Below are 57,671 nucleotides of genomic sequence, written 5' to 3'. Positions count from 1 at the left end.
ATTAGCCGGTGGACATATTGCCGATCTTAATGTAACTGCGGCGCTATTTGCGTGTGTATTTATGTATGGACTTGCTGTTATTGCTAACATTTTTATTCCTAAATTACCTGCTGCAAGACAAAATATTCAATGGCAATTTTTAAGTATGGTCAAAGATTTTGCTAATACGGTTAAAATAATATTTACTAACAAGCAAGTACTGTTTACATTATTAGGCACAAGTTTATTTTGGGGCGCAGGTATCACTTTACGTTTTCTGTTGATTAGTTGGGTTCCTGTCGTTTTAGATATTCACGATAATGCCACACCAACCAACCTTAATGCTATTGTTGCTATTGGTATTGTGATTGGTGCTGGACTCGCTAGTACATTTGTCTCAATAAATAACACATTACGTTGTATTCCTGCAGGAATTATGATGGGAATTATGGTAATTGCTTTTACATTACAAGGTAATATTATTTCATCTTATATTTTGTTAGTTGTCATTGGAGCTTTAGGTGGCTTCTTTTTAGTACCTTTAAATGCTTTTATTCAAAAAATAGGTAAAGAGTTAGTTGGCGCGGGCAGTGTGATTTCGGTACAAAACTTAAGTGAATACACTGCTATGATGGTCATGTTAGGGCTTTACACTTTAGCTGTTGCTATGGATTTACCTGTTATAGCAATCGGTGTTGGTTTTGGCGGTTTATTTGCTGTTGTAATTTTATTGTTATGGTTAGGATTAAAAAAACATGCAAAAAATTAATCTTTCAGAGATGATAACCGAAAGTCGCAATCCTAATAGCGAACATATTGATAACTGTTCAACATTAGAGATACTTAAAATTATCAATAATGAAGATAAACAAGTGGCGTTAGCTGTTGAAAAAGAACTTTATAATATAGCTCAAGCTGTTGATGCTATCAGCCAAGCTTTTTTAAAACAAGGTCGATTAATTTATCTTGGTGCCGGTACCTCTGGTCGATTGGGTATTTTAGATGCCAGTGAGTGCCCACCTACTTATGGCTCGCCACCGCAGCAGGTCATAGGCTTAATAGCTGGCGGAACACCAGCTATTTTTAAAGCCGTTGAAAAAGCTGAAGATAATCCTAATCAAGCTATCAATGATTTAGCCAATATTGATTTTGGCACTAGCGATATTTTAGTCGGTATTGCAGCTAGTGGACGCACTCCTTATGTAGTAGGTGGTATGCAATATGCTAAATCACTGGGAGCAACAGTTATTAGTTTATGTTGTAATCCTAAGGCACCAATGATTAAATTAGCAGACATCGCTATTACCCCAATTGTTGGAGCTGAAGTGATCACGGGTTCATCAAGAATGAAAGCTGGTACTGCACAAAAGTTAGTACTCAATATGCTAACTACCGCAAGCATGATCAAAATTGGCAAAGTTTACGGCAATTTAATGGTTGATGTTGAAGCAACTAATGCCAAGCTCATTGAACGACAAATATCAATCGTTATGCAAGCTACCGATTGCAGTCGTGAAACAGCAATAGCTGCATTGAATAAATGCAATAAACATTGTAAAACAGCAATATTAATGATTCTTGCGGATATTGATGAGTTACAAGCAAAAAAAATATTGTTACAAAATAATGATTCTATTCGCAAAGCAATAAATAACCACCCTGCATAAATTGCTAAATAACACAAATTGGTATACCCAATTTGTGACTCAAGTCTAATTTTTCATTCACAGCATTTGAAATAACCATTTATAAAAACAATAATTTTACTCTAATTTCAAATGTAACTATGTTCATTAATTGATGGATTTTTTGAAAAACTAGTTCAAATTTTATTTAAGTTTTATTTTATAAAAGGAAAATCTATGAAAAAATCATTACTAAAACTTAATATTGCCACGGTCTTAATTAGTCTATTAGCTCTATCCCTCCCAACATTTGCAAGTAATCAAAATAATTCACATAACATTGATAATCATCAAGCCAATATCAACCAAACAGCTGATGTCGCTTTGGTTCAAACCCAATATGGTATGGTAAAAGGTCAATTCGATAAAATAAATAACGTTATTGTTTGGACGGGCATACCTTATGCCAAATCACCAACTGGTCAACTCAGGTGGAAAAAACCCGTTGATCCTGATCCATGGGAAGGCGTATTAGATGCAACCCAAGCAAGTAAAGTCGCATTTCAAATTAAAGAAAATAAAGTTATTGGGTCAGATGACAGTCTAAATCTCAATATATATCGACCTAATAATAAATCGAATAATTTACCAGTACTGGTTTATATTCACGGCGGAAATAATCAAAATGGTAAAGCGGAGGAAATGACAGGAAATACCATGGTAAATGACATTGACGGTATTTTTGTCTCAATTAATTATCGTTTAGGACCATTGGGATTCAATCCACTTCCCGCTTTACAAACTGGTGATAAACTCGAAGATTCTGGAAATTATGCTCTACTTGATATTGCAAAATCCTTAGATTGGATAAAAGATAATATAACTAATTTTGGTGGAGACGCTAATAATATAACCGTATCTGGTTTTTCTGCTGGTGGGCGAGATGTAATGACAATGTTAATCTCACCTATTTTCAAAGACAAATTCCAAAAGGCAATATCTTTTAGTGGTGGCATGACTATTGCGGATAAACAAGATAGCGTAAAAGTATTTGCTAAGGCTATCGCTCCTCTTGTTGTTGAAGATAAAATAAAACCAACCCAAGAAGAAGCTTATAATTGGCTATTAACTAATCACTCTGATGTAAGAAATTATCTTTATAGTTTATCTTCACAACGACTAGTATCACTTATGGGAAATGCTGGAATAAGAATGAGCGTATTTCCACATTTATACAACGATGGATATGTCATTCCTAAAGACGGTTTTAATACGCATGAATATAATTCTGTGCCATTGATTATGTTAACTGGCACCGGCGAATTTTCATTATTCGCTCAAACATCACCTTATTTTAGTGATGCTTTCAATAATGGTTTACCAACAGGAAAAAAACTTAAAGAATTTAATTTTACCAATAAATATGGGGGACGTTTATATGACCTATTTAATGTAGCAGATTCTGCGCAGAAAATGGCTCCCTTTTATAAAGCCAAAATTTATGGGGTAGAAATAGAATTTGGTCAAGACACCAATAGTGTTGGTTCCCAAATGGCATTATTTGGTGCTTTTCATGGAGTTTTCTTACCATTATTGGATGCTAATTCACAAAATTATGATGGTTTCATTGGTAATGCGTACAAAACTCAAGGCGCCAAACAATTAAGTATGACATTTAAAAAATACCTTAATAATTTTATTCATTCAGGTGATCCTAATGGAACTAATTTAGTTTATTGGAATAATTGGACCGATGACCATAGTAAGGCAAATAATGCCTATTTATACATGAACGCAGATAAAGTAAAAGCTATTGCGTATATGGGAGGCAAAAAATTTACTTACAGTGATGTACTTAATGAAATGGATGTTGATCAATCAATTAATCAAGAAACGAAAAATATCATCATTTCTGAAGTTTTAAACGGTCGCTGGTTTAGTGCTGAACTTGATCAACGGTATAAAAATAAATCATTATGGATTAAATAAGTTAAGTAATATTATGCACAATATATTCCGTATTATCATTTGATAACCATATATTGTGCCTAATAAAGATCATAAGAAAAGTTTACAAATCGATAAAATAAAATTCAGTAACCAATAGTCTAAATATTTTTTCAAAAAAATTATAGCAATTATCCTAACATCAAGAAATTCGTAATTTTAGGGAAAATAATAAATTATTTATTTTTGACTATTGTGATTTTTTTTGATTATAACGAGATGTTTTTTAATAACATAATCTATTATCTGTTTCACAACTTTTAACAAATGCAATGATTTAATAATAAAATTTATAATATAATAAATATATTCTTTGATGGAATAAATATATTCTTTAATGGAATAAATATGCAGTCAGATTTACACTAAAAAACCTTTGCTTTTTTGCATAGTAAAAGAGTGACATTTTTTATTGTAGCAAATAACTGAATTAGTAATAATTTTTTAGAGTAATTTTACAACACATTTATATTATTCAATAATATAAAAATCCGGAGGAAATCATATGGTAGGAATTATCCTAGCTACTCATGGGGAGTTTGCTGAAGGTATTCTACAATCAGGATCGATGATCTTTGGAGAGCAAGAAAATGTTAAAGCCATTACCTTGCATCCTAGTGATAGTCCAGAAAGTTTAAAAGAACGAATGCAGGAAGCAATCGCAACATTTGACAATCAAGATGAAGTATTATTTTTAGTAGATCTATGGGGTGGCACACCTTTTAATCAGGCTAATAATTTGTGTGGTGAACACAGTAATTGGGCGATCGTTGCAGGTTTAAATCTTCCAATGCTTATCGAAGCTTACTCTTCACGTTTTTCAATGGAGACCGCTAAAGAAATTGCTGCCGCAATTATTGAGCCAGCAAGAGAAGGCGTCAAAGCAACTGTTGATGCACCAAATCAAAATGCACCAGCAACCCAAGTATCTAACACAATACCTGAAGGAACAATACTTGGTGATGGTAAAATGAAAATTGTCTTAGCGCGAGTTGATTCACGATTATTACATGGGCAAGTTGCAACTGCTTGGACTAAATCAACCAATCCTAATCGTATAATTGTGGTTTCTGATTCCGTCGCTAAAGATGAATTAAGAAAAAAACTTATTCAAGAAGCAGCACCTCCTGGAGTTAAAGCAAACGTTGTACCAATTAAAAAAATTATTGAAGTATCGCATGACCCTCGATTTGGCAATACTAAGGCCTTACTCTTATTTGAAAACCCTCAAGATGTTTTACGTGCGATAGAAGGTGGCGTCGATATTGATGTTCTTAATATTGGCTCTATGGCACATTCTGTTGGTAAAGTCATGGTTAATAAAGTGCTTTCAATGAATGCTGATGATGTTGATGCATTTGAAAAATTGAAAGCCAAAAACGTTAAATTTGATGTTCGCAAAGTACCAAATGATTCCAATAGTAATATGGATGATTTATTGAAAAAAGCGAAAGAAGAATTAGCTGAACAAAAAAATTAGTTTTATTTAAGAGGTTATATATTATGACATTATCAATCGTTGCTATCATATTAGTGATAGCTATTGCCTTTCTAGCCGGTATGGAAGGTATTTTAGATCAATTTCAATTTCACCAGCCACTTGTTGCATGTTCATTAATTGGACTTGTGACTGGCAATTTAGAAGCGGGTGTTGTATTAGGTGGATCATTACAAATGATTGCTTTAGGTTGGGCAAATATTGGGGCAGCCGTAGCACCTGATGCCGCACTAGCCGCTGTCGCATCATCGATTATTTTAGTTTTAGGTGGTCAAGGCATTGCTGGCGTATCAACAGCTATTGCAGTAGCTATTCCACTCGCGGTTGCTGGATTATTTTTAACTATGATTGTAAGAACTATCGCTGTTCCATTAGTTCATATGATGGATGCCGCAGCAGAAGAAGGTAATATTCGTAAAATCGAATGGTTGCAAATTTTAGGTATCTGCTTGCAAGGTCTACGTATTGCCATTCCAGCAGCAGCGTTACTTTTCATTCCTGCAGAAACAGTAAAAGAAGCTTTAAATGCAATGCCTGAATGGTTAACAACCGGTATGGCTATTGGTGGTGGTATGGTTGTTGCAGTTGGTTATGCAATGGTAATAAACATGATGGCAAACCGTGAAGTATGGCCATTTTTCATTATTGGCTTTGTGGTTGCCGCTTTATCACAATTAACATTAATTGCCCTTGGTGCGTTAGGAATTGCATTAGCACTGATATATCTCAGTCTTTCAGAACGCGGCAATTCATCAAATGGCGGTAGTAAAGGTGATCCGCTTGATGATATTTTGAATGATTACTAAGAACTTGGAGAAGAAAATGACAGATAGAATTCAATTAAGCAAAAAAGATCGTTTAGCTGTTGCTTGGCGTTCAACTTTCCTTCAAGGTTCTTGGAACTATGAACGTATGCAAAATGGTGGTTGGGTTTATTCTATGATTCCTGCTATCAAAAAATTATATACCACAAAAGAAGACCGCTCAGCAGCGCTAAAACGTCATTTAGAGTTTTTTAATACGCATCCATATTTAGCATCACCTGTTTTAGGTGTAACGCTTGCTTTAGAAGAAGAGCGTGCCAACGGTGCTGCTGTTGATGATGTTGCCATTCAAGGGGTAAAAGTTGGGATGATGGGGCCTTTAGCTGGGGTTGGTGATCCAGTGTTTTGGTTTACGGTACGACCAATGCTTGGTGCTCTTGGTGCTTCATTAGCGCTTAGTGGTAATATTATGGGTCCTATTTTATTCTTTATATTATGGAATATTATTCGTTGGAGCTTTATGTGGTATACCCAAGAATTTGGTTATCGTACTGGTTCGAAAATTACAGATAACCTATCAGGCGGTTTACTACAAAAAATTACTAAAGGCGCATCTATATTAGGGATGTTTGTACTTGCTGCTTTGGTACAAAGGTGGGTATCAATAAAATTCCAGCCCATTGTATCAACAGTCAAACTAGACAATGGTGCATTTATTGACTGGAATTCACTACCTGCGGGGGCTCAAGGTATCCAACAAGCATTACAACAAATGCAAAGTGGATTATCTCTTACTCAAGAAAAAGTCACCACATTACAAAATAACTTAGATCAATTGATACCAGGACTTGTTCCGTTACTCTTAACATTCTTCTGTATGTGGTTATTACGTAAAAAAGTATCACCAATTATTATCATTGTTGGATTATTTTTAGTAGGTATCGCTGGTCATTTGATTGGTCTTTTATAAACTACTATTTTTGTAAAAATGTTTCAGGAAAGCATAACGTTTCAGTATAAAATTATGCTTTCTGTTAAACAGTTATTATCCTTTTCATCACACAATGTGACGAAAACACGGTGTGCATGAAAGGGATAGTGTTATCAATTCAACCTTAGTTATGAATAGGTAATAGATGGTTCAATCATTGAACACAAAAATTGATTTGACCGTGAAAGCAACTGCTTTTACTGGTTTATCTGAATATGGCAATATAATGATTGGTGATAAAGCATTTGAATTTTATCATCGGCGTGACCCTCGTAAATATATCCAAATTCCTTGGGATGAAGTAGATTATGTTATTGCATCCGTATTATTTGGTGGCAGATGGATTCCTCGTTATTCAATCCAAACAAAAAAAGACGGTACTTTCACCTTTGCCTCTGAAGATCCCAAAAAAACATTAAAAGCAATTCGTGTTTATATTGAGGGACAAAAAATGGTAAGGTCATTAGGTTTTTTTGATGTTTTAAAACGGGCTTTTATTCGTAAAAAAAAGAAAACACAGTAGTTATATCCAGAGGTATAAAAACACAATAGACCAGAAAGTAAAACATCGTCAGTATTATTTTTATCCATTTATGACTAAATAAATTCAAAGCAAGCAATATCACGCCTAGCTTCAACAAACAGCCATTGCACTTTTTTCTAGAAAGAGTATAATTTCGGGGCTTTGATTTTGTCCATGTTGGGCAAAAGAAAGATTATTTTTTAATTTAAGAGGATGTTATGGTAACTATTCGTTTAGCTCGTGGTGGCTCTAAAAAGCGCCCTTTTTATCAAGTAGTTGTCACTGATAGCCGTAACCCACGTGATGGTCGTTTTATTGAGCGCGTTGGCTTTTTTAATCCAATTGCACAAGGTAAAGCAGAAGAATTACGTTTAGATCTTGATCGCGTAAATCATTGGGTAGGTTTAGGTGCAACAGTTTCTGATCGTGTGAATGCATTGATCAAACAAGCACAAAAAGCTGCTTAATTGAGTAATAAATAGTAACTGTAATGATGAATACTGAGAATCTAATCGTTGTAGGTAAACTTGGTTCTAGCTATGGCATTCGTGGTTGGCTCAGAATTTTTTCGTTTACAGAATTTTCAGATAGCATTTTCGATTACACACCTTGGTATATCCAGCGTGCTGGGAAATGGCAAGAGGTAATCGTAGAAAGCTTCAGGCCCCATAATCAAGATATGATTGTAAAACTCAAAGGCGTTGACGATCGTGATCAGGCCAATGCATTAACTAATTTTGAAGTGTATGTTGATGCTGAAAAATTTCCAGAACTTAACAATGGAGATTTTTATTGGAAAGATTTGATTGGCTGTCGAGTAAAAACAGTTAACGGTTATGATTTGGGTCAGGTTACTGACTTAATGGAAACTGGCTCGAATGATGTATTGGTGGTAAAAGCAAATCTAAAAGATGCATTTGGAGCAACAGAACGTTTAATTCCGTTTGTTGATGATCAATTTATAAAACAAGTTGATTTAACAGCAAAAACAATTGTGGTCGATTGGGATCCCGCTTTTTAATTGGTAAGGTAAGAATATGTGGATTGGCGTTATTAGCCTTTTTCCCGAAATGTTCCAAGCAATTACCTGTTATGGTGTGACTGGTCGAGCCGTAAAAAACGGACTGTTAACAGTAGAATATTGGAACCCGCGCGATTTTGCGCATGATAAGCATAAGACTGTCGATGATAGGCCTTATGGCGGTGGTCCCGGCATGTTAATGATGGTACAACCACTTCGCGATGCAATTCATGCAGCAAAAACAGTAGCAGGTAACGATACAAAAGTAATCTATCTTTCCCCACAAGGGCGCAAATTAAACCAACAAGGTGTTTGCGAGTTATCACAATATCAAAAATTGATTTTGATTTGTGGTCGATACGAAGGTATAGATGAGCGCGTTATCCAAACCGAAATTGATGAAGAATGGTCAATTGGGGATTACGTGTTGAGTGGCGGTGAATTACCGGCGATGACGATGATTGATGCATTAGCAAGGTTTATTCCTGGCGTATTAAATCATGAATCATCAGCAGAAGAAGACTCTTTTGCTAACGGGTTACTTGATTGTCCACACTATACTCGACCTGAGGTGTTAGATGGAATGGCGGTGCCTGACGTATTAATGTCTGGTCACCATGAAGCGATTCGTCGCTGGCGATTAAAACAATCCCTAGGACGAACTTGGTTGAGAAGAGAAGATCTTCTTGAAAATCTAGCTCTGACTGATGAAGAGCAATGTTTACTCACTGAATTCCAACGTGAATATCGTGATGAACAGAGCCATTAATATTTCAGTATAACTAGTAAGAGACAAAATTATGAAAAATGCAATTATTCAGCAATTAGAACAAGAACAAATGAAAAAAGACATCCCGTCTTTTCGTCCGGGTGATACGGTTGAAGTAAAAGTATGGGTTGTTGAAGGTAACAAAAAACGTCTTCAAGCTTATGAAGGTGTAGTTGTAGCAATTCGTAATCGTGGTTTACATTCTGCATTTACAGTACGTAAAATTTCGAATGGCGAAGGTGTTGAACGAGTATTCCAAACTCACTCACCAATTGTTGATTCAATTACTGTGAAACGTCGTGGTCAAGTACGTCAAGCTAAACTTTACTACTTACGCGAACTTCGTGGTAAAGCGGCGCGTATCAAAGAACGCCTTAACTAATTCAAATTGGTTAATATTTAATAAACTGATTAAATATATCCAATTAAATATGGTCACCTTTATGGTGACCGTTTTTATGTATATAGTAAAAGTTCATTCCCGCCAACAATCGTTGACAAAATTCAAGAAATATCTAGATCAAATAAAGGTAACATTATGGATAACTATCTTGTTGCGATTCTTGCCACTACAACCAAGTTATTCGCATTAATGACTCCACCAGCAGTGCTAAGTGCATTCTTAAGTGGTACTAAACAAAATGATGAACCACAACGCCGAAAAATTGCGCTTAAAACATCGTGTGCGGTGTTCATTATTGGCATTGTGTTGTTCTTTTTTGGTAATACTATGTTTAGTGTTTTCGGTTTTACCCTAGATGCATTCCGTATCGGTTCTGGCGCGTTACTGTTTATCACTGCAGTAGCACTGATGAATGACTCTCCAGATAAAAATAAAATTAGTAGTGATGAGGATATTAGTGTTGTACCGCTTGCAATTCCTCTTTGCATGGGTCCTGCTTCTATCGGTACAATTATTGTTATGGGAACAAGTTCAGTGGGTTTTGCTGCCAATATGGTTGGTGCAGTTTCATTGTTTATTGCTTCTTCGGGCATTTATGCCATGCTTTTATGTGCAAAAAGTATTGCAAAAGTATTAAAAAATACCGGTATTGCTATTTTATCAAAACTAACTGGACTATTAATATCGGCAATTGCTGCACAAGTAGTTTTCACTGGCATATCGGCTTTTCTAAAATAGCCAACCGCTATTGACAAATTTTTGTTACGTTATTATGTAAAATAGCGTAACAATTGAATTTGATACCTTATTTAAGATTAATTTATGAGTATTTATCTATTAATTGAATATAATTAATCTTAGTTATTAATGATTAAATTGCGTTTTTTATTGTAGTAATAAGAAGCTAGAATAATGATAATTAAGACAACTTCTGACAATAAAATAAAATGACCCGACTCACCAAACCATACACCAACAATAATCACAATATTAACAATAATTGAAATCGCTGCTAACCATGGAAATAATGGTGATTTAAATTTAATCATCTCTTTAGGATACTTACCATTATTAACGCCTTTACGAAATTGATACTGACACCAAGCGATAATAATCCACGCAAAACAACCTACTTGTCCTGTACCTGCAACTAAATAGAGATAAAGCTTTTCAGCAGCAATATATTTAGAAAATAATGAAACTAAAGCAATAATGGCAATAAATAAGATACCTTTAGTTGGGACTCCTCGTTTATTGACATCTGAAAAATATTTAGGTGCTAAATTATCCTGTGCCATTGACCATAACATACGTGAACTGGCATAAATAGCTGAGTTGGCCGCCGATATCGCAGCACAAAAAATAACAAACAACATCATGTAAGAAGCAAAAGTAATACCCGCTTTATTAAATACCCAAACAAAAGGACTAATTTCATCATGTACGGTTCCATATGGGTAAACTAATGCTAAAACGGCAATGGCTAATACATAAAACAGAATAATTCTAAATGCGACACCTGTAATAATTTTAGGTAATACTGTTTGAGGTGACTCAGCTTCACCAGCTGCACTACCAATTAATTCAACACCTTGAAACGAATACGTCACAATGGTCATACATACAAAAATCGATAAAAAACCGTTAGGAAACCAGCCATGTTCTGTTTTAAAAGTAGGTAATATATGGGTTTGAGTATATTGTTGGTATAGAAGATAAATACCAATACCAATAAAGGCAATAATTGCCAGCACTTTAATGGTTGAAAACCAATACTCACTTTCACCAAAAGCACGCACAGAAGTTAGATGAACTGAGGTTATAACAACTAAAATCAATAAACTAAAAAGATAAATAGGAATAGCAGGAAAAAATTGGTGGGCAATCATAGAAGCGGCTGTTAAATCTGCTGCCATAGACAGAACCCAACTAAGCCAATATAACCAACCAATGGTATAACTCCAAATCGGATTTGGAATAAACATTAATGCATAATGTTGAAAAGAGCCAGCATGGGGAAATGCACAAGAAAGCTCACCTAAACATAACATTGTTGCCAACATTATGCTACCAGCCATTAAATAAGCGATGATAGTCCCTAATGGCCCTACCGTTGTTAATGGTGCAGCGATACCAATAAATAAACCAGTACCAATCGATCCCCCTAACGAAATCATTAGCAGATGACGATTTTTAAGTTTCTTTTTTAAATTACTAGGATTTTGGCTTTGTTGTGATGCTGATGTTGCCATGTATAAACCGCCTAATCATTGATAAAAACTGCTGGTTACCCAGCAGTTAACACAAATTAATAGATAAACCGTTTTTCTACACCACTAGTTTGACAAGCCATTAGCAAGGCAGTGTAATCAAGCTCAAATCCAATTATATCACCGACTTTGAGAGTTTGCGTCACATCTTCAATATCGACTAATGTATGATCACTGGTTTGACCAAGTACAGTAATGTTATCATCGATCGGCACACAGCTTTCAGCCGGTACATCTTGACGTCCAAAAGCAAGCAGCGCTCGTTTACGTACGCCATGATCGACAAACGTTTTACTATTTAGAAAAGCATCTACCCCTAACTCACCAACTGGAACGGTTGGTTTACTATTAAGCTCAATAATTTGTGCATATAATTTATACATATCACTACAAGCTTTTTCTACAGGTTTATTTGAGTGATGAAATTCATCAAGATATTTCATATCTACATACTCAATACCAAATTCATGTAAACCACCAATCCGGATGTGATTTAGTCCTTCAGGCCAGATACCCTTGTCTAATAAATGATAACTAGTACAATTACCGGCTGATAAATATTGTATTTTAATATTGCAAGTTTTTTCTACTTTACGCGCAATTTCTAAAAAGTCTACTCCATTTTTAACTGTTGGTAGCACAGTACCGTAACAGTTAAAATTAGTGCCAAGCCCATAAAGCTCTACACCCGGTAAAGATAAAATGAGTTTGACCGTATCAATAATTTCATCAATATGTTCAAACCAAATACCTTCGCGCAAATCACCCATATCAACCATTAGTAAAACTTGGTGAACCTTTTGTTGCTTGACGGCTTCGTCTGAAAGTGCTTGAATCACCGTTTTTTCACTGTTTAAGCTAATATCTGCATATTTAACTACTTCACTAATTTCGCTTAAACAAGGACTACGTAGCAGGCAGGTTTTACACCCTAAAGCATCTTTTAATTTTTTCAAATTATATGTTCTTGATTCAGCAATAACATCAATACCGCCATCTAGAACTGCTTTTGCAGTTTCAACACAACCATCAAACACTTTATTAACTGCCATTACTTCAATGCCGTGTTTAGCAAGTAGGTCTTTCTCAACACGTGCATTGTCCTTTAATTTTCCTAAGTCAATTTCCAATACAGGTTTGTACATAAATTTACTCCTCTATATCTTATTGCTGTTGCAAGCGATTACGTTTTTGTGCGCGATGATATATCCATTCAGCTAACACAATTGCAAGCACTGCACCACCAACAATTTTCGCGATATACTCAACATAACCACCCATATCGATTTGTGCTGGTGGAATAAACACTAAGATCACCGCAAATAGCGTAGATAAGAAGCCTAAACCAGGTAAAACAATTGGTAATACTTTACCAGGGATCTTAAAGCTACGTGGTACATCCGGTTGAGTAATACGTAAGCGATAGTACGCAATAAACATCACTAAATAAGGAATAAAGTAACAAATGGTTGTTAATGCGGTTAACATCCAATAGGCCGCAGCAATACTTGGTGATACGAACGTTGAGAAACAAAGTACGGTCACAATGATTGCTTGAATAACTAAAGCAAATGCTGGTGTTTGATACACAGGATGTAAACGACCAATGCGTTCACCAAGCAAATTATCTTCTTTAGATGCTTCTTGTAACATATAGATAGGACCAACTAACCATGAGTTAATTTGACCTAATGCACCAAAGAATAAACAAATTGCCATTACTGGTAATAACCAAGGCATATGTAGCTCTTTAGCAGCAGCCTCCATTGCTTGCATTACACCGGCAACAATATCAGTATCGGCAGCAGGTAATAAGGTATTAATTGCCCAAGTACCAATCATATAGATACCAACGATAACTATTGCAGATACAGCCATCGCTTTAGGGAAGTCACGTTGTGGATCACGAGTACGACCAGCAATCATTGGTGCAACTTCAAGTCCAGCAAAAGCAAACATCATGCTTGATAAAAAGACAATTGTATCCCAGCTACTTAAATCTGGAATCCAATCACTAACATGACTATAATCAGTTGCCATTGGGTGGCCTGTCATCAACCAGACAATTGCCAATAACACAATGATAGCAGCAGGAATAAACACCCCTAACCATGCACTAACACTGTTTATAATTTTAGTCCATTTCATACCTTTGATATTCATTAATGTTAAAATCCAAAATACCACCATGGAACCAACACCAATAAACACCTGATTTTGGGCTAACTCGGCACTAAACATGTAACCAATTGCAGTAAAACCAAATTGTAACATTAATGGGAAGAATAGAACGCATGAGAATAAGAAACAAACGACCACTATCCAGCCAACTCGTTTACCAAACGCTTCTTTTACCCAAACAAAAATCCCACCATCTTTTGGCCAACCAGTAGAAAGTTCACCACAAACCATCGCTAAAGGGAAAAATAAACAAAATGCAGCAAGAAGCCAAAGCACCATTGCTGACGCTCCGTAAGGAGCAACATTAGGAATTTGACGTAAACTTAGTATGGCAATGACATTCATAAATACAATGTCTTTAATACCAAGTAAACTTGAATCTTTAGAATCACTCATAATAGCCTCACATTATAATATCTGGGGCAAGAAGTGCCCCAGATAACTCATGATTAATACACGTCGTATCCAACCATATCCTCGTAAGTGTCCTCACGGCGAATCAATCGATCTTTACCTTTTTTATCAATCATAACAACGGCAGTACGCGGTCGGTTGTTATAAACTGTTTGACTTTCGATGGTATAAGCTCCAGCATCAAGGAATGCAATGATATCCCCAACTTGAGTGTCTTTTGGTAATAAGAACTCTTCACCTTTTACACCAACATGGAAATAGTCACCACCATCACATAAAGGTCCAGCAAGTTTGATGTATTGATCGTGATCTTCAGTAATTCTTGATGCATCATACACATAGAAGAACCAATCAAAATGCTGACTATCAGATAACACGCTATAACCTGCGTCAACAAATTTCCACTCAACATGTTCTTCAATGTTACCGTCTAAATCGTAATTTGTTTTACGTTTCTCACAAGCAACTTCAGTTAATAATACAGCAGCTGACCCTGTTACTTTACGACCTGGTTCAATACAGATTTCAACATCAGTACGCCATTTATGTACTTCTCTAATCACTGCATCAGCAAAATCTTGTGCAGTAATACCGGCATACATATTATCCTGTAATGGATTACCATTTTCTTCGTCATATTTATATGGAACTGGAATACCGCCACCAACGTTAATTAAATCCAATTTAATACCAAGGACTTCTTCTAAACGGCGTGACTCATCAACTAACACTTTTGTTGCTTTAGCAAATGGTTCTGACTCTGGTACTTGATCCCCTACGTGCATATGTAAACCACGTAAATGTACATAAGGCATTTCAAGAATACGACGACAGGTTTCTTCCGCTTGTTCTAAGTCAATACCTGATTTAGCATGATATGCCGTAACAAGTTCCGCATGAGTCGCTGATGGTACATTTGGTTCAACTCGCACACAAACATTCGCTACTTTCTTCAATCGACGTGAAATTTCATCAATGATATCGAGTTCATATAAGCTATCAACATTGATAATATAAAGATCATTTTGAATAGCAAATTCTAAATCAACCGGTTTTTTAACCACGCCATTGAAAACGATTTGACTACCTGGAAAACCAATCTCTAGACATTTACGTACTTCAAACATTGAATTTGCTTCAGCATAAATACCTGCATCTTTAATTGCTTTTAGCACCCCCATTACAGAACACGTTTTTGACGCATAGAAAATCTTAGTATTTGGATGAGCTTTAAACGAATCTTTGATTTCTTGAATATTACGGTCAATTTCTTTTTCAGAAAATACGTAAAAAGGTGTTGGATATTTCTTTGCTAATTCTTCTAAATTTACGCCATCAAAACATAATTTACCGTTTTGAGCACTGAAACGACGATCTTTGGTTATAAGATCTGAGCGTAATTTGTTATAATTTGACATAATTTTGTCGGACATAAGACCTCCAGTTAATTAGTACATAAAAAGTACACAAGAAAACAAGCAAAATGGCTTTTCACTTGCAATGCAATCAGCATGCCAACTTATAAATTATTAAAAATCAATTTATTATAAAAATCATTACAAAAACAATATTGGTCATATTGTTTAAAATCTGTTTTTATGACAAAAATTTGTCATAAATTTATTAATGGTTGAAAGGTATTTAAATTAACGTAAGCTAAACTTAGCTAATAAGCTAAATTAAAAAGGTACTAATATCATGACAATCGATCCTGAATTATTACAATCATTAGAAATATTCAAACATTTTTTTGATTTAATCCATCAGCCAATGGCTATTATCGATAAAGAAGGTAAATACATTTATTATAATCGGGAAAGTGCAGAACTTGATGGTTACCCTATGGAACAAGCCATTGGTAAACCAATGCTTAAAGTTTATCCTAATTTAAGGAAAGAAGATAGTACCATGTTACAAGCTTTACAACAAGGTAAGGAATATCAGGATAATTATCAAAGCTACTATAATCATGTAGGTAAACTTGTTGATTATATGCATACCACCGTACCGCTTTATAACAAGCATAAAGAGATTATTGGTGCGATCGAAATAGGACGAAATTTATCAACTGTTAGACAATTACAAGATCAAGTATTCAAACTTAATAGTAAGTTATACCAAAATAAAGACCAACCATTACCTGAAATTGTTTTTGTATCACAGAAAATGCAAAAAGTTATTGATCAAACAAATATTTTAGGGGCGAATGATGTGCCAGTTTTAATTGTTGGTGAAACGGGAACAGGTAAAGAGCTTTTTGCACATTTAATACATCAAACAAGCCATCGCCGTAATAGTGCGTTTATTTCGTTAAATTGTAGTGCTTTACCAACCACATTGATTGAAAGTACCTTATTTGGGACAGTCAAAGGTGCATTTACTGGTGCTGAAAATCATCCTGGCTATTTAGAACTGGCTAATGGGGGCACACTATTTCTTGACGAACTTAATGCTATGCCACTTGATATGCAAAGCAAATTACTTAGATTTTTACAAGAAAAGACTTACTGGCCATTAGGTGGCAATAAAGAGCAACATGCCGATGTAAGAATTGTTGCCGCCATGAATGAATCGCCAGCAGAGTTATTAAAAACGGGGAAAATGCGAAGTGACCTGTTTTATCGATTAAATGTGGGATTAATTAAACTACCAGCACTTCGGGAAAGGAAAGAAGATATTCCTGTATTAGCTCGATACTTTATTGATAAACATAAAACAGATGTAAATGTTGTGATAACAGGTATTAGCGAACACGCATTACAACAACTTATGTCTGCTCCTTGGCCGGGAAATGTAAGAATGCTTGAAAATGCAATCGTACGTAGTATAGTCTTACAAAATGAACCAGGAGAATTGCAACAAATTATCCTTGACGACGAACTATTTGACATTCACAGCCCTTACCCAGAAAATCAATCTGAAACTAAATTTGAAAAACCAAGTACAAGCATAGTTGCAAGCAATAACAATTTAACCGAACAAGTTGAAAATTATGAAAAACAACTTATTATTGATGCATTAAATCAAGCAAACGGTAAAATTATTGCTGCTGCAAAACTATTAAATATTTCACGGACTACATTACAATATAAGGTAAAAAAATACCATATTCAAATGGGAGTAATAGATAACTAGTCTATCTTAATCAAAGGCTTGTGCGCAGGCAAATGCACTGCTCCAGGCCCATTGAAAATTATAACCGCCTAACCAACCAGCCACATCAACAACTTCACCAATAAAATAGAGATTCGGTTGTGATTTAACCGCCATCGTTTTTGAAGATAACGCATCAGTACTGACTCCCCCTAATGTCACTTCAGCCGTTCGATATCCTTCCGTACCATTTGGCGTTATACACCATTGAGTCAATGTATTATAAAGGTCTTGTTGCTGCTTAGGGTTAAGTTGCCTAACCGTTATGTCAGTTATCAAATTCAATTGTATTAATGTCTCAATCAACCTTTTCGGTAAAATCTGTGATAAACAATTTTTTAGGGTTTGATTACGATTTTGTTCAAGTAATGGTTTAAATGTTGATTCAAATGACCTATCTGGTAGTAAGTTAATAATGATTGGCTCCCCTGCTTGCCAATAACTAGAAATTTGTAAAATTGCTGGTCCTGATAATCCACGATGGGTGAATAATAAGTTTTCTTTAAAACGGATTCGTTTATTAGATACTTCAACCGGTACAGCAATTCCTGATAAAGTGGATAATACTTCTAACAACGGTTTATGTAACGTAAATGGTACCAGTCCCGCTTTTACTGGTACAACAGGAATAGCTAATTTTTCAGCTATTTTGTATCCGATAGAGGTCATGCCAAGAGCTGGCATCGACTGTCCGCCCGTTGCCACAATTAACTGTTCGGTTTCAATACAACCTTGTGAAGTATATAACTTAAATCCTTTATCTACAGACTCAACTTCTTCTAATTGTGTTTTTAGCATAAACTTAACTTGTCCTTTTTGACACTCTTGTGCAAGCATATCGACAATATCTTGAGCTGAATTATCACAAAATAACTGACCATGATCTTTTTCATGATAAGCAATCTTATATTCATTAACTAATTGAATAAAATCCCATTGGGAGAATCGTTTTAAAGCAGATTTACAAAAATGTGGATTTTGAGAAATATAATTACTTGCTTCAACAGCGAGATTAGTAAAATTACATTTACCACCACCAGACATTAATATTTTACGGCCAATTTTTTTACCATTATCAATTATAGTGACATCATAGCCTCTTTGTCCTAATAATCCCGCACAAAACAGCCCTGCTGCTCCAGCACCTACAATTGTAATTTTCGTTTGCATAATACTAATATCAATAATTAAAAACAAATTATAACATTATGGTTTCTAGTTGATAAATTTATACTGAAACTTATATATAACTTGAATTATTTTACACAATTAAATTGTATTATTAAATTTTTCTTAATAGATTACTTTATTTTTATTATCATAAAATACAAATCAAAAATTGTATTTCTTTTCTGACGTAAAGTATTATTAATTTCTCTAAGATGAAACTCGTAATATGATTTGTTAGTATAAAAATTATTATCTAGACAAACTTGATATTAAAAGTACTTGGATTAAGGAATATTGTATCTCACTAAATTTGTAAAAATATTTTAATATGTTAATAAATCAGCGACAATTATCACTGATTTATTATGCAAATATATTTATAAAATGTAATTTTCTATCAACTAATTTTTTATTTGTGATTTATTAAAAAATAGATAAGCAAGTGTAGCAACAATAAAATTACCTAAAGCTGCAAATATCGTTACCATATGAAGATTAAAATAGTTAAATAAAATGAATCCTGTTAAAGCTGCTCCAATTGCAGCACCAAAGGTATTGATAGCATAAAGGTGTCCAGTTGTTTGACCAATATTTTTCCAGAATTGTGCAATATAAGTAATTAAAATTGGAAGTGTAGCTCCCATCAAAAGTGCAGGAATGAGCACCAATAAGAAATTAACAATTGCAATAATAATTATATTGTAAACAACAAAAATATCACCGGTAAATAAAATAAGTTGGTAACTAATTACCCCAAATAAACCAATTCCCAATTCACTAAAACAAAAAAACTGTAGTGATTTATTTGGATATTTATCAACAATTTTACCCCCTCCAAGGGCTCCAAAACCTAATCCCAACATAAATGCTGATACAATAATTGCTACAGATTCTACATCAGAACCAAAAGCTGAATAAAGAGCTCGTTGCCAAGCAACTTGATAAGTTAAACCACTCATTCCAGAAATAAAAAATAAAGTACTTAATAGAAATAATTGTTTTTTGCTTAACATAAAGTTTTCCTTATTTTTTTCCCAAAAGTCCATATTTATATTCTGTTATCATATTGCTATCAGTAATGATTTCCAGATCTCGTCCCAAATTTTGAAGCTTTTCAAACTCATCTAACGTTAATAGTTGTGTCGATAAAGTTTTTTTGTATGCTCCGTTCTCACGCTGTTTGGATTCTTCATTAAACAAAGGTTTACCGTCTAAAATTAACTTATCAAGACGATCCTTTGCTACCACTTCATCGATTTTAATCATCGAATCAGAAGCATAAATAAAGCCAAGTTTACCCCAATAAGCATATTTAAAGACAGATTGTGCTGTTTTCAATGTATCAGGTGAACGGGTACTATTAAATGCCAGAATACCATCAGGATTTAATGAATTTTCCGCGATTTTCATCATCTCTTGGGATAATAAATTTGTTGTTCCTGAACGCCAATGATAAGTAGTATTCATAATGATCAAATCATACTTTTTACTACTATTTCGTTTTAACCAGCGTCGACCATCATCAATATGGATATTAATTTTAGGATCATTCAATATTGGTGAAACAACAGGATATTGTTTAATTATATCTATATAGCCTTTATTGATTTCAATAGCATCTATCGTTTCTAAAGTTGGAAAACTTGATAAAGCACGAGTCCAAGCACCCGCGCTAACACCTATAACGAGTACTTTTTTAGGATTTGGGTGAACTGCAGCTAATAAATAAAGTCGGTTTAGGTCATTTATATCATTATCTGGATCTATATTTATCATGCCATCATACATATTATTACCTAATACAATATTTTTTATACCTTCTTTATCATTGTTGACAATATGAATTATACCGTAGCGATTTTCAACATAAGTATTCACAGATATTTCTTCTTTTCCAAATACATTTTTGAAAATATAATCAGTGTGTTTATCTACTAAATAAAAGCAACCGCAACCAAGCATAACAACAGTAATCATAGAACTTACTGATTTTTTTATTATCATCAAACTACCTATTAAAATACAGACGATACCTATTAAAATAAACATTGATGAAATAGAGACATAATCAAGAAGAATACCACCAATTAATAAACTACCAAGCGTCGAACCAATAATATTAAAGAAATAGACTTTCGAAACAGATGCTCCTACTTTACCATTTGCAATATTCGTACCTAAATGGTGTACAATTGGGAATAATATTGCCTTTAAAGCTGCCACAAAAAATATCAATATAATACAGACACATAAAGGCAACACCATAACGTGATCTTGAGATATTTGTAAAATAATAAATGGAATAGCTATATCAATAAAACCTGCACAAATTAAAACCATTCCACCAGCAAAAAATAGATTAGAATAACGGGTGCAAATTGTCTTACCTTTACTCGCTCCAAAAGCAATACCTAGTAGAAAGAAAAACAATACAAGTGCAAAAGCAAAAGGAGCGCCTCCTAACATAAAACTAATTATTCTAAACCATAACATTTCTTGCCCTAAACTCATAAGGCCGACTAAAAGCGAAATAGACCAAGCAAAGTATTTCATCATTTTTTCTTAACATTCCTTTAGTATTAAAGATATTATTTATTAAATTGACTTACTAACTACTGCTATTCTTAAAATTTAAATTGCTAACTGTAAAGATTGAGTAAACAATTAAACAATTAATTGATAATTATTGCAAGCTTATTTTTTAAACATTAAAGATATTTCATAACTCGTTACTCTACTAAAAGCAAATAATAGCTCACTAATATCAAGTATATCTAAGTCTATATTTGATCAATTTATACATTTATTTGCTAATTTTTTCGTGAATTTAGTGATTTGTTACATACAACAAATCATAAAGATAAATAATAATTATCTATATAGATTTAAGAATGATTTTCTAATTATGATTTTTTAAAAAATATTCATATTAATGATTCTAAGAAAAGTAACTAATATTTAAATTAATAAAAAAGTAACTTTAACCTGACACTTTTCTACAAGAAAGAAGAAGAATTTATACTTAATAAATTGAATATAGCTATAAAAAAAATTAATTTATTTATAAATGATTAAAAATCATAATAATAAATACAATTATTAGCTTCATTAATAACTTTGATATAAGTTATTAGAAGATTGACTTATAAGTAATATTTATTTGACCAAAATACTATTTTTCTTTAATTTCTTAGTCATTATGGGATTAAAGCCTATTTTTTCTTAAATTATAAAAGCGATGAATTAGAGGCAATGATATGTTATATAACCAGCATCATGAAAAAGATAACTGCGGATTTGGTTTAATAGCTCATATTGAAGGGCAACCAAGTCATAAAGTGGTGCGTACTGCAATACACGGGCTTGCCAGAATGCAACACCGAGGAGCCATACTATCAGACGGTAAAACTGGTGATGGCTGTGGTCTTTTATTACAAAAACCTGATCGTTTTTTTAGACTAGTTGCACAAGAAGCTGGCTGGCGTTTAGCTACCAATTATGCTGTTGGTATGCTATTTTTAAGTCAAGACGAAAAAGAAGCTCAAGCTAGCCGTGATATTGTCGAAGAAGAACTTGCTAATGAAACTTTATCTATTTTAGGTTGGCGTGAAGTACCTATTGATAAAAGTGTTTTAGGCGAAATCGCCTTATCATCACTACCACAAATTGAACAAGTTTTTGTCAATGCCCCTGCTGGATGGACTAAAATTGATTTAGAGCGTCGTTTATATATGGTGCGTCGCCGTATTGAAAAACGAGTACAAGATGATACTTTTTATGTATGCAGTTTTTCAAATCAGGTAAATATCTATAAAGGCCTTTGCATGCCTAAAGATTTACCGCGATTTTATTTAGATTTAGCGGATCTGCGTATGGAAACAGCAATCTGTTTATTCCATCAACGATTTTCAACCAATACGGTTCCTCGTTGGCCGCTTGCCCAACCTTTTAGACATCTAGCCCATAATGGTGAAATTAATACCATTGAAGGTAATAGACAATGGGCAAAAGCACGTTCTTATAAATTTAAAACACCATTGATACCCGATCTACAAGATGCCGCACCTTTCGTAAATGTTACGGGTTCGGATTCAAGTTCATTAGATAATATGCTTGAACTATTTTTAGTGGGCGGTATGGATATAGTGCGTGCTATGCGCCTACTTGTGCCACCTGCATGGCAAAATAATCCTGACATGAACGAAGACCTACGTGCCTTTTTTGATTTTAATTCAATGCATATGGAACCATGGGATGGCCCAGCAGGTATTGTTATGTCTGACGGACGTTACGCAGCCTGTAATTTAGACCGTAATGGTTTGCGCCCTGCTCGTTATGTCATTACCACAGATAAGCTCATCACCTGCGCATCAGAAATTGGTATTTGGGATTATCAACCTGACGAAGTTGTCGCTAAAGGACGCGTTGGCCCAGGCGAACTGATGGTAATTGATACTGAAGAAGGCCGTATTTTACAATCATCAGAAACTGATAACGATCTACAAAAACGTCATCCTTATAAAGAATGGATGGCTAAAAACGTGAAACGACTTATTCCTCTTGAAGATTTACCCGATGAAAATATTGGTTCACGCACCTATGATGATGTATTACTTGCTACCTATCAAAAGCAATTTGGTTATAGTAGTGAAGAGCTCGAACAATGTATTCGAGTTTTAGGTGAAAACGGTCAAGAAGCCACAGGCTCGATGGGAGATGATACGCCATTTGCGGTACTATCAAGCAGACCACGCCTTATTTATGATTACTTCAGACAAAAATTTGCCCAAGTCACCAATCCTCCAATCGATCCATTGCGTGAAGCGCACGTAATGTCACTTTCTACCAGCATTGGACGTGAAATGAATGTTTTTGCTGAAGCAGAAGGACAAGCACATCGTGTGGCATTTAAATATCCGGTTTTAGTTCATTCAGATCTTGAGCAGTTAATCGCCTTAGAGTCTCGCTACTATAAATCTGAAAAACTTGATATGACTTATGATATTGACGGCAGTTTGCGCGATGCAATTGAACAGTTATGTGGTGATGCTGAAGCAAAAGTACGTAATGGTACAGTATTACTAATTCTATCAGATAAAAATATCGCAGCTGATCGCTTACCTATTCCTGCACCTATGGCGTTAGGTGCAGTACAGCAACGCTTAGTTGAAAAGAATTTACGTTGTGATGCAAATATTATTGTAGAAACAGGTAGTTGTCGTGACCCGCATCAATTTGCTGTACTCATCGGTTTTGGTGCTACAGCCATTTATCCTTATTTAGCGTACGAAACTTTAGCAAAAATGGTTGATAATGGCACTATTAATAAATCCTACCGCGAAGCTATTTTGAATTATCGTAATGGGATTAATAAAGGTTTATATAAGATCATGTCTAAAATGGGCATCTCAACCGTTGCCTCTTATCGATGTTCAAAACTATTTGAAGCAGTCGGATTACATAAAGATGTGGTTGATCTCTGCTTCCAAGGAGTCACTAGTCGTATCAGTGGCGCTAATTTTGATGATTTTGCTCAAGACCAATTTAACTTATCCAAAAGTGCTTGGTTACGTCGTAAACCATTAGATCAAGGTGGATTACTTAAATTTGTTTATGGTGGCGAATATCATGCTTATAATCCCGATGTTGTACAATCATTACAACTGGCTGTCAATAATGGCAACTATGAAGATTATAAACGTTATGCTGATATCGTTAATAATCGACCTGTTTCTACATTGCGTGATTTATTAAAACTTAATCCACCTGAAAATGGGGCTATTGCACTTGATGAAGTTGAACCTGAAGAATCATTGTTTAAACGTTTCGACTCAGCAGCAATGTCAATTGGCGCACTTAGCCCAGAAGCGCATGAATCACTTGCAACAGCAATGAATACTTTAGGGGGTTATTCAAATTCTGGTGAGGGAGGTGAAGATCCTGCGCGCTATAACACCATTAAAGTTTCTCGTATTAAACAAGTGGCATCAGGTCGTTTTGGGGTAACACCGGGTTATTTAATGAGTGCAGATGTCATTCAAATTAAAGTGGCACAAGGCGCTAAACCAGGTGAAGGAGGCCAACTACCGGGCGATAAAGTCACACCTTATATTGCTAAATTACGTTTTTCAGTCCCTGGCGTAACCCTAATTTCGCCACCGCCTCATCACGATATTTACTCTATTGAGGATTTAGCTCAGCTAATTTTCGATTTAAAACAGATTAACCCAAATGCAATGATTTCAGTTAAATTGGTTTCAGAGCCAGGCGTAGGAACCATTGCGACTGGTGTGGCTAAAGCTTATGCCGATTTAATCACTATTTCAGGTTATGACGGCGGAACAGGAGCGAGTCCATTAACATCAGTTAAATATGCGGGTTCACCATGGGAGCTGGGACTTGTTGAAACCCAACAATCTTTAGTTGCAAACGGATTACGTCACAAAATACGTTTACAAGTTGATGGTGGATTAAAAACTGGTACAGATATAGTAAAAGCCGCTATTTTAGGTGCAGAAAGCTTTGGTTTTGGTACAGGACCAATGGTTGCCTTAGGTTGTAAATACTTGCGTATTTGTCATCTTAATAATTGTGCAACAGGTGTTGCTACCCAAGATGAAAAATTACGGAGTGAGCATTATCATGGTTTACCGGAAAAAGCCATGAATTATTTCCGCTTTATTGCACGTAATACCCGAGAAGTTATGGCTGAGCTCGGTGTAAGTCGTATTGTTGATTTAATCGGACGGACGGATCTTCTTTTAGAACTGGACGGTATTACCGCTAAACAACAAAAACTGGATTTATCAAGTCTGCTCGAAACAGCTACACCACATGAAGGTAAACCGGTTTACTGCATTGAAGATAATAAACCATTTGATAAAGGTGTGCTTAATAAAGAGATCATCACACAAACCCAACAGTTTGTTGATGCGCGCCAAAGTAAAAGTTTCTACTTTGATATTCAAAACACAGACCGTTCTGTGGGCACTAGTCTATCGGGCTATATTGCCAAAAAATATGGTGATCAAGGTTTAGTATCAGAACCAATCTCATTAAACTTCAATGGCACAGCCGGTCAAAGTTTTGGTGTATGGAATGCTGGTGGCGTAGATTTAACCCTAACAGGTGATGCCAACGACTATGTTGGGAAAGGCATGGCAGGCGGTCGCATTGTGATTCGTCCACCTCAAGGCTCTGCATTTTTAAGCCATGAAGCAACTATCGCTGGAAATACCTGTCTCTATGGTGCAACTGGAGGTAAATTATACGCAGCAGGTCGTGCTGGCGAACGTTTTGCTGTACGTAATTCTGGTGCCATTAGTGTGGTTGAGGGCATTGGTGATAACGGTTGTGAATATATGACTGGCGGTATTGTTTGTGTTTTAGGTAAAACCGGTGTTAACTTTGGTGCGGGAATGACGGGTGGCTTTGCTTATATCTTAGATATTGATGGTGATTTTGATAAACGCATAAATAAAGAATTAGTTGAAATGTTAAATGTTGCTGATTACCCAATTCATGAAGAACATCTTCGTGGCTTAATCATGGAACATGCTCAACTGACCAACTCATCTCGTGCGGAAGAAATCTTAGCTAATTGGCAAGAATTTGCTAAACAATTTGTATTAGTTAAACCAAAATCCAGCGATGTAAAAGCACTACTTGGTCATCGTAGTCGTTCATCAGCAGAACTACGCGTTCAGGCACAGTAAGGAGAACACGAAATGAGTCAAAATGTCTATCAGTTTATCGATTTACAACGTGTTGATCCGCCTAAAAAATCGCTAAACATCCGTAAAATAGAATTTGTTGAAATTTATGAAGGCTTTTCAGCTTCGCAGTCTCAAGCGCAAGCAGATCGTTGCTTAGCATGTGGTAATCCATATTGTGAGTGGCGATGTCCTGTGCATAACTATATTCCTAATTGGCTAAAACTAGTTAACGAAGGCAAAATTTTAGAAGCGGTTGAACTATCTCATCAAACGAATAGTTTACCTGAAGTTTGTGGACGCGTTTGCCCGCAAGACCGTCTTTGTGAAGGTTCTTGTACTCTTAATGCAGAATTTGGTGCAGTTACCATTGGTAATATTGAACGTTATATCACTGATGAAGCATTCAAAATGGGATGGAAACCGAATCTATCAAATGTCGAAAAAACTGGATTAAAAGTGGCGATTATTGGTGCTGGTCCAGCAGGTCTTGCTTGCGCTGATGTCTTAGTACGTAATGGGGTTACTCCGGTGGTTTTCGATCGTCATCCAGAAATTGGTGGGTTGTTAACGTTTGGTATTCCTGCCTTTAAATTAGATAAAGAAGTATTAATTAACCGCCGTCGTATTTTTACCGAAATGGGCGTTGAATTCAGATTGAACACCGAAGTTGGCAAAACGATACAACTGGCTGATTTACTCAATGAATTTGCAGCGGTCTTTATTGGCACAGGAACATACCAATCTATGCGTGCAGGGCTTGAAAATGAAGATGCAAATGGTGTCTATGATGCATTACCATTTTTGATTGCTAATACTAAGCACATTATGAAACATGAGCAAACACAAGATACACCATATGTTGACATGAAAAATAAACGTGTCGTCGTATTAGGTGGTGGTGATACCGCCATGGACTGTGTGCGAACATCTATCCGTCAAGGTGCAACCGAAGTAACATGTGCTTATCGTCGTGATGAAGCCAATATGCCTGGCTCTAAACGTGAAGTCAAAAATGCCAAAGAAGAAGGCGTACAATTCCAATTTAATGTGCAACCGCTTAGCATTGAAATCAATAAAACAGGGCAAGTGACAGGTGTAAAAATGGTAAGAACTGAGCTTGGTGAGCCTGATGCCAAAGGTCGTCGATCACCGGTGGTTATCGAAGGTTCTGAATTTGTTCTTCCTGCCGATGCTGTCGTTATGGCATTTGGATTTAAACCACATGCAATGCCGTGGCTAGCCGAGCATGGTGTTGATTTTGACGATAAAGGACGAATAATCGCACCTGAAATAAAAGGTTATCAAACAACCAATTCCAAAATCTTTGCGGGTGGCGATGCGGTCCGTGGCTCTGATTTAGTTGTAACGGCAATTAGCGAAGGCCGTAAAGCTGCTGCGGGTATCTTGGATTATTTAGAAGTATAATTGCTAGTTTTTTAATAAAAATAAAACCCGCTTTAATATAAGCGGGTTTTTAATTATAGATAAGTTCATTTCAGCAATAGTCTATCCAATAATGAATAATGTAAAAAATTAAGCCAATTCTGCATCTACTATTGGTTGTTCATTTCCATATTCATCAATTAAAGAAATTGATAACCAATCAACACCATCGCAGAGTAGCTGTTGCCACGTGATTTTACGCTCATCAATTAAGTTCACATTGCCATTTTCATCTAAGTCATAAAGTTCTTTCTCAGAATCATAGTCAATACTGTAGCCAAATGTTAATTTTATTTTTGACGCAGGCACATTAAGTTTTTCAAGTGATCTATTGTTCTTTTCTTCATTAGAGTGACTATCACAAAACATTGCGTTATATCCATGCACCGTTTCATCAAATAGCAATATTTCTTCTTTACTATTAATGGATTTTGTCACAATTTTAATATTGGAAAAAGTTGGCTCTACACCAGTAATATAGCCATTTTCTAATTCACCATAATAGTAAATTTCAAACTATTGTTCTTTATTGAATGACTGGATAAAAAAGATGTTACCCCGTTAAACTCATCTTCGATAATGTTTATAGCGTATTGTGTTAAACGGGATGGTATTTTCATGTTATTTCTTCTTATCGTTACTTATCTATGTAAACGATAAGGTTCGTCCATCGCAACAAAAGATTGTTCTTGTAATGCATCATTTATCCAATCTTTAATGCCTTTGGTATTACAAATAGTATCAATATAGTTGTTAAGAATTGGGCTGGTTGCTATATGATAATTTTTTAATCTTAGGCATAAAGGAGCATAAAAACCATCGGCTATACTAAAATCGCCAAACAAATAGTCACAATTTGATTTTTTCGAAATTAATAACGAGGATAGCAAATCATCTAAAAACATGATTTCTTTTTTTACCTCTAAATGGTCTCGTAATATTATTTGCCCTATTTGAGGAAACTCAGCTTCAATATTCATCGGCAAATAAGTTCGAATAGCTTGAAATCCAGAATGCATTTTAGCGACTAAACTTCGAGCAATTGCTCTTTTTTTGGGGTCAGCTGGCCATAAAGCTAGGTCGTGATGCTTTTCAGCTAAATATTCACAAATAGCTAAAGAGTCACTGATCACTAAATCTTCATCAATTAGGATAGGTACAGTGCCATATTTTGAAACAGAGCACATTGTCCTTTTAAACAAAGAATCATCATTAAAACTATCAAATTTAACAAGCTTTTCGTTAAAAGGAATATCAAAATATTTCATCACAACCCAAGGACGCATAGACCATGTTGAGTAGTTTTTATTGCCAATATAAAGTGTATAATTCATATTCAATATCCCTTTTAACAAAATTAATTAAAATCGAAAAACTTGTTCGCTAACCAACTTTTCTTTTTTAAATAATATTTAATCCAAATGTTATTTATAAATAAACTAAATTGGTACCTTTTTCTGGTTGGAAAACAGCTTTTCCAAATTCATCTAGAAAATAAGCAATGTGATCCGATTTATCTCCTAATAAACGACCTTTAACTTTATTCCACGTTAATAATGCTATCGTTGAATCAGGTTCACAGCAAATTAACATAGGTTGTTGAAGTTCATCATTCCAATAGAACTGACCACCATATAATTTATGCGCAGTTAATAACAGATAACAGCCATATTCTTGCGATATCATATTCAGTTGTTCTTCTGGCAGACCAAAACTTTTATCAGCCATTTCTCCAATGATCATCTCAACAACGGTAATGCTTTTTTCGGAGTAATCGAGTTGGTTAATACTCCAAGTTGGACTGTGTAAAATAGCATTTTGTGCCCATGCTTCGATTTCTTGATACAATTCATTTTTTTGTTTAATCATTTTGATTCACTTTAAACGTTTATTATCTTGTTCTAATTGCTTAACACTTTGCCATGCATCTTCCATTTCTTCAAGTGTTGCGTTAGGTAAAGCACGATCTTTTTGTTTGAGTATTGATTCTACCTGCTTAAAACGCCGTTCGAATTTTTTATTAGCTTGTTGTAAACAGAGTTCTGACTTTACCTTTAAATGTCTGGCTAAATTAACAGTAGCAAAAAACAGATCACCAAGCTCCTCTTCAATTTTTTGTTGATTGCGTTCAGTTTGATTGAGCTCTTGTTCTACTTCTCCAATTTCTTCTTTTACTTTATCTAATACAGGTTGTAATTCATTCCAATCAAATCCAACTGATGCACAACGTTTTTGAATTTTTTCGGCTTTCATTAAAGCTGGGATAGAATTGGGTATATCATCTAATATTGAATATTGTGCTCGTTTATCACGTTCTTGTTGTTTTAATTGTTCCCAATTAGGTTTTTCTTTCATTTTATCGGTAAAGATATGGGGATGACGACTGACTAACTTATCGGCAACAGCATTACAGATATCATCAAAATTGAACTCCCCTTGCTCATTAGCTAAATCAGCATAAAAAATGATTTGAAATAATAAGTCACCCAATTCATTTTTTAATTCTTGCATATTTTGATGATCAATGGCATCTAAGACTTCATAGGTTTCTTCTAAAGTATAACTTTTTAAAGATGCGAAAGTTTGTACTCTATCCCATTCACAACCATCAATAGGATCACGAAGTTGCTTAGTAATAGTTTGTAGGCGTTTTAGTCCATTCACGATACCGACACCTCTAGGATTTTAACAATGATCACATATTGTAAAGCTTTTAAGTTAAAAACGGTTATTATTTTACACTCGAATTAACACAAATTTTTAATATAACGAGTAAAAATTTTATCGAAAATTATAATAAAAAGTATAAATATTCTGTTATTAATAGAACTTCTAGTCGATAAAAGCGAATTAAGTATATAATAGCTTCTTATCAAATTAACCTAATGACATAATATGAATAATTTACGAGAACTTACATTAAGAGGCACTATTTTAGGTGCTTTTATAACTGTCATTTTTACTGCATCGAATGTCTATCTTGGCTTAAAAGTCGGATTAACATTTTCATCGGCTATACCTGCCGCAGTAATTTCAATGGCAATATTGAGGCTGTTTTCAGGATCAACAATCTTAGAAAATAATATGGTGCAAACCCAAGCTTCCGCTGCGGGTACATTATCTTCAATTATATTTGTTTTACCTGGCTTATTAATGATTGGGTATTGGCAAAGTTTTCCATTTTGGTTAACACTTGCAATTTGTGCCGCAGGTGGAATGCTAGGAGTACTATTTTCAATCCCGTTGCGTCACGTTATGGTGGTCAAAAGTAATTTACCCTATCCAGAAGGTGTTGCTGCTGCCGAAATATTAAAAGCTGGATCAAAGACTGAAGGAAATGACGCTAATGATGGACTAAAAGATATTTTATTTGGTGGTGTGGTAGCCTCCATTGTGAGTTTATTTACTAATGGTTTTAGAATTTTGTCAGACAGCACCGCTTATTGGTTTACTGCTGGTAAATCCATTTTTCAACTACCGATGGGCTTTTCTTTAGCGCTTTTGAGTGCTGGTTACTTGATAGGTATTATGTCAGGTATAGCGGTTTTAATTGGAACAATTATTGCTTGGCTATTTGGCATTCCAATTTTAAGTCTAATTAGTGATTATGATTCAAGTCAACCTTTATCACAAATTGCTATGGGATTTTGGGCTAAAGATATTCGCTTTATTGGTGCTGGTACTATTGCTATCGCAGCTATTTGGACACTACTTACTTTAATCAAACCAGTAATCGAAGGATTAAAAATTTCATTCAAAACCATGCGCTCTGATGTTTCAGCGAGCGATATTGCCCCAATAGATCAAGATTTATCACCTAAAACGATATTCTTAATCATGGCAGGCATGTTGATGATTCTACTTATTACCTTTTATGCGTTTATTGCTGATAGTGGATTATCATTAGGCGTAGCATGGTCATTAGTCATATGTGCAGTTCTATTTGCATTTATTATGGGCTTTTTAGTAGCTGCTGCTTGTGGTTATATGGCAGGATTAGTTGGATCATCCGCGAGTCCAATCTCAGGCATTGCGATTGTGGCTGCTATTGTTATTTCACTTATCTTACTTGGTTTAGGCGAAATCAATGGCATGTTGGACTCTATAGAAGGTACTAATTTTGCAACAGCCCTCGCACTATTTACCACCAGTGCTGTTTTAGCCGTGGCATGTATTTCTAATGATAACCTGCAAGATCTAAAAACGGGTTATTTAGTCCAAGCCACACCATGGAAACAGCAAGTCGCATTATTAATCGGTTGTATTGTTGGCGCTATTGTTATTGCCCCTATCTTAGAAATTTTATACAACGCTTATGGCTTCACTGGTGCGGTTCCTCGTCCAGATATGGATCAATCCCAAGTATTAGCAGCGCCACAAGCAACTCTTATGACAACCATTGCTAAAGGTATTTTTTCACATAATCTTGATTGGACCATGATCTTAATAGGATTAGCAGTTGGTGCTGTTATTATTATTATTGACTTAGTTTTAGCTGCTAATAACTCTAAATTTCGATTGCCTGCTCTTGCAGTTGGTTTAGGTATTTATCTACCGCCAAGCATTACTATGCCTATCTTCGTGGGAACAGTATTATCATGGATTATAAAACGTAATGCTTATGCAAAAGCAAGAACGCTTAAATTGAATCCAGAAGAAGAGTATAAAAAAGTCGATCGAAAAGCTGCATTAATTGCTTCAGGTCTGATTGTTGGTGAGAGCTTAGTCGGGGTAATTTTAGCTGTTGTAATTGTAATTAGCATTGCTAGTGGTGGTAGTGATGCTCCACTTGCCATACCAACTGATTTAGGGGTATTACCTCAATATCTAGGACTTTTGGTTTTCGTGACTATTTGTGTGTTATTTATTCGCCGAGCATTATCAGTGCTTAAACGATAATTCTATTATGATGCCCTTTATCATAATGAGATAAAGGGTATAATAAACTATTTAAGGGTATTTCCTAATTTAAGCGTTAAGGCGATATTCATTGATGTCTGAAAAAGATTCGCTCTTGCTGCCGTAGGCTCTAGAACCTCGGATAAGGTAGCAACTTTACTTAAAATGCTAAACATCGCATTAATCCCATAAGGATAAATAGTTTCTGCTTTATCACCTAAACTCCCAACAATTGCTATAACTGGTTTTTGATATTTTTGAGCAATACGGGCAACACCTACAGGGACCTTACCATTGATACTTTGATAATCTAATCGTCCTTCACCCGTAATAACTAAATCGGCATTTGAAATAAGTGTATCTAAATTTAAAGTTTCAGTAATAATTTCAATTCCAGGCCTTAATTTAGCATTCATAAACGCTAATAAAGCGGCTCCCATTCCCCCAGCAGCACCTGTTCCTGGAGTAGATTCAATATCAATATTAAAACTATTTTTTATTATTTGGGCAAAATGTTTAAGATTTTTATCAAGCAAATAAACATCGGCGAGTGACGCTCCTTTTTGTGGTCCAAATATGAATGAAGCACCATTTTCACCCGTTAAAGGATTAGTAACATCACAAGCGACTTCAAAATCACAATCTTTAATTCGTCGATCAATTTCACTAATGTCAATTTTATCTAGTTCACTTAATGAAATACCGCCATAACCGATTTGGTTACCATATTTATCTAAAAGTTTAACACCTAATGCTTGCAACATTCCGGCACCGCCGTCATTTGTTGCACTACCACCTATACCAATGATAAATTTTTTACAACCTTTATCAAGAGCATCTTTGATTAATTCTCCAGTACCATATGAGGTAGTAATTTTAGCATCTCGTTTACTCACAGGTACACGCTCAAGGCCACTTGCTGAAGCCATTTCTATCACAGCTGTTTGTCCATCTCCTGAAATACCATAAAAAGCAAAACCTTTTTCGCCTAATGGATCAGTAATAGATACTGTGATTTTATTACCATTTAATGCATCAACCATTGCATCAACAGTCCCCTCACCTCCATCAGCAACTGGTATTAAAAAATATTCAGCCTGTGGGTAAACGTTTAAAAATCCTTTTTTAATTATATTAGCAACTTCAATAGCACTTAGGCTTTCTTTAAAAGAATCAGGAGCGATGACAATTTTCATATCTATCCTTATGGAATTAGTCAAAGTTATTGAGTATGTCTCCATACTCAATTTTAACCTTATTATTTAATTTCTATTTTTGCTAAACTCTCATAGTAACGTGCTAACGCACTATGATCGCATTCTCCCATACCATCAGTTTTAAGGGCTTGCATCATTTCCATTACAGCTGCAGTTAATGGTAATGACGTACCAACACCGTGAGAAGTATCTAAAGCATTTTGTAAATCTTTAATATGTAAATCAATTCTAAAACCAGGTTTAAAGTTACGATTTAAAACCATTGGCGCTTTAGCATCTAATACCGTACTTCCAGCTAATCCTCCACGAATGGCTTGATAAACTAATTCAGGATTTACACCAGCTTTAGTTGCTAATACTAATGCCTCAGACATAGCTGCAATATTCAAAGCAACAATTACTTGATTTGCTAATTTAGTAACATTTCCAGCACCAATTTCACCTGTGTAAACAACTGAACCTGCCATAGCTTTCATTATGTCATAATGTTTATCAAAAATAGTTTTATCTCCCCCCACCATAACAGATAATGTGCCATCAATTGCTTTTGGTTCTCCACCACTAACTGGCGCATCTAACATTGCCAAACCTTTTTTAACAACTTCATCATGAATTTCACGACTAGCTAAAGGTGCAATTGAACTCATATCTATGATAGTAGTGCCCAGTTTAGCACCATCAATTATACCATTTTCGCCTAAAACAACTTCTTTTACATGTGGTGAATTAGGTAACATAGTAATTATAACGTCACAGAGTTGAGCAACTTCTTTTGCATTTACAGCACGTTGTGCTCCAGCAGCAACAACTTCATCAACTGATGATTGATTTTTATCACAAACTACTAATGAATAACCCGCTTTTAACAGGTTTTTGCTCATCGGTTTACCCATAATACCTAAACCAATAAAACCAATTTTCATTTTACTCTCCTTTTTTACAATTAAACTAGTACTAGTTACTTTAAAAACTTATCGGCTAATGTTTGAGTTGAGTTTCTTAACAAACTAAGATCACTGCCAACCGCTACGAATGTTGCTCCCATTGCAATATAATGATGAGCATCAGCTTCAATCGGTGCTAAAATGCCACATGCTTTACCTTGTGTTTTAGCTACCTCAAAAACATGTTTTATTGCGGCTTGCACGTCAGGATGCTTAGGATTTCCAAAATGTCCTAATGAAGCAGATAAATCACTTGGTCCAACAAAAATACCATCAACACCCTCAACTGCAGTGATTGCTTCAACGTTATCAACTGCCTGTTGAGTCTCAATTTGTACCATTACACAAATATTTTGATTAATTTTGGTGAAATAATCTGGAATTGTTCCAAAAGCATTACTACGGTGAGCGACTGAAACGCCTCTTAGACCTTCCGGTGGATAACGAGTATAAGATACAGCTTGTTTAGCTTGTTCTACCGTTTCTATATAAGGAATTAAAAAGTTATAAAATCCGATATCAAGTAATCGTTTAATTAATACTTGATCATTCGAAGCTGGACGAACGACCGGTGCACTAATACTATCTTTTAATGCCATTAATTGTGGCACAAATGTCATAACATCATTAATGGCATGTTCACCATCGAGTAACAGCCAATCAAAACCAGCTAAACCAAGTATTTCAGTTGAAATTGGATTTCCTAAAGCAGCCCAACAACCAATAAGTTTTTTACGTTCTAACATATCTTGTTTAAATTGATTGTGGCAGGTTATTTTTTTCATAATTTACCTTTTTGATTATCGCGTTATTTTTGATAATAATAGTTTGATTATCTAACCAAACATGGTTTTTTATTATCAAACTGCCAGCCTGAAATTAAATATTGCATAGCCATTGCATCATTACGGTTGCCAAGACCCATCGTTTTAAATAGCTCATGAGCTTTCATCACCTGATCCATATCAATTTCAATTCCTAAACCAGGTTTTTCTGGAACTTTAATTTTACCGTTAGTGATTTGTAATGGTTCTTTAGTCAAACGTTGGTTACCTTCTTGCCAAATCCAATGGGTATCAAGTGCTGTTGGATTACCGGGTGCAGCTGCGCCAACGTGTGTGAACATCGCCAACGAGATATCAAAATGATTATTAGAGTGTGACCCCCACGTTAAACCAAATTCATGACACATTTGTGCAACACGTACAGAACCATTCATAGTCCAAAAGTGAGGATCTGCTAATGGAATATCAACGGATTGTAATGATAATGTGTGTCCCATTTGACGCCAATCGGTTGCAATCATATTAGTCGCTGTCGGTAAACCAGTGGCACGACGAAATTCAGCCATGACTTCTCGCCCTGAATAACCTTGTTCAGCACCACAAGGATCTTCTGCATAAGCCAACGTATCTTTTAAATACTTACCAATACGAATTGCTTCATCTAATCGCCATCCACCATTAGGATCGAGTGTTACTCGAGCTTCTGGGAATCTCTTTTTTATTGCAATTACGGCTTCTGCTTCATCTTCTGCAGATAAAACGCCACCTTTCAATTTGAAATCACGAAAACCATATTTTTCATAGGTTGCTTGAGCTAACTGCGCAATTTTTTCAGGCGTTAATGCTTCTTCATGTCGTAGGTGATACCAATCACATTTTTCATCATCTTGACTTTGATAAGGTAAATCCGTCTTCTTACGATCGCCTATATAAAATAAGTATCCCAACATTTCGACTTCATCACGTTGTTGCCCATCACCCAGTAATGATGCAACCGTGACACCTAAATGTTTACCTAATAAATCTAACATTGCTGCTTCAATGGCAGTAACAACATGAATTGTTGAACGCTGATCAAATGTCTGATTGCCTCGCCCACCAACATCACGATCAGCAAATTGAAAGCGCACACGATTCATAATATTTTTATAGTGCCCAATAGATTGACCAACGACTAATGATTTAGCATCTTCTAATGTTTTAGTAACTGTTCCTACACATGGAACTTCGCCGACACCGATGTTACCAGAGTTATCTTTTAGGATAACGATATTTCGAGTAAAATACGGCGCATGAGCTCCACTTAAATTAAGTAACATACTGTCATATCCAGCAACAGGATAAACATGCATTTCCGTTATAATTGGTGTTGATAAACTCATAAAATTAACCTCTTAAATTTTTATTTCTCTAATTCTGCGTTAACGAACCATACAAGGTCGTTTGCGATCAAACTGCCATCCAGGAATTAAATACTGCATAGCAATAGCATCATTACGTGCACCATTCGCTAATTTTTTATGTAATTCGTGGGCTTTCATGATTTGTTGCATATCTAATTCAATGCCTAGTCCAGGTTTATCATGCAATTTAATTTTGCCATTAGTGATTTGTAATGGGTTTTTAGTCAATCGTGACTGACCTTCTTGCCATATCCAATGGGTATCAAGTGCAGTTGGATTACCGGGGGCTGATGCACCTACATGACTAAACATCGCTAAAGAGATATCAAAATGATTATTGGAATGACACCCCCAAGTTAAGCCCCATTCATGGCATAGTTGAGCAACACGACTTGCACCTGTTAAAGTCCAAAAGTGCGGATCAGCTAAGGGTATATCAACGGCTTGTAACATAATTGAGTGACACATTTCTCGCCAGTTTGTTGCAACCATATTCGTTGCTGTTGATAGACCTGTTGCACGACGAAACTCTGCCATTACTTCTCGTCCTGAATAACCATTTTCAGCACCACAAGGATCTTCAGCATAAGTCAATATATGGTTGAGTCCTTTACATAATTGTATTGCGTCTTCCAATAACCAACCGCCATTAGGATCTATGGTGATTCGTGCATCTGGAAAATGTTTTTTTAGTTCAATAACAGTTTCAATTTCTGTTTCACCCGCTAATACACCACCTTTCATTTTGAAATCTTTAAAACCATAACGATCTTTTGCAACTTCGGCTAATTCTAATACCGATTGTACTGTCATCGCTTGACGACGACGAACGTTGTACCATTCATGGCCTGTTTTGATGGGCTGGTCATAAGACAGATTAGTTTTCTTATCATCGCCAATATAAAATAAATAGCCCAAAACAGTTACTTCATCTCTCTGTTTTCCACCACCGAGTAATTCAGCCACAGGTACATTTAAAAATTGCCCCATTAAATCCAATAGTGCAGACTCTAAGGCCGCAACGGCATTAACTCGTAGTTCAAATGTCCATGCACCTTTACCAAAAGTATCATAATCAGAATCTAAGTAGCCTTGATGCATATCATTTACAATACGATTCAGAATCGAAATAGGTCTACCCTCAACATGAGCACAAGCATCTTTCAATGCATTTTCAATCGTTGAACCTCCTGGAGCTTCACCAACACCAACATGTCCTGCACTATCAGTCAATATCACAATATTGCGAGTAAAGTATGGACCATGTGCCCCACCAATGTTCATTAACATACTGTCGTAACCGGCAACAGGAATAACTTGCATTGAGGTTATAATAGGAACGGATTGGGTATTCATATTACGATTCTCCATTTCATAAATTCATTTAGTTATATTTAATCTTATTTTTTCAATTCCATTCGTTTAATTGGACCAACAAGAAATAAATAACTAAAAGCAGCAACAAGTGCGTGACCAGCTACAAAAACAAGTGCCCATTCAAAGCGACCTGTCCATGCCACAATATAACCAATAATAATTGGAGAAATGATACTTGATGCATTACCAAACATATTAAATAACCCACCCGCTAGACCGCTCATTTCTTTTGGCGCAGTATCAGCCATTACAGCCCAACCGAGTGCACCGACACCTTTGCCAAAAAAGGCCATTGACATAAATAAAATAACGAGTCCAATTGAATCAACGTAATTACACATGATCATTGTCATTGAAAATAACATACCTAAAATGATCGGCGTTTTACGTGCTTTTGATAAAGAGTTTGTTTTGCGCATAATAAAATCAGAAATAACACCACCACTAATTCCACCAATAAAACCACAAATAGCAGGCACCGCAGCAGCAAATCCGACTTCTTTAATATTCATTCCACGTTGTGTTGCCAAATAAATAGGGAACCAAGTGATAAAGAAAAATGTTAAACAGTTAATACAATATTGACCTAAGTAAACACCAAGCAACATTCTATTCGTCAATAATTGCCATAAATAACTTAATTTTGGACCTTCTTGCTTACCATTTTCTTTTTTCTGATCCATATCCACTAAAGCACCACCTTCAACGATATAATCAACTTCGGCTTGATTGGCTAAAGGATGATCTTTAGGGTTACGAATAACAAATAAAGTAACAACACTGACAAAAATACCCAATCCACCCATAAAGAAAAATACTGATTGCCAACCATATTCATGGGTCAGCCAACCCATAATTGGAGCAAAAATAACCGTTGCAAAATATTGGGCTGAGTTAAAAATAGCAACCGCTGTTGCTCTTTCTTTCGCGGGAAACCAAGCTGCAGTAATACGACTATTGCCCGGGAATGATGGCGCTTCAGCAAGCCCCATTAAAAATCGGAAAGTAAAAAGCATAACTAGTGCCCAAGCACCTATAAAAAAATGTACAGTACCTTGTAACAAGGTAAAAATTGACCAAAATAAAATACTAAAGAAATAAACCCGTTTTGAGCCAAATTTATCTAATAACCAACCTCCAGGTAATTGCCCGATTACGTATGCAATACCAAAGGATGACATAACCCATCCCATTGCAGCGGCATCAAAACCCAATTCTCCCGACATTGCTTTACCAGCTATACCTAATGTTGCTCTATCTCCGTAGTTAATCGCTGTGACTATGAATAAAAAAACGACCGTCATCCATCTGGCATTGGTCCTTTTTTGTTTGGTTTTGTTTATTTCCATGTTTAGCTCCTAACTGATAACACTCAGTTAATAATTAAATATTAAAGATTTAGCTGAAGTAGAAAATAAATAGACTTTTTACATTTCTAAGTAATCCACTAATGGTAGATAAGTATGGAGGGTTCATCATGAAATTTCATTGGGCAAAATTACAAAATATTAATGAAAATTACATTTATTAATATGCAAATACACAAATCAATGTTACGTTCTTCACAAAATTTTGATAAAACGGCATAATTTTGTGATATAAACCTACTTTTATAGTGATTCTTATGATATTTAGCCAATTTATATGCTAATAATTGTGGATATGCACAATGATATTTATTTTATAAGGATTTAAGATATAACAAATAGATTATTAAATATGTTATAAAACTTAAGTTGCTGTTAATAAATATTGATAAAAAATTAATTAGCATAATGGGAGTTAAGTAATGGAGAAGCAAATTAACAAACCACTCTTTATCAAAATTAAAGAAATTGATAATGTTGCGATTGTTGTCAATAACAATGGATTACCTAAAGGGACGATTTTTGACAATGGATTACAGTTAATTGAAGATATACCACAAGGTCATAAGGTTGCATTAAATGATATAAACCAAGGTCAAACCATAATACGCTATGGTGAAATCATTGGTTATGCCAAAACAGATATTAAACAAGGTTGCTGGATAAATGAAGCAGTGACACAAATGCCCACTGCTCCTGAATTACATGAATTAGAAATAGCAACTAAAAAAGTGACCCCATTACCACCTTTAGAAGGTTATACGTTTGAAGGTTATCGCAATAAAGATGGTTCCGTCGGTACTCGTAATATACTTGGTATTACCATGAGTGTTAATTGTGTTTCTGGAGTTGTTGAATATGTAGCCAAAATCATTGAACGTGATTTGTTACCCAAATATCCCAATGTAGATGCTGTAGTTCCACTGACCCATTTATATGGTTGCGGTGTTGCCATTGATGCCCCGGCGGCTATTGTGCCAATTCGTTCTATTCATAATTTAGCTAAGAATCCTAATTTTGGCGGAGAAATTATGGTTATTAGTTTGGGATGTGAAAAGTTACAGCCAGAAAGATTGCTTAAAGGTACACATGATACTATTCCGATTAAACTAGAAAATGATGACCTTGTCACTTTGCAAGATGAGCATGGTTTTAAAGCAATGGTTGATCATATTTTGCGTGTTGCTGAAAAGCATTTACAACGTTTAAATCAACGTAAACGAGAAACGGTGCCAGCATCAGAATTAATTGTTGGAATGCAATGTGGTGGTAGTGATGCATTCTCAGGCGTTACGTCAAATCCGTCTGTCGGCTTTGCTTCTGATTTATTAGTGAGATGTGGTGCAACAGTTATGTTTTCTGAAGTAACAGAAGTCCGAGATGGAATTCATTTACTTACGCCAAGAGCTATCGATGAAGAAGTTGGTAAAGCACTAATTCGAGAAATGCAATGGTACGATGAATATCTTGCTGCCGGAAAAGTTGATCGTAGTGCCAACACTACGCCAGGAAATAAGAAAGGTGGTTTAAATAACATAGTTGAAAAGGCAATGGGATCTATTGCAAAATCAGGAACAAGTCCAATTGTTGAAGTATTATCTCCCGGTCAAAGACCAACCAAAAAAGGATTAATCTTTGCTGCAACGCCTGCTAGTGATTTTGTGTGTGGTGCACAACAGGTAGCATCAGGTATTACATTACAAGTATTCACCACTGGCCGTGGAACCCCGTATGGATTAGCAATGGTACCTGTGATAAAAATGTCTAGCCGTAATATTGTAGCAGAACAATGGTTCGATCTCATTGATATTAGCGCAGGCGATATTGCTTTAGGTAAGGCAACCATTGAGGATATAGGTTGGCGACTTTTCCATTTAATTTTGGATGTAGCAAGTGGTCGAAAACAACCATGGTCAGATCATTGGAAATTATACAATCCACTGGCTATTTTCAATCCCGCACCAGTAACGTAAAAAACCAAAAAATACATATTAAGGTATTATTTAAGATAATTCTAAATATACATTAATCATAAAATGATAAAGAAGTGTATTTAGAATTTATTCGTTTCTATTGAGTTGTAAACCAATATACAATAATAGGCGATCATCGAATTTGGCTAGATTTAAACTAGTTAATTTAGCAATTTTATTTAATCGATATTCTAAAGTATTTCGATGAATAAATAGCTCATTGGCCGTATCACCATTTTGTACATTATTTTTAAACCACGTTTGCAATGTTTTTTGTAATACTCCGTTGTTGTCTCCCATCCTTAATTTTTTCAAAGGTAATAATAACTCTTCAGCTTGCCAATCATAACTTAAGCCATGTAATAAAACAGGAAGAATCAGTTCTTGATAATAATAATTACGTATGTTCGGCATTCTTTGTTTGCCAATTAACATTGTTGTTTTAGCGGTTTGATAAGATTTAACTAATGGATAAGGGTGCTGTTCAAAATAGTTACCCAATGAAATTCGAATATCTAAGTGAGTAGATTCTTTTATGGTGATGACTAATTGTTCTAATTTCTTTTTATGTTCCGATAGATCCCATCGACCATAACGATTTAAGGCAGGAATTAAAATAACTAATTCAGTAATAGATTTAATCGCAACTAAATTATGCTTGCTCACATGCTGTACTTGATTTTGTAGATGTTGTAATTCACTCATTGCAGTATCAATACCCAATTGACCACTATCAATTTCAATCATGCACACTACGCGTGGTAACTGTAAATTAATATCTAATCGCTTAACCCATTGCACCATACTTTCAGGCAAAACCTCTTTCTCAATTAGAGTTAGAATTAATTCTTCTTTTAAACGATTATCATAAGATAATTCCTGTAATAATTGTGTTTGTTCCATCATCATTTCTGCTGACATACAGACCAATTCACCAAATTGTCTAATATCCGATGGCTCACCTGTTAAACCAATAACGCCAACTATGCGATCATTAAGCTTTAATGGTAAATTGATGCCAGGTTTAACGCCTTTCAAACGTTTAACCATTGTGCCGTCTATTGAAACAACTCTTTTTTGCGATATTGCGAGTATTGCGCCTTCATGTAATTCCCCAATACGTTCTAAATCACCACTGCCAATAATACAACCGTCAGCATTCATTACATTGATATTACAATCAATAATTTTCATGGTTCTGTCGACAATCTGTTGAGCAATTTTACGGGTCAGGCAATAAGAATTCATTACCATATTAAATTTCCTATTATAATTTTGCATAAGCATCATTTTTTGTTAGCATAACACATTTTATATTGAATCATAGGTGACTTAGTCATGATAGTATTTGATTCCATCCAAGTTCGCCGCGGTGTTAATGTACTTTTAGATAAAGCTTCTGCCACAATTAACCCTAAACAAAAGGTCGGATTAGTTGGAAAAAATGGTAGTGGAAAATCTACTTTATTTTCACTTATTAAAGGTGAAATCGAAGCGGATGCAGGTACATTAACTTTTCCTAGCCAATGGCAACTGGCTTGGGTAAATCAAGAAACCCCTGCATTGGATATACCCGCTATTGAATATGTTATTGATGGTGATCGGGAATATCGCCAATTAGAAAAACAGTTAGACCTAGCCAATCAACAAGATGATGGTCATCAAATTGCGCTGGTTCATGAAAAATTTGACAATATTGATGCATGGACAATTCGCCCAAGAGCTGCAACACTATTACATGGTTTGGGATTTTCTAATGAGCAATTATTACTACCAGTAAAATCCTATTCTGGTGGTTGGCGTATGCGCTTAAACTTAGCACAAGCCTTAATGTGCCGTTCTGATTTATTGTTACTCGATGAACCTACCAACCATCTTGATTTAGATGCTGTAATATGGCTTGAAAAGTGGTTAAGCAATTATCAAGGAACCTTAATTTTAATTTCGCATGACCGTGACTTTTTAGATCCGTTGGTCAACAAAATTATACATATTGAACAGCAAAGTTTATTTGAATATACCGGTAATTATTCTTCGTTTGAGGTCCAACGCTCAGCTAAACTCGCACAACAACAAGCACTTTATGAAAATCAACAAGCTAAAGTTGCACATTTACAAAGTTACATTGATAGGTTTAGAGCTAAAGCAACCAAAGCTAAACAAGCTCAAAGCCGTATTAAAATGTTAGAAAGAATGGAACTCATTGCTCCTGCTCATGTTGATAATCCTTTCCATTTTAGCTTTAAAAAACCGGAATTTTTACCAAGTCCACTATTAATGATGGAAAAAGTTGTTGCTGGTTATGACGAAAAAATTGTGTTGGAACAGATTAAACTAAACTTAGTACCTGGTTCACGCATAGGGCTATTAGGTCGTAATGGTGCTGGGAAATCAACTTTAATTAAATTACTGGCTGGCGAGCTTGCACCTAAAGAAGGGCATATAAACCTTGCTCAAGGAGTTCAACTCGGTTACTTTGCTCAACATCAATTAGAATATTTACGCCCTGATGAATCAGCACTGTGGCATCTGTCTCGGATTGTTGATCCTAAAAATACCGAACAGTTGTTACGTAATTATTTAGGTGGCTTTGATTTTCATGGCGATAAAGTTAAAGAACCAGTAAAAACTTTCTCAGGTGGCGAAAAAGCTCGGCTTGTTTTGGCCTTAATTGTATGGCAAAAACCTAATCTGCTTTTATTAGATGAACCAACTAACCATTTAGATTTAGATATGCGCCAAGCACTTACCGAAGCACTTATCGGATTTGAAGGAGCATTAGTGGTCGTGTCGCATGATCGTCATTTATTACGGTCTACAACTGATGAATTCTACTTAGTGCATGATCATAAAGTTGAACCTTTTGACGGTGATCTTGAAGATTATCAAAAATGGCTTTCTAATGAACAAAAATTAGAGAATCAACCAATAGATCAAGAGGACAAAATCGAAAAAGAGGTTATCAAGAAAGAAGTTATTCAAAATGTTTCGGCTTTAGATCGTAAAGAACAAAAGCGTAAAGAAGCAGAGCGACGTGCACAAATGCAGCCATTGAAAAAACAGCTTGAGAAAGAAGAGCAAATTCTTGCACGACTAACGAATCAACTGCAAACACTTGAACAACAATTGGCCGATCCAATTGTATATGAGGCTGATAAGAAATCAGAACTAACTGAGTTACTCCTTAAACAGAGTCAATTGAAAAACGAGTTAGAAGAAACTGAATTAAGATGGCTAGATGTTCAGCAGCAGCTTGAAGAGTTTGAAATATAAGATAATAAGCGTCAATACGATAAAATATGATGCTTATATTATTGCTCGGTTGATAAATAAAAAAATCACAGAATTAATTCTGTGATTTTTTTTAACTTGTAAAAGAATAAATAAACTCTGATAAAAATTTTAGCTTTTTTCTACTTGGCTAAAATCAAGTTCAACAGGTGTTGAACGACCAAAAATTGAAACCGATACTTTTAAGCGGCTTTTTTCATAATCAACTTCTTCAACTACACCATTAAAGTCAGCAAATGGTCCTTCATTAACACGAACAAGTTCCCCTGGTTCAAATAATGTTTTAGGACGAGGTTTGTCACCCACTTGTTGTAAACGATTCATTATCGCATCAACTTCGCGCTGACTGATAGGTGCTGGTCTATCGGATGTACCACCAATGAAACCCATAGTTCTTGGTACACTTTTAACCAAATGCCAAGTTGCATCATTCATCATCATTTCTACTAAAACATAACCCGGGAAGAATTTACGTTCACTTTTACGACGTTGACCACTTTTCATCTCAACGACTTCTTCAGTCGGTACAAGTACTTCACCGAATGAATCTTCCATATTATGTAATTTGATATATTCACGTAATGATTGTGCAACACGCGCTTCGTAACCAGAATAAGCTTGAATAACATACCATCGTTTTTGTTGTGTTTCACTCATATTAACGTCCTATTGATGTTAAATAAAAGACTACTGAACGGAATAAAGAATCCATTCCCCAAAGCGCTAAACCAACAACCACTGTGATGGCGGCAACTAATAAGGTTGTCTGTACTGTTTCTTTACGAGATGGCCATACAACCTTTCTTAATTCTTTTCTTGATTCTTCTAAAAATAATATAAAGGATTTGCCTTTAACAGTTGTGAATGCAATAAATAAAGTTAATGCAGAAATCACAACAACGGCAATTATCCGAACGATCGTATTAGGTTGATATATATCATTAGGTCCAGCAAAATAAAAGTTGCCCCAAACAATAAACGCAATCAATACTAAAACTAAACCCCATTTGAATTTGTCTAGAATAGTATTTGTATCTTGACTCTCGTTACTTACTAGCATATAAAACCTACGATTATGTTATTTATAATATTATCTATTTTCCAAAATGCTCTTTTCCTAAAAACATTTTGCTAAACAGACCAGATAAGAAAGGGCATCAAATGATACCCTTTCTATGGTAGCTAATAATTTAACTATTTAATAACCTTAGCAACAACACCAGCACCAACAGTACGACCACCTTCACGGATAGCGAAACGTAAACCATCTGCCATCGCGATTGGGTGAATTAATGATACAGTCATTTTGATGTTATCACCTGGCATTACCATCTCTACGCCTTCTGGTAATTCGATAGTACCTGTTACGTCAGTTGTACGGAAGTAGAACTGTGGACGGTAACCTTTGAAGAATGGAGTATGACGACCACCTTCATCTTTGCTTAGGATATACACTTCTGATTCAAAATCTGTATGTGGAGTGATTGAACCTGGTTTTGCTAATACTTGACCACGTTCGATTTCTTCACGTTTTGTACCACGTAATAATACACCAACGTTTTCACCTGCACGGCCTTCGTCTAGTAATTTACGGAACATTTCTACACCAGTACAAGTTGTTTTCGCTGTTGGTTTGATACCTACGATTTCAACTTCTTCACCAACTTTGATTACACCGCGCTCTACACGTCCTGTTACTACTGTACCACGACCTGAGATTGAGAATACGTCTTCGATTGGTAATAAGAATGGTTTATCAATGTCACGCTCTGGTTCTGGAATATAGCTGTCTAATGCTTCTGCTAATTCAACAATTTTTTCTTCCCATTCTGCATCGCCTTCTAACGCTTTAAGCGCTGAACCACGAATTACTGGTGTGTCATCACCTGGGAAATCGTATTGAGATAGAAGTTCACGTACTTCCATTTCAACTAATTCTAATAATTCTTCATCATCAACCATATCGCATTTGTTTAAGAATACGATGATGTAAGGAACACCTACTTGACGACCTAAAAGGATGTGCTCACGAGTTTGTGGCATAGGACCATCTGTTGCTGCTACTACTAAGATAGCACCGTCCATTTGTGCCGCACCAGTGATCATGTTTTTAACATAGTCAGCATGGCCCGGGCAGTCTACGTGCGCGTAGTGACGAGTTGGTGTATCGTATTCAACGTGTGAAGTGTTGATGGTGATACCACGAGCTTTTTCTTCTGGTGCGTTATCAATTTGATCGAATGCACGAGCTTGACCGCCGTATTTTTTAGAAAGTACAGAAGTAATAGCTGCAGTTAAAGTTGTTTTACCATGGTCAACGTGGCCGATTGTACCAACGTTAACGTGGGGTTTTGTACGTTCAAATTTTTCTTTAGACATCGATTGTCCCTCAAATGTAATACAAATCGGTGGTTATTCACCACATTAACCAAGTATCATATTTAATTATCAACATAATACTAACTTAAAATTAGCTCTGAATAATAACAGATAAAGCCGTATAGTGACAAGCTTTAAAGCAGGCAAATTCGATATTTTTAGAAGTTTAGGAGAATAACAAGAATGGTGCTGATAGGCAGATTTGAACTGCCGACCTCACCCTTACCAAGGGTGCGCTCTACCAACTGAGCTATATCAGCAATTGGAGCGGGCAGCGGGAATCGAACCCGCATCATCAGCTTGGAAGGCTGAGGTAATAGCCATTATACGATGCCCGCATGTTCAAACTCGGCTACCTAAATGCTTCGATTAGCTATTGCTAATATTAGATTAATGGTGGTGGGGGAAGGATTCGAACCTTCGAAGTGTGACACGGCAGATTTACAGTCTGCTCCCTTTGGCCGCTCGGGAACCCCACCCCGAATCTTTATTAATTTGTCTACTTAGGAAAATGGTGCCGGCTGCCGGAATCGAACTGGCGACCTACTGATTACAAGTCAGTTGCTCTACCTACTGAGCTAAGCCGGCCTAAGTGCTGCGCATTATGTACTAGAACATTTAACCTTGCAAGCAAAAAAAACAAATTTTATTTTGTTTGCTTAAAAAAAAGTCAAAAAACACAAAAAAGCCTGAAATATAGGCTATTTCAGGCTTTTTTTGAATCAAAAATAATGTATTAAATTATTTCTTTTTTGGCGCTTTTTTCTTAGTAGCTGCTACGCCTTTGGCTGCTGTATGTACAGCAACATCTTCGCTAATATCCCCTTTATCTTGATATGCACGACCATAGTATGTATCAAGTAGGATTTGTTTTAATTCAGCAATGAGCGGATAACGTGGGTTAGCACCAGTACATTGGTCATCAAATGCATCAACAGCAAGTTGGTCCACTTGAGCCAAGAAAGCTTTTTCATCCACACCAAACTCTTTAATTGAGAATGGAATATCAAGATCTTTTCTTAATTGATCTAACCAACCAATTAATTTCTCAACTTTCTTCTCATCTTTGTCAGCTGCAGCAGTTAAACCTAAATGATCGGCTATCTCTGCATAACGGCTAACAGCTTGAGGATAACCATATTGGCTAAAGGTACCTTGTTTAGTCGGTTTATTGGTTGCATTAAAACGCACTACATTACTAATTAGCATTGCATTTGCCACCCCATGAGGAATATGGAATGCAGCACCAATTTTATGCGCCATTGAGTGACAAACACCTAAAAATGCTTGAGCAAAAGCGACACCTGCTAATGTTGCAGCACTATGCACTTTTTCGCGTGCTTGTGGGTTTTTAGCGCCTTCTTTATAGCTTGTAGGTAAATAAGCTTTAAGCATGCTCAACGCTTGTAATGCTTGTCCATCAGAAAACTCAGTTGCCATAATTGAAACATAAGCTTCTAAAGCATGAGTTACCGCATCATAACCACCGGCTGCACAAAGTGATTTTGGCATATTCATTACTAAGTTAGCATCAACAATGGCCATGTTTGGCGTAATTGCATAATCAGCTAAAGGATATTTTTGACCAGTTGCATCATCAGTAACCACAGCAAATGGTGTCACTTCAGAACCTGTACCAGAAGTGGTTGTAACGCAAATTAGTTTCGCCTTTTTACCCATATTAGGGAAATGACAGGTACGTTTACGGATATCCATAAAGCGCAATGCTAGCTCATCGAATTTTGTTTCAGGGTGTTCATAAAGAACCCACATGATTTTAGCCGCATCCATTGGAGAACCACCACCTAAAGCAATAACAGTATCAGGTTGGAATGATGTCATTGATTCAGTACCTTTTCGAACCACACTTAAAGTTGGATCGGCTTCAACATCATAAAATGTTTCGCAGATAACGCCTTGTGATTCTAATTGGTCAGTAATTTGTTTTGAGTAACCATTGTTAAATAAAAATTTATCAGTTACTAAAAAGACTCGTTTTGCGCCTTGTTCAACAACTTCATTTAAAGCAACTGGAAGTGAGCCTCGTTTAAAATAGATAGAACTTGGTAATTTGTGCCATAACATGTTTTCTGCTCTCTTAGCGATGGTTTTTTTGTTTAGTAAGTGTTTCGGTCCAACATTTTCAGATACCGAGTTTCCACCCCAAGAACCACAACCTAATGTTAAAGATGGCGCTAAATCGAAGTTATACAAATCACCAATACCACCATGGGCTGCAGGTTGATTGATTAAAATACGGCAAGTTTTCATTTTACTACCGAAATAATCAATACGATCACGGTTGCTATCTTGATCTGTATAAAGTACAGAGGTATGACCCATACCACCCATTTCTACTAATTTTTCAGCTTTTTCAACCGCTTCAGCAAAATCTTTTGCTCTAAACATTGCTAAAGTAGGAGAAAGTTTTTCATGAGCAAATGGTTCAGATAAATCAACTTTAGTTACTTCACCAACAAGTACTTTTGAACCTGCTGGTGCTTTAAATCCTGCTAACTCTGCAATTTTAACTGCTGGTTGACCAACGATATTAGCATTTAAAGCACCTTTATCGTTTAAGATGATGCCTTGTACCGCTTTGGTTTCTTTAGCGTTTAAAACATATGCACCATATTCAGATAATAAACTACGAACTTCATCATAAACAGAATCAACTACAACGATTGCTTGTTCTGATGCACAAATCATACCGTTATCAAAAGTTTTAGACATCAGTACTGAAGCAACTGCGCGTTTTAAATCAGCAGTTTCATCAATAATTACTGGTGTATTACCTGCCCCAACACCTAGTGCTGGTTTACCAGAACTGTATGCGGCTTTTACCATACCTGGTCCACCTGTAGCTAAAATAGCTGCGACATCATCATGATGCATTAATGCATTAGATAATTCGATAGATGGCTCATCAATCCAACCAATAATATCTTTTGGTGCACCCGCTTTAATTGCAGCATTTAATACAATTCTAGCGGCTTCAATAGTGGATTTTTTAGCTCTTGGGTGAGGTGAAAAGACAATTGCATTACGAGTTTTTAAACTAATTAACGATTTAAAAATCGCCGTAGAGGTTGGGTTAGTGGTTGGTACGATGCCACAAATGATCCCTAAAGGTTCGGCTAAAGTAATTGTACCATATGGTTCATTTTCAGCCACTACGCCACAAGTTTTGTCGTGACGATATTTATTTAAGATATACTCTGCGGCAAAAAGATTTTTTATAACTTTATCTTCAACAATTCCCATTCCTGACTCTGCAACCGCTTGTTGTGCGAGAGGAATTCGAGCTGCGGCTGCGGCTGTCGCTGCCGCTACGAAGATTTTGTCGACTTGCTCTTGAGTATAATTTGAATAAGTTTCTTGTGCTTTCTTCACACGAGCCATTAACTCATTTAACTCATTCATATTAGTTACTGCCATAGATTTCTCCTTGAAATATAAAAAATAAATTAGGATCGTTTGGCCTCTTCCTTGAAACTTTTTAGTGCTTAGACATAATACAAAACGAAATTGGCATTATCGTAAATCAGATTTGCGCTTTATACAATAATATATGAGCAAAAAAAGATTGTTTTTTTTAATCAATAGATATATTTAGGCATTTTAGAATGTAAATTAAGAAGAATATTTGCAATAGGAACTCAAAAGACAATTACTTTAGTAAAATCTTAATTGTCTTTTGGAGGTATTTATTTTAGAAAGATAAAATTTTTTTTAATTTAAAGTGAGATAATCATCCGTTACACAATTTGTTCAATACATAACTAACAGCAACAAAACCAAACGTTGCGGTTACTGTTGTTATCGCTCCAAATCCCGATTCACAGTCCATTTTTTTATTACTGTCTGCTTGATTTTTAGCAAAACAAATCTGACCATTTTGGGTTGGATAAGTCAGTTGTTCAGTAGAAAATACACACGGAATTGAATATTTACCTTTACTGTCTTTATTTAGCTTATAATCATTTTTTAACTTTTCGCGTAATTTAGCAGCTAAAGGATCTTGAATGGTTTTTGCTAAGTCCGCAATTTTTATTTGCGTAGGATCTTTTTGACCACCTGCTCCCCCTATTGTAATAATTTTTAATTTTTGACGCTTACAATAAGCAAGAACAGCCGCTTTATCACGAACACTATCAATCGCATCGACAATATAATTATAACGAGGATTTTGTTTAGTTCCCAAATATTGGCTAACATTATCAATATTAATAAAATCATCGATTTCATTGACAATACATTCAGGATTAATTTGCAAAATTCGTTCAGCCATGACGGATGTTTTAGGTTTACCAATATTAGATTTTAAGGCATGAATCTGACGATTAGTATTGGTTACACATACATCATCCATATCAATTAAGGTAATTTGCCCTATACCACTACGCGCGAGTGATTCAGCAACCCAAGAACCTACTCCGCCAATACCAATTACACAAACATGTGCCTGAGAAAAAGAAGTTAATGCAGACTCACCATATAACCGTGCAATTCCGCTAAAACGTTGAAAATAAGAATCTGAAAATGTGTTTTGCATAAGTACCATTCATCTATCAAATTATGCCAGCATACTAACAGCGCACAAATACAAGCGCAATATATTAACCAATCTCCATAAATGGTTATTATTTAAATAAGCAAAAATCATAAATAAATTTTTAACTCTAATAATTTTTGTACTATTTTTGGTATTTGTTATAACTCACCAAAGGTATTTTAAAGTTATCAATGATTTTTATGAAAAACTACATCATTCATAAACATAAGAACATTAACCATTATTGTGGTTAATTCTCGTCAAAATACTAATGCCAACATTAATTATTATTTAGCAAAATTTATTAATTCACCAACCAGTTGCTGTGGTTCAATAAGATTTACAATTTTACAAAAATCACTATTTTTAGCATTTAATAGATAAACTAATGATTTTATTGTTACTAAACTGTTAGCCTTATCAAATTGTTGAATCAGGATATAACGCCTGTTTAATTTTGAATCAATACCATCAATATATTTCACATTGTTATAAAGCTTGATTTCTGGTTTTTGATTACCTCGTGTTTTAGCTTGCCCAAGAAATATTTGCATGGCCTCTTGTTCATTGGCAACAACTTCATTAATAATTAAAATTCGTGCGCCATTCAAGTCATTACTATAAAGTGCGACATAATTATCAGTGAAATTTTGGATATGATTAGAAGTAAACGATTCGGTTTTCTTAAAATCGACAGAAAGAAATCGACTTTGCTCTGGTAACTGAAATTGTGGCGAGGCTTCATCAGATGATTGAATTGAAATTTTATCCGTTTTAGGTGCAGATAACACTTGATTAATTGGCATGTTTATTAAAATGCATGCAGTAAAGATCGCTCCAAGTTTTTTCATACTCTCTACTCTATTTATTCATTAAATCATCATGCGTTAAAGTCGATTATAACCTTATTATGTAAGTTAGCAATTTATATCAGAATCTCTTAACAAAAATTTTTCTAATACAAACTAAAGGGGTTTAATAGCCTTTACCTTATTGAATTCATAATATGATTTTTACTGAAACATACCCATAACCTGAAACTTTTTTACAAGCTAATATTATATTTGCTAAACAAGTGGTTGAAAGCGATTGCTCCCTATAATGAGTGATCAAAGGATTATTTTTGTCATTATCAGAATCTTTTAACAAAAATTTTTCTAATACAAACTAAAGGGTTTTAATAGCCTTTATCTTATTGAATTCATAATATGATTTTTACTGAAACATACCCATAACCTGAAACTTTTTTACAAGCTAATTTATATTTTGCTAAATGAGTGGTTGAAAGCGATTGCTCCCTATGATGAGCAATCAAAGGGATATTATTTGTCATTAAATGTATTCGTTTGGCTTTTTAGTTTTACCTACAATAAATGTCGTTAAATATGATTAATAAAGAGGAAAAATCAATGCGTAAACCCAAAAAATTACTTAACGATCCAAATAACGTAAGACAAGAAGTCATGCAAGGATTGGTATATGCCTATAATGGTAAATTAACAGCTATTCCTGATTATTGTGCTGTTTATGGTAACCATATATCAAACGATCAAGTCGTAGTTATTTCGGGTGGTGGTAGTGGTCATGAACCAACTTTTGCTGGTTTTATCGGTGAAGGAGGCATTGATGGTTGTGCGTTAGGAGAAGTTTTCACTTCACCATCACCAGACCAAATAATTGAACTTACCAAAGCGACTGAAAAGGGTAATGGTGTGCTTTTTTTATATGGTAACTATTCAGGTGATGGAATGAATTTTGATATTTCAGCCGAAATATTAGCGGAAGAAAACATCGTCACTAAAACTATTCGAGCAACCGATGATATTGCTTCAGCCCCTTTATCCAAACTGTCCGACCGCCGTGGTGTAGCCGGTATTATGTTTTTATATAAAATTGCAGGTGCAGCTTCTCAATTTGAAAAATACAATCTTGAAAATCTTTATCAAGTTGTTGCAAAAGCTAACGCTAACGTTCGCACTATAGGTGTCGCGCTTGATGGATGTGCCTTACCTCAGTCAAATAATTTTAATTTTGAATTGGAGGAAAATGAGATCGAAATTGGGATAGGCATTCATGGTGAGGCTGGATTACGTCGACAAGCAATGACATCGAGTGATGAAGTTGTCAAAGAGATGATAGATCGCCTATGTGATGATTTACCTTTCCAAACAGGTGACCATGTGTGCGTACTGATCAACAATTTAGGCGCTCTTAGTAATACAGAACTACTAGTGATAACACGCAAAGTCGGCATTGAACTTAATAATCGAGGTATTGTCAGTCACGATATTGCTGTCGGACATTTTTGTACATCACTTGAAATGTCAGGTTTTTCAATCACACTAATGAAATTAGATGATGAATTGCAACATCTTTATGATCTACCTTGTCAAACGCTTGGATGGAGAAAATAAAATGAATTTATTACAAGTACGTAAAATGATGTTATTTACCGCTCAAAAAATGGTCGAAAGCGAACCCGAATTAACAGCGTTAGATCAGATTGTTGGTGATGGTGATCATGGAATTGGGATGAAACGAGGATTTTCATCTATTATTGAGTTGCTACAAGATGAAAAATTTCAACCGACTGATATAGGTGATTTTTTTATTAAGATTGGCACAAAATTAATGACCAGTATGGGTGGTGCTTCTGGCGCTATATTTGGAACATTATTTAGAACTGGCGGAAAAAGTATTGCTGGCACAATGGAATTGAATTCTGAAGTCTTCGCAAAATTTCTTAATGACGGTTGGCAAGGGGTATATCAACGCGGTAATGCAGAGCCCGGCGATAAAACGATGGTCGATGCATTAGCTGCCGGGACAAAATCAGCCAATGAATTAACCACGCTTCCACTCAATGAAGCATTGCCAATAATTGCTAAATCAGCGATGGAAGGTGCAGAAAAAACCAAACAAATGGTTGCAGTATTTGGGCGTGCCAAAAATTTAGGTGATCGGACTATTGGACATATGGATCCTGGTGCGGTTTCAATGGCATTTATTTTAAAATACATGAATGACTATATTCATATGCAATAAAATTCAAATGTAATAAAGAATAAAATCCGCTGACTATCAGCGGATTTCTACAAGCGTATGGAGATCCAAAAACAATCTATAAATCCCCTATTAAACAACACAAAAAAATTCCTTAAATTAATATTATCAAAATAAATTAAAACATCTGCATTTTATAACGTAATGTTAAGTTATTACGTTATAAAATTAGAGAACATGAAACATTAGTGTTTAAATTTAATTTGTGCAGGATACGCCCAACTTTGCAACTCTTCGGGTGGAAAACCGCCAGGATCTTTACCATCATTAATAAGTAATGCGTGATAATAAATTTCGGCCATTTCTTCAATATAGGCTGCTTTTAATACGGCCTCATAAGGATCTTTATCAACAGCTATAGCGCCGTGTTTTTCCATTAAAATCGCATCAGCACGCTTAATTGGTTCAATAACACTATGTGAAAGTTCTGTTGTTCCTGGTCTGCCATAAGGCGCAACAGGAATAACACCATCTTTCAAATTAAGGATGGCGCATTCATAAACTACGGCAGGTATAGGTCTTGCGAGTACGGCAAATGAAGTAGCAAAAATAGAGTGCGTATGTGAAATAGCAAAAACATCCTCACGCGCCTTATAAATTTCAAGATGCATTAAACATTCACTGGTAGGTCTTAATCCTGAATCAGCTTCAATAACATTAGCGTCAAGATCCATGACCACAATATCCCGAATTGTTAATAATTTTTTATCAATTGTAGTTGGTGTTACAAGCACATAGCCCGTTTGTTTATCTCTAACACTTGAGTTACCCGCTTTATGTTTACATAATCCCCATTCGCTGGATTTTTGTGCCATATCGACAACATACTGCTTTTGAATCTCTAACATTTTATGACTCCTATTTTTGGCAAAATATTCATTGATAGTTTGCAAACAATTTCCAAATTTCGTGGTTATTGTTTGCTTTTCGTATATTTGCAGCTCCTTCATGAAGCTCTAATAATTCATTTAATTGAGCTAAAGCTTTAAGATGTTTTTGTGGATTATTGGTAGCAAGAACAACGATTAAATCGGCATGCATGTAACCACAAATATCAATTTTTTTAGGAAGTTTAAGTAAAGACATCGCAACTTTATTAACACCATCATCAATACCAGCATGAGCAATGATTAAACCATCAACTAACATAATATAAGGTTGTTCAAATTGAATTTTGTTAACCATTCTTTCAAGATAATAACGCTCTATGGATTGATTACTTAGAAGTGGTTTTGCAGCTAATTCAAGTGCGTCCTGCCATGAAATATCGGCTGATTGCGCAATATTGATATGTTCTGGTTGCATTAAATCGGCAAGTGATGGAATTTCCTGTTGAGTGATACGTAAAGGGTTGTCATTTACTTCATCGTTATACAGATATGCGGTTAACTTTTTTTGTAAGGCTTTTCTCTCTTTTATATTACTGAACTTTTCAATAATTAACATCAGTTCTTCAACTTGAATTATGCTTGGATCAATTCCTTGTAAAGTGCCAATCACCTGATTACGAAAAGCATTTTTATGAAAATTATTAACGGATGGATTAACAATAAATAAAAGTTTATCCGTCGATAAATAGGATGTTGAAAACACAATATCGTAATAATGATTATATTTTTCAAACTCACGTTTAGACATCGCATCGGAAAAATGCAATTCGGGTAGTAAGACCTGCAAAGTTAAATAAAGATAAGTTGAAACAGTTGCACTATTTTCACAGACAACAATCGCAATTTTTTTTGTTTTGATTTGATTTATCAAACCTTCACGAGTTAACCAACCGCCAAATAAAACGGTTATAAAAGCGACTTCTTCATCAGGCATATTACAATGTAAAATTTTTTCAAACGGTGCAATGGCTTTTCGTACCATTTCATGTAAATGACCAAACTCTTGTAATACTATGTCATAGACACTATTAATATTGGTAATATGATAACGAATTCGATAATAGGCGGGTTTCCAATGTTGATAGATGCGTTCAATGAGTTCACTTTTATCCTTAAAAGTAATACAACTAATCTGCTCAAAATTATTAATAACATCAACCGCACTTTCCAATAATACTGTATCTAAATGGAAATATTTGTCTGATAAAGTTTGGATATTTGAACTTTGCACAAGAATCGTTAAAAAAATTTGCTCATTAAGATCGGTAATACCAAATTTTTCAATCAACTTTTTCATCAATTGAAAATCACGACTATTGGCAACTTCAGCATAATTTTCAGGTAAGTGCTCAATTTTTTTATCGGTTTCAATGCGCTGTAACATAAAACAGATAAAGTAAGTCAGTTCTTGTAACTGCTCATCGGTAAAAATAATTTTTAATTTTTTCTCTATTTCACTAAATACTTGCCCTACTTGTTCTAATCCACCTTGGGTAATAATATCGTTTTCTTTAAATATTTTATCCGCGACTGGCATACTGATAATTCTACGAATCAATTTCAGCAATAAATACCGCTTGTCAATTTCGTTACCAATAATTC

46 protein-coding genes, 4 tRNA genes and 2 pseudogenes (2 of these 52 only partly in view) are annotated in these 57,671 nt (G+C 35.3%); 21 read left to right on the top strand and 31 right to left on the bottom strand.

Annotated elements, in window-relative coordinates:
- The 13 genes and pseudogenes from lplT to A9G17_RS09375 all read left to right on the top strand — a co-directional run.
- A protein-coding gene (lplT, locus tag A9G17_RS09430) for a lysophospholipid transporter LplT (RefSeq protein ID WP_065738480.1) crosses the window boundary here: on the top strand, window positions 1-748 show its 3' portion. 440 nt of this gene lie to the left of the window's left edge; only the last 748 of its 1,188 coding nucleotides appear in the window; its start codon lies beyond the left edge, outside the window; its stop codon occupies window positions 746-748.
- The gene (gene murQ, locus A9G17_RS09425) at window positions 735-1,646 is read left to right on the top strand and encodes an N-acetylmuramic acid 6-phosphate etherase (RefSeq protein WP_065738479.1); all 912 of its coding nucleotides are present in this window, start codon (window positions 735-737) and stop codon (window positions 1,644-1,646) included. The genes lplT and murQ overlap by 14 nt, the downstream gene beginning before the upstream one ends.
- Window positions 1,647-1,841: 195 nt before the next feature.
- The gene (locus A9G17_RS09420; protein WP_065738478.1) at window positions 1,842-3,593 is read left to right on the top strand and encodes a carboxylesterase family protein; all 1,752 of its coding nucleotides are present in this window, start codon (window positions 1,842-1,844) and stop codon (window positions 3,591-3,593) included.
- Window positions 3,594-4,116: 523 nt separating this feature from the next.
- Window positions 4,117-4,497, top strand: a pseudogene (locus A9G17_RS13485) (PTS sugar transporter subunit IIA); the annotation flags it as partial.
- 51 nt (window positions 4,498-4,548) lie between these two features.
- Window positions 4,549-5,091, top strand: a pseudogene (locus tag A9G17_RS13480) (PTS system mannose/fructose/N-acetylgalactosamine-transporter subunit IIB); the annotation flags it as partial.
- A gap of 23 nt (window positions 5,092-5,114) precedes the next feature.
- The gene (locus tag A9G17_RS09410; protein ID WP_065738476.1) at window positions 5,115-5,915 is read left to right on the top strand and encodes a PTS mannose/fructose/sorbose transporter subunit IIC; all 801 of its coding nucleotides are present in this window, start codon (window positions 5,115-5,117) and stop codon (window positions 5,913-5,915) included.
- Between the two features lie 16 nt (window positions 5,916-5,931).
- Window positions 5,932-6,843 (top strand): PTS system mannose/fructose/sorbose family transporter subunit IID, encoded by a 912-nt coding sequence (locus A9G17_RS09405; protein ID WP_065738475.1) that lies wholly within the window; start codon window positions 5,932-5,934, stop codon window positions 6,841-6,843.
- 166 nt (window positions 6,844-7,009) lie between these two features.
- On the top strand, window positions 7,010-7,387 hold the full coding sequence (locus A9G17_RS09400; protein WP_039126675.1) for a DUF956 family protein: 378 nt from the start codon (window positions 7,010-7,012) through the stop codon (window positions 7,385-7,387).
- Between the two features lie 218 nt (window positions 7,388-7,605).
- Window positions 7,606-7,854 carry a 30S ribosomal protein S16 gene (gene rpsP, locus A9G17_RS09395; RefSeq protein ID WP_034900786.1) on the top strand — a complete coding sequence of 83 codons (249 nt, stop codon included), beginning with the start codon at window positions 7,606-7,608 and terminating at the stop codon, window positions 7,852-7,854.
- 23 nt (window positions 7,855-7,877) lie between these two features.
- On the top strand, window positions 7,878-8,408 hold the full coding sequence (gene rimM / locus A9G17_RS09390; RefSeq protein ID WP_065738474.1) for a ribosome maturation factor RimM: 531 nt from the start codon (window positions 7,878-7,880) through the stop codon (window positions 8,406-8,408).
- 16 nt (window positions 8,409-8,424) lie between these two features.
- On the top strand, window positions 8,425-9,177 hold the full coding sequence (trmD, locus tag A9G17_RS09385; protein WP_039126684.1) for a tRNA (guanosine(37)-N1)-methyltransferase TrmD: 753 nt from the start codon (window positions 8,425-8,427) through the stop codon (window positions 9,175-9,177).
- Between the two features lie 31 nt (window positions 9,178-9,208).
- Window positions 9,209-9,559, top strand: a complete 351-nt coding sequence (gene rplS / locus A9G17_RS09380; protein WP_025314641.1) for a 50S ribosomal protein L19 — start codon at window positions 9,209-9,211, stop codon at window positions 9,557-9,559.
- 156 nt (window positions 9,560-9,715) lie between these two features.
- Window positions 9,716-10,318: a MarC family protein gene (locus tag A9G17_RS09375; protein ID WP_039126690.1), complete on the top strand. Its 603-nt coding sequence runs from the start codon at window positions 9,716-9,718 to the stop codon at window positions 10,316-10,318.
- 119 nt (window positions 10,319-10,437) lie between these two features.
- Here the strand turns inward: A9G17_RS09375 and A9G17_RS09370 are convergent, their stop codons facing one another.
- From A9G17_RS09370 to lysA, 4 genes are read right to left on the bottom strand one after another with little or no spacing between them, the layout of a single operon-like run.
- On the bottom strand, window positions 10,438-11,832 hold the full coding sequence (locus A9G17_RS09370; protein ID WP_065738473.1) for an amino acid permease: 1,395 nt from the start codon (window positions 11,830-11,832) through the stop codon (window positions 10,438-10,440).
- A gap of 56 nt (window positions 11,833-11,888) precedes the next feature.
- Window positions 11,889-12,995 (bottom strand): alanine/ornithine racemase family PLP-dependent enzyme, encoded by a 1,107-nt coding sequence (locus A9G17_RS09365; RefSeq protein ID WP_065738472.1) that lies wholly within the window; start codon window positions 12,993-12,995, stop codon window positions 11,889-11,891.
- Window positions 12,996-13,014: 19 nt separating this feature from the next.
- Window positions 13,015-14,427 carry an APC family permease gene (locus A9G17_RS09360; RefSeq protein WP_039126697.1) on the bottom strand — a complete coding sequence of 471 codons (1,413 nt, stop codon included), beginning with the start codon at window positions 14,425-14,427 and terminating at the stop codon, window positions 13,015-13,017.
- A gap of 53 nt (window positions 14,428-14,480) precedes the next feature.
- Entirely contained in the window at window positions 14,481-15,878 is a 1,398-nt protein-coding gene (gene lysA, locus A9G17_RS09355) for an ornithine/lysine decarboxylase DokD (RefSeq protein WP_065738471.1), read from the bottom strand.
- A gap of 262 nt (window positions 15,879-16,140) precedes the next feature.
- Here lysA and A9G17_RS09350 point away from each other — a divergent pair, with 262 nt between their 5' ends.
- Window positions 16,141-17,580 (top strand): sigma-54 interaction domain-containing protein, encoded by a 1,440-nt coding sequence (locus tag A9G17_RS09350; protein ID WP_086308740.1) that lies wholly within the window; start codon window positions 16,141-16,143, stop codon window positions 17,578-17,580.
- Between the two features lie 6 nt (window positions 17,581-17,586).
- Here the strand turns inward: A9G17_RS09350 and A9G17_RS09345 are convergent, their stop codons facing one another.
- The 3 genes from A9G17_RS09345 to A9G17_RS09335 form a co-directional block, all read right to left on the bottom strand.
- A complete protein-coding gene (locus tag A9G17_RS09345) occupies window positions 17,587-18,768 on the bottom strand; it encodes a BaiN/RdsA family NAD(P)/FAD-dependent oxidoreductase (RefSeq protein WP_065739136.1) in 1,182 nt (393 codons plus the stop codon).
- Between the two features lie 401 nt (window positions 18,769-19,169).
- Window positions 19,170-19,781, bottom strand: a complete 612-nt coding sequence (locus A9G17_RS09340; protein WP_065738469.1) for an MFS transporter — start codon at window positions 19,779-19,781, stop codon at window positions 19,170-19,172.
- Between the two features lie 10 nt (window positions 19,782-19,791).
- Window positions 19,792-21,324 (bottom strand): spermine/spermidine synthase domain-containing protein, encoded by a 1,533-nt coding sequence (locus A9G17_RS09335; RefSeq protein WP_065738468.1) that lies wholly within the window; start codon window positions 21,322-21,324, stop codon window positions 19,792-19,794.
- Window positions 21,325-22,025: 701 nt separating this feature from the next.
- Between A9G17_RS09335 and gltB the strand changes: the two genes are divergently transcribed.
- Window positions 22,026-26,483 (top strand): glutamate synthase large subunit, encoded by a 4,458-nt coding sequence (gene gltB, locus A9G17_RS09330; RefSeq protein WP_065738467.1) that lies wholly within the window; start codon window positions 22,026-22,028, stop codon window positions 26,481-26,483.
- Between the two features lie 12 nt (window positions 26,484-26,495).
- Window positions 26,496-27,908: an FAD-dependent oxidoreductase gene (locus A9G17_RS09325; RefSeq protein WP_065738466.1), complete on the top strand. Its 1,413-nt coding sequence runs from the start codon at window positions 26,496-26,498 to the stop codon at window positions 27,906-27,908.
- A 108-nt stretch (window positions 27,909-28,016) separates the two neighbouring features.
- On the opposite strand, the gene A9G17_RS12890 is transcribed toward A9G17_RS09325, so the two are convergent.
- The 4 genes from A9G17_RS12890 to mazG all read right to left on the bottom strand — a co-directional run bounded on the left by A9G17_RS12890 (window position 28,017) and on the right by mazG (window position 30,590).
- Entirely contained in the window at window positions 28,017-28,364 is a 348-nt protein-coding gene (locus tag A9G17_RS12890; RefSeq protein ID WP_141677579.1) for a hypothetical protein, read from the bottom strand.
- A 203-nt stretch (window positions 28,365-28,567) separates the two neighbouring features.
- Window positions 28,568-29,260, bottom strand: coding sequence for a glutathione S-transferase N-terminal domain-containing protein (locus A9G17_RS09315; protein WP_065738465.1), 693 nt, complete (start codon window positions 29,258-29,260; stop codon window positions 28,568-28,570).
- 94 nt (window positions 29,261-29,354) lie between these two features.
- Window positions 29,355-29,795 carry a hypothetical protein gene (locus A9G17_RS09310; protein ID WP_065738464.1) on the bottom strand — a complete coding sequence of 147 codons (441 nt, stop codon included), beginning with the start codon at window positions 29,793-29,795 and terminating at the stop codon, window positions 29,355-29,357.
- Window positions 29,796-29,801: 6 nt separating this feature from the next.
- On the bottom strand, window positions 29,802-30,590 hold the full coding sequence (gene mazG, locus A9G17_RS09305; protein WP_065738463.1) for a nucleoside triphosphate pyrophosphohydrolase: 789 nt from the start codon (window positions 30,588-30,590) through the stop codon (window positions 29,802-29,804).
- A 231-nt stretch (window positions 30,591-30,821) separates the two neighbouring features.
- Here mazG and A9G17_RS09300 point away from each other — a divergent pair, with 231 nt between their 5' ends.
- Complete coding sequence (locus A9G17_RS09300) at window positions 30,822-32,825, top strand: OPT family oligopeptide transporter (RefSeq protein ID WP_065738462.1); 2,004 nt, start codon at window positions 30,822-30,824, stop codon at window positions 32,823-32,825.
- 47 nt (window positions 32,826-32,872) lie between these two features.
- Here A9G17_RS09300 and A9G17_RS09295 read toward each other — a convergent pair whose 3' ends face one another.
- From A9G17_RS09295 to A9G17_RS09270, 6 genes are all read right to left on the bottom strand, one after another.
- Complete coding sequence (locus A9G17_RS09295; protein ID WP_065738461.1) at window positions 32,873-34,021, bottom strand: glycerate kinase; 1,149 nt, start codon at window positions 34,019-34,021, stop codon at window positions 32,873-32,875.
- A 62-nt stretch (window positions 34,022-34,083) separates the two neighbouring features.
- On the bottom strand, window positions 34,084-34,965 hold the full coding sequence (garR, locus tag A9G17_RS09290) for a 2-hydroxy-3-oxopropionate reductase (protein ID WP_065738460.1): 882 nt from the start codon (window positions 34,963-34,965) through the stop codon (window positions 34,084-34,086).
- Window positions 34,966-35,000: 35 nt separating this feature from the next.
- Window positions 35,001-35,771, bottom strand: coding sequence for a 2-dehydro-3-deoxyglucarate aldolase (gene garL, locus A9G17_RS09285; protein WP_065738459.1), 771 nt, complete (start codon window positions 35,769-35,771; stop codon window positions 35,001-35,003).
- 47 nt (window positions 35,772-35,818) lie between these two features.
- On the bottom strand, window positions 35,819-37,153 hold the full coding sequence (gene gudD, locus A9G17_RS09280) for a glucarate dehydratase (RefSeq protein ID WP_065738458.1): 1,335 nt from the start codon (window positions 37,151-37,153) through the stop codon (window positions 35,819-35,821).
- A 39-nt stretch (window positions 37,154-37,192) separates the two neighbouring features.
- Complete coding sequence (locus A9G17_RS09275) at window positions 37,193-38,530, bottom strand: enolase C-terminal domain-like protein (protein WP_065738457.1); 1,338 nt, start codon at window positions 38,528-38,530, stop codon at window positions 37,193-37,195.
- Window positions 38,531-38,574: 44 nt separating this feature from the next.
- On the bottom strand, window positions 38,575-39,900 hold the full coding sequence (locus tag A9G17_RS09270; RefSeq protein WP_065738456.1) for an MFS transporter: 1,326 nt from the start codon (window positions 39,898-39,900) through the stop codon (window positions 38,575-38,577).
- A gap of 452 nt (window positions 39,901-40,352) precedes the next feature.
- On the opposite strand from A9G17_RS09270, the gene garD reads away from it, so the two are divergent.
- Window positions 40,353-41,891 carry a galactarate dehydratase gene (gene garD, locus A9G17_RS09265; protein ID WP_065739135.1) on the top strand — a complete coding sequence of 513 codons (1,539 nt, stop codon included), beginning with the start codon at window positions 40,353-40,355 and terminating at the stop codon, window positions 41,889-41,891.
- A gap of 87 nt (window positions 41,892-41,978) precedes the next feature.
- Here the strand turns inward: garD and A9G17_RS09260 are convergent, their stop codons facing one another.
- Window positions 41,979-43,139, bottom strand: coding sequence for a sugar diacid recognition domain-containing protein (locus A9G17_RS09260; protein WP_065739134.1), 1,161 nt, complete (start codon window positions 43,137-43,139; stop codon window positions 41,979-41,981).
- Window positions 43,140-43,229: 90 nt separating this feature from the next.
- Between A9G17_RS09260 and A9G17_RS09255 the strand changes: the two genes are divergently transcribed.
- Entirely contained in the window at window positions 43,230-45,164 is a 1,935-nt protein-coding gene (locus A9G17_RS09255; RefSeq protein ID WP_065738455.1) for an ABC transporter ATP-binding protein, read from the top strand.
- Window positions 45,165-45,293: 129 nt separating this feature from the next.
- On the opposite strand, the gene nusG is transcribed toward A9G17_RS09255, so the two are convergent.
- The 11 genes from nusG to A9G17_RS13250 form a co-directional block, all read right to left on the bottom strand.
- Window positions 45,294-45,839, bottom strand: a complete 546-nt coding sequence (gene nusG / locus A9G17_RS09250) for a transcription termination/antitermination protein NusG (RefSeq protein WP_065602493.1) — start codon at window positions 45,837-45,839, stop codon at window positions 45,294-45,296.
- A 1-nt stretch (window position 45,840) separates the two neighbouring features.
- The gene (secE, locus tag A9G17_RS09245) at window positions 45,841-46,242 is read right to left on the bottom strand and encodes a preprotein translocase subunit SecE (protein ID WP_065738454.1); all 402 of its coding nucleotides are present in this window, start codon (window positions 46,240-46,242) and stop codon (window positions 45,841-45,843) included.
- 134 nt (window positions 46,243-46,376) lie between these two features.
- Complete coding sequence (gene tuf / locus A9G17_RS09240; RefSeq protein ID WP_065737967.1) at window positions 46,377-47,561, bottom strand: elongation factor Tu; 1,185 nt, start codon at window positions 47,559-47,561, stop codon at window positions 46,377-46,379.
- A gap of 184 nt (window positions 47,562-47,745) precedes the next feature.
- Window positions 47,746-47,821 (bottom strand) — tRNA-Thr (locus A9G17_RS09235).
- 3 nt (window positions 47,822-47,824) lie between these two features.
- Window positions 47,825-47,899: transfer RNA gene (locus tag A9G17_RS09230), tRNA-Gly, on the bottom strand.
- 56 nt (window positions 47,900-47,955) lie between these two features.
- Window positions 47,956-48,040: transfer RNA gene (locus tag A9G17_RS09225), tRNA-Tyr, on the bottom strand.
- A 33-nt stretch (window positions 48,041-48,073) separates the two neighbouring features.
- Window positions 48,074-48,149 (bottom strand) — tRNA-Thr (locus A9G17_RS09220).
- A gap of 153 nt (window positions 48,150-48,302) precedes the next feature.
- On the bottom strand, window positions 48,303-50,999 hold the full coding sequence (gene adhE, locus A9G17_RS09215; RefSeq protein ID WP_065738453.1) for a bifunctional acetaldehyde-CoA/alcohol dehydrogenase: 2,697 nt from the start codon (window positions 50,997-50,999) through the stop codon (window positions 48,303-48,305).
- Between the two features lie 313 nt (window positions 51,000-51,312).
- Window positions 51,313-52,116, bottom strand: a complete 804-nt coding sequence (tcdA, locus tag A9G17_RS09210; protein WP_065738452.1) for a tRNA cyclic N6-threonylcarbamoyladenosine(37) synthase TcdA — start codon at window positions 52,114-52,116, stop codon at window positions 51,313-51,315.
- A gap of 287 nt (window positions 52,117-52,403) precedes the next feature.
- The gene (locus A9G17_RS09205; RefSeq protein WP_065738451.1) at window positions 52,404-52,967 is read right to left on the bottom strand and encodes a hypothetical protein; all 564 of its coding nucleotides are present in this window, start codon (window positions 52,965-52,967) and stop codon (window positions 52,404-52,406) included.
- 350 nt (window positions 52,968-53,317) lie between these two features.
- Window positions 53,318-53,449 carry a hypothetical protein gene (locus A9G17_RS13250; protein ID WP_256114196.1) on the bottom strand — a complete coding sequence of 44 codons (132 nt, stop codon included), beginning with the start codon at window positions 53,447-53,449 and terminating at the stop codon, window positions 53,318-53,320.
- Between the two features lie 76 nt (window positions 53,450-53,525).
- On the opposite strand from A9G17_RS13250, the gene A9G17_RS09200 reads away from it, so the two are divergent.
- Window positions 53,526-54,530: a dihydroxyacetone kinase subunit DhaK gene (locus A9G17_RS09200; protein ID WP_065738450.1), complete on the top strand. Its 1,005-nt coding sequence runs from the start codon at window positions 53,526-53,528 to the stop codon at window positions 54,528-54,530.
- Window position 54,531: 1 nt separating this feature from the next.
- Window positions 54,532-55,161: a dihydroxyacetone kinase subunit DhaL gene (dhaL, locus tag A9G17_RS09195; protein ID WP_065738449.1), complete on the top strand. Its 630-nt coding sequence runs from the start codon at window positions 54,532-54,534 to the stop codon at window positions 55,159-55,161.
- Between the two features lie 203 nt (window positions 55,162-55,364).
- Here dhaL and A9G17_RS09190 read toward each other — a convergent pair whose 3' ends face one another.
- Both A9G17_RS09190 and A9G17_RS09185 read right to left on the bottom strand, forming a co-directional pair.
- Window positions 55,365-56,027, bottom strand: coding sequence for a class II aldolase/adducin family protein (locus A9G17_RS09190; RefSeq protein WP_065738448.1), 663 nt, complete (start codon window positions 56,025-56,027; stop codon window positions 55,365-55,367).
- Window positions 56,028-56,055: 28 nt separating this feature from the next.
- Window positions 56,056-57,671, bottom strand: partial view of a BglG family transcription antiterminator gene (locus A9G17_RS09185; RefSeq protein ID WP_065738447.1) — the 3' portion only. It continues 448 nt past the right edge of the window; the window shows 1,616 of its 2,064 coding nt (coding positions 449-2,064); its start codon lies beyond the right edge, outside the window — the gene reads right to left on this strand; its stop codon occupies window positions 56,056-56,058.

Source organism: Gilliamella sp. wkB7 (genome assembly GCF_001693435.1).
In the GTDB taxonomy this organism is placed as follows: Bacteria; Pseudomonadota; Gammaproteobacteria; order Enterobacterales; family Orbaceae; genus Gilliamella; species Gilliamella apicola_N.
Note: the sequence above shows the minus strand (reverse complement) of the source record. Positions and strands in the feature narration are given on the sequence as shown.

Coding starts and splice junctions, on each gene's coding strand:
- murQ (WP_065738479.1), top strand. CDS start 735: ATGCAAAAAATTAATCTTTCAGAGATGATAACCGAAAGTCGCAATCCT.
- A9G17_RS09420 (WP_065738478.1), top strand. CDS start 1,842: ATGAAAAAATCATTACTAAAACTTAATATTGCCACGGTCTTAATTAGT.
- A9G17_RS09410 (WP_065738476.1), top strand. CDS start 5,115: ATGACATTATCAATCGTTGCTATCATATTAGTGATAGCTATTGCCTTT.
- A9G17_RS09405 (WP_065738475.1), top strand. CDS start 5,932: ATGACAGATAGAATTCAATTAAGCAAAAAAGATCGTTTAGCTGTTGCT.
- A9G17_RS09400 (WP_039126675.1), top strand. CDS start 7,010: ATGGTTCAATCATTGAACACAAAAATTGATTTGACCGTGAAAGCAACT.
- rpsP (WP_034900786.1), top strand. CDS start 7,606: ATGGTAACTATTCGTTTAGCTCGTGGTGGCTCTAAAAAGCGCCCTTTT.
- rimM (WP_065738474.1), top strand. CDS start 7,878: ATGATGAATACTGAGAATCTAATCGTTGTAGGTAAACTTGGTTCTAGC.
- trmD (WP_039126684.1), top strand. CDS start 8,425: ATGTGGATTGGCGTTATTAGCCTTTTTCCCGAAATGTTCCAAGCAATT.
- rplS (WP_025314641.1), top strand. CDS start 9,209: ATGAAAAATGCAATTATTCAGCAATTAGAACAAGAACAAATGAAAAAA.
- A9G17_RS09375 (WP_039126690.1), top strand. CDS start 9,716: ATGGATAACTATCTTGTTGCGATTCTTGCCACTACAACCAAGTTATTC.
- A9G17_RS09370 (WP_065738473.1), bottom strand. CDS start 11,832: ATGGCAACATCAGCATCACAACAAAGCCAAAATCCTAGTAATTTAAAA.
- A9G17_RS09365 (WP_065738472.1), bottom strand. CDS start 12,995: ATGTACAAACCTGTATTGGAAATTGACTTAGGAAAATTAAAGGACAAT.
- A9G17_RS09360 (WP_039126697.1), bottom strand. CDS start 14,427: ATGAGTGATTCTAAAGATTCAAGTTTACTTGGTATTAAAGACATTGTA.
- lysA (WP_065738471.1), bottom strand. CDS start 15,878: ATGTCCGACAAAATTATGTCAAATTATAACAAATTACGCTCAGATCTT.
- A9G17_RS09345 (WP_065739136.1), bottom strand. CDS start 18,768: ATGCAAACGAAAATTACAATTGTAGGTGCTGGAGCAGCAGGGCTGTTT.
- A9G17_RS09340 (WP_065738469.1), bottom strand. CDS start 19,781: ATGTTAAGCAAAAAACAATTATTTCTATTAAGTACTTTATTTTTTATT.
- A9G17_RS09335 (WP_065738468.1), bottom strand. CDS start 21,324: ATGATGAAATACTTTGCTTGGTCTATTTCGCTTTTAGTCGGCCTTATG.
- gltB (WP_065738467.1), top strand. CDS start 22,026: ATGTTATATAACCAGCATCATGAAAAAGATAACTGCGGATTTGGTTTA.
- A9G17_RS09325 (WP_065738466.1), top strand. CDS start 26,496: ATGAGTCAAAATGTCTATCAGTTTATCGATTTACAACGTGTTGATCCG.
- A9G17_RS09315 (WP_065738465.1), bottom strand. CDS start 29,260: ATGAATTATACACTTTATATTGGCAATAAAAACTACTCAACATGGTCT.
- A9G17_RS09310 (WP_065738464.1), bottom strand. CDS start 29,795: ATGATTAAACAAAAAAATGAATTGTATCAAGAAATCGAAGCATGGGCA.
- A9G17_RS09300 (WP_065738462.1), top strand. CDS start 30,822: ATGAATAATTTACGAGAACTTACATTAAGAGGCACTATTTTAGGTGCT.
- A9G17_RS09295 (WP_065738461.1), bottom strand. CDS start 34,021: ATGAAAATTGTCATCGCTCCTGATTCTTTTAAAGAAAGCCTAAGTGCT.
- garR (WP_065738460.1), bottom strand. CDS start 34,965: ATGAAAATTGGTTTTATTGGTTTAGGTATTATGGGTAAACCGATGAGC.
- garL (WP_065738459.1), bottom strand. CDS start 35,771: ATGAAAAAAATAACCTGCCACAATCAATTTAAACAAGATATGTTAGAA.
- gudD (WP_065738458.1), bottom strand. CDS start 37,153: ATGAGTTTATCAACACCAATTATAACGGAAATGCATGTTTATCCTGTT.
- A9G17_RS09275 (WP_065738457.1), bottom strand. CDS start 38,530: ATGAATACCCAATCCGTTCCTATTATAACCTCAATGCAAGTTATTCCT.
- A9G17_RS09270 (WP_065738456.1), bottom strand. CDS start 39,900: ATGGAAATAAACAAAACCAAACAAAAAAGGACCAATGCCAGATGGATG.
- A9G17_RS09260 (WP_065739134.1), bottom strand. CDS start 43,139: ATGAATTCTTATTGCCTGACCCGTAAAATTGCTCAACAGATTGTCGAC.
- A9G17_RS09255 (WP_065738455.1), top strand. CDS start 43,230: ATGATAGTATTTGATTCCATCCAAGTTCGCCGCGGTGTTAATGTACTT.
- nusG (WP_065602493.1), bottom strand. CDS start 45,839: ATGAGTGAAACACAACAAAAACGATGGTATGTTATTCAAGCTTATTCT.
- secE (WP_065738454.1), bottom strand. CDS start 46,242: ATGCTAGTAAGTAACGAGAGTCAAGATACAAATACTATTCTAGACAAA.
- tuf (WP_065737967.1), bottom strand. CDS start 47,561: ATGTCTAAAGAAAAATTTGAACGTACAAAACCCCACGTTAACGTTGGT.
- adhE (WP_065738453.1), bottom strand. CDS start 50,999: ATGGCAGTAACTAATATGAATGAGTTAAATGAGTTAATGGCTCGTGTG.
- tcdA (WP_065738452.1), bottom strand. CDS start 52,116: ATGCAAAACACATTTTCAGATTCTTATTTTCAACGTTTTAGCGGAATT.
- A9G17_RS09205 (WP_065738451.1), bottom strand. CDS start 52,967: ATGAAAAAACTTGGAGCGATCTTTACTGCATGCATTTTAATAAACATG.
- A9G17_RS13250 (WP_256114196.1), bottom strand. CDS start 53,449: ATGACAAATAATATCCCTTTGATTGCTCATCATAGGGAGCAATCGCTT.
- A9G17_RS09200 (WP_065738450.1), top strand. CDS start 53,526: ATGCGTAAACCCAAAAAATTACTTAACGATCCAAATAACGTAAGACAA.
- dhaL (WP_065738449.1), top strand. CDS start 54,532: ATGAATTTATTACAAGTACGTAAAATGATGTTATTTACCGCTCAAAAA.
- A9G17_RS09190 (WP_065738448.1), bottom strand. CDS start 56,027: ATGTTAGAGATTCAAAAGCAGTATGTTGTCGATATGGCACAAAAATCC.